The sequence below is a fragment of the Amycolatopsis suaedae genome (assembly GCF_004214935.1).
In the GTDB taxonomy this organism is placed as follows: Bacteria; Actinomycetota; Actinomycetes; order Mycobacteriales; family Pseudonocardiaceae; genus Amycolatopsis; species Amycolatopsis suaedae.
In genome coordinates this window covers 226,183-283,853 of sequence record NZ_SFCC01000013.1, presented here as the reverse complement: position 1 = coordinate 283,853, position 57,671 = coordinate 226,183, and the positions used below count along the sequence as shown (strand labels likewise).

At 71.0% G+C, this 57,671-nt stretch carries 47 protein-coding genes (1 of these 47 running past the window's edge); 22 read left to right on the top strand and 25 right to left on the bottom strand.

All coding sequences use genetic code 11. The features are described 5' to 3' along the window. Window positions 1-172 precede the first annotated feature (172 nt). Window positions 173-415 (top strand): winged helix-turn-helix transcriptional regulator, encoded by a 243-nt coding sequence (locus EWH70_RS25845; protein WP_205669253.1) that lies wholly within the window; start codon window positions 173-175, stop codon window positions 413-415. Between the two features lie 193 nt (window positions 416-608). Beyond that, complete coding sequence (locus tag EWH70_RS25840) at window positions 609-2,567, top strand: AAA family ATPase (RefSeq protein WP_165436416.1); 1,959 nt, start codon at window positions 609-611, stop codon at window positions 2,565-2,567. Here the strand turns inward: EWH70_RS25840 and EWH70_RS25835 are convergent. The 4 genes from EWH70_RS25835 to EWH70_RS25820 form a co-directional block, all read right to left on the bottom strand. After that, window positions 2,541-5,564, bottom strand: coding sequence for a glycosyltransferase family 4 protein (locus EWH70_RS25835; protein WP_130478101.1), 3,024 nt, complete (start codon window positions 5,562-5,564; stop codon window positions 2,541-2,543). The two genes, EWH70_RS25840 and EWH70_RS25835, sit on opposite strands and share 27 nt — an antisense overlap. Continuing rightward, window positions 5,561-6,550: a pentapeptide repeat-containing protein gene (locus tag EWH70_RS25830; RefSeq protein WP_165436415.1), complete on the bottom strand. Its 990-nt coding sequence runs from the start codon at window positions 6,548-6,550 to the stop codon at window positions 5,561-5,563. Before EWH70_RS25830 ends, EWH70_RS25835 begins: the two co-directional genes overlap by 4 nt. Window positions 6,551-7,106: 556 nt before the next feature. Next, the gene (locus EWH70_RS25825; protein ID WP_130478099.1) at window positions 7,107-8,843 is read right to left on the bottom strand and encodes an ABC transporter permease subunit; all 1,737 of its coding nucleotides are present in this window, start codon (window positions 8,841-8,843) and stop codon (window positions 7,107-7,109) included. After that, window positions 8,843-10,351 carry an ABC transporter substrate-binding protein gene (locus EWH70_RS25820; RefSeq protein ID WP_130478098.1) on the bottom strand — a complete coding sequence of 503 codons (1,509 nt, stop codon included), beginning with the start codon at window positions 10,349-10,351 and terminating at the stop codon, window positions 8,843-8,845. Before EWH70_RS25820 ends, EWH70_RS25825 begins: the two co-directional genes overlap by 1 nt. Window positions 10,352-10,578: 227 nt before the next feature. On the opposite strand from EWH70_RS25820, the gene EWH70_RS25815 reads away from it, so the two are divergent. After that, the gene (locus EWH70_RS25815; protein ID WP_130478097.1) at window positions 10,579-11,067 is read left to right on the top strand and encodes an SgcJ/EcaC family oxidoreductase; all 489 of its coding nucleotides are present in this window, start codon (window positions 10,579-10,581) and stop codon (window positions 11,065-11,067) included. Here EWH70_RS25815 and EWH70_RS25810 read toward each other — a convergent pair. The 3 genes from EWH70_RS25810 to EWH70_RS25800 form a co-directional block, all read right to left on the bottom strand. Next, window positions 11,047-12,411, bottom strand: coding sequence for a sensor histidine kinase (locus EWH70_RS25810; RefSeq protein ID WP_130478096.1), 1,365 nt, complete (start codon window positions 12,409-12,411; stop codon window positions 11,047-11,049). The genes EWH70_RS25815 and EWH70_RS25810 overlap by 21 nt on opposite strands. Continuing rightward, window positions 12,408-13,070, bottom strand: a complete 663-nt coding sequence (locus tag EWH70_RS25805) for a response regulator transcription factor (protein ID WP_130478095.1) — start codon at window positions 13,068-13,070, stop codon at window positions 12,408-12,410. Before EWH70_RS25805 ends, EWH70_RS25810 begins: the two co-directional genes overlap by 4 nt. A 421-nt stretch (window positions 13,071-13,491) precedes the next feature. Beyond that, window positions 13,492-16,404 carry an AAA domain-containing protein gene (locus tag EWH70_RS25800; RefSeq protein WP_130478094.1) on the bottom strand — a complete coding sequence of 971 codons (2,913 nt, stop codon included), beginning with the start codon at window positions 16,402-16,404 and terminating at the stop codon, window positions 13,492-13,494. Between the two features lie 208 nt (window positions 16,405-16,612). On the opposite strand from EWH70_RS25800, the gene EWH70_RS25795 reads away from it, so the two are divergent. After that, window positions 16,613-17,098: a hypothetical protein gene (locus tag EWH70_RS25795; protein ID WP_130478093.1), complete on the top strand. Its 486-nt coding sequence runs from the start codon at window positions 16,613-16,615 to the stop codon at window positions 17,096-17,098. Window positions 17,099-17,475: 377 nt separating this feature from the next. Here the strand turns inward: EWH70_RS25795 and EWH70_RS25790 are convergent, their stop codons facing one another. After that, window positions 17,476-17,796 carry a hypothetical protein gene (locus tag EWH70_RS25790; RefSeq protein ID WP_130478092.1) on the bottom strand — a complete coding sequence of 107 codons (321 nt, stop codon included), beginning with the start codon at window positions 17,794-17,796 and terminating at the stop codon, window positions 17,476-17,478. Window positions 17,797-17,944: 148 nt separating this feature from the next. Continuing rightward, window positions 17,945-18,655, bottom strand: coding sequence for a VOC family protein (locus tag EWH70_RS25785; protein ID WP_205669252.1), 711 nt, complete (start codon window positions 18,653-18,655; stop codon window positions 17,945-17,947). Window positions 18,656-18,706: 51 nt separating this feature from the next. Between EWH70_RS25785 and EWH70_RS25780 the strand changes: the two genes are divergently transcribed. The 5 genes from EWH70_RS25780 to EWH70_RS25760 all read left to right on the top strand — a co-directional run bounded on the left by EWH70_RS25780 (window position 18,707) and on the right by EWH70_RS25760 (window position 23,148). Then, a complete protein-coding gene (locus EWH70_RS25780; protein ID WP_130478091.1) occupies window positions 18,707-19,468 on the top strand; it encodes a TetR/AcrR family transcriptional regulator in 762 nt (253 codons plus the stop codon). Window positions 19,469-19,508: 40 nt separating this feature from the next. Beyond that, entirely contained in the window at window positions 19,509-19,850 is a 342-nt protein-coding gene (locus EWH70_RS25775) for an ABC transporter substrate-binding protein (protein ID WP_130478090.1), read from the top strand. A 420-nt stretch (window positions 19,851-20,270) separates the two neighbouring features. Further along, window positions 20,271-21,203, top strand: coding sequence for an ATP-binding cassette domain-containing protein (locus tag EWH70_RS25770; protein ID WP_130478089.1), 933 nt, complete (start codon window positions 20,271-20,273; stop codon window positions 21,201-21,203). Further along, window positions 21,200-21,958: an ABC transporter permease gene (locus tag EWH70_RS25765; protein ID WP_130478088.1), complete on the top strand. Its 759-nt coding sequence runs from the start codon at window positions 21,200-21,202 to the stop codon at window positions 21,956-21,958. The genes EWH70_RS25770 and EWH70_RS25765 overlap by 4 nt, the downstream gene beginning before the upstream one ends. After that, window positions 21,955-23,148, top strand: a complete 1,194-nt coding sequence (locus EWH70_RS25760) for a cytochrome P450 (RefSeq protein WP_240687228.1) — start codon at window positions 21,955-21,957, stop codon at window positions 23,146-23,148. The genes EWH70_RS25765 and EWH70_RS25760 overlap by 4 nt, the downstream gene beginning before the upstream one ends. Here the strand turns inward: EWH70_RS25760 and EWH70_RS25755 are convergent. The 3 genes from EWH70_RS25755 to EWH70_RS25745 are packed head-to-tail and all read right to left on the bottom strand — an operon-like array spanning window position 23,128 to window position 29,954. Beyond that, the gene (locus tag EWH70_RS25755) at window positions 23,128-26,169 is read right to left on the bottom strand and encodes an ATP-binding protein (RefSeq protein ID WP_130478087.1); all 3,042 of its coding nucleotides are present in this window, start codon (window positions 26,167-26,169) and stop codon (window positions 23,128-23,130) included. The two genes, EWH70_RS25760 and EWH70_RS25755, sit on opposite strands and share 21 nt — an antisense overlap. Window positions 26,170-26,182: 13 nt before the next feature. Then, a complete protein-coding gene (locus EWH70_RS25750; protein WP_130478086.1) occupies window positions 26,183-27,214 on the bottom strand; it encodes a sensor histidine kinase in 1,032 nt (343 codons plus the stop codon). A gap of 34 nt (window positions 27,215-27,248) precedes the next feature. Further along, on the bottom strand, window positions 27,249-29,954 hold the full coding sequence (locus tag EWH70_RS25745; protein ID WP_130478085.1) for an AfsR/SARP family transcriptional regulator: 2,706 nt from the start codon (window positions 29,952-29,954) through the stop codon (window positions 27,249-27,251). Window positions 29,955-29,976: 22 nt separating this feature from the next. Between EWH70_RS25745 and EWH70_RS25740 the strand changes: the two genes are divergently transcribed. Further along, on the top strand, window positions 29,977-33,186 hold the full coding sequence (locus tag EWH70_RS25740) for an AfsR/SARP family transcriptional regulator (protein WP_165436414.1): 3,210 nt from the start codon (window positions 29,977-29,979) through the stop codon (window positions 33,184-33,186). Here the strand turns inward: EWH70_RS25740 and EWH70_RS25735 are convergent. Next, the gene (locus EWH70_RS25735) at window positions 33,175-34,224 is read right to left on the bottom strand and encodes a hypothetical protein (RefSeq protein WP_130478083.1); all 1,050 of its coding nucleotides are present in this window, start codon (window positions 34,222-34,224) and stop codon (window positions 33,175-33,177) included. The two genes, EWH70_RS25740 and EWH70_RS25735, sit on opposite strands and share 12 nt — an antisense overlap. A gap of 212 nt (window positions 34,225-34,436) precedes the next feature. Next, window positions 34,437-35,885, bottom strand: a complete 1,449-nt coding sequence (locus EWH70_RS25730) for a serine/threonine-protein kinase (RefSeq protein ID WP_240687227.1) — start codon at window positions 35,883-35,885, stop codon at window positions 34,437-34,439. A 410-nt stretch (window positions 35,886-36,295) separates the two neighbouring features. On the opposite strand from EWH70_RS25730, the gene EWH70_RS25725 reads away from it, so the two are divergent. The 6 genes from EWH70_RS25725 to EWH70_RS25700 all read left to right on the top strand — a co-directional run bounded on the left by EWH70_RS25725 (window position 36,296) and on the right by EWH70_RS25700 (window position 41,578). Next, entirely contained in the window at window positions 36,296-37,582 is a 1,287-nt protein-coding gene (locus EWH70_RS25725; protein ID WP_130478081.1) for a glycoside hydrolase 5 family protein, read from the top strand. Window positions 37,583-37,639: 57 nt separating this feature from the next. After that, window positions 37,640-38,656 (top strand): purine-nucleoside phosphorylase, encoded by a 1,017-nt coding sequence (locus EWH70_RS25720; RefSeq protein ID WP_130478080.1) that lies wholly within the window; start codon window positions 37,640-37,642, stop codon window positions 38,654-38,656. Between the two features lie 92 nt (window positions 38,657-38,748). Then, on the top strand, window positions 38,749-39,297 hold the full coding sequence (locus tag EWH70_RS25715; protein ID WP_130478079.1) for a helix-turn-helix transcriptional regulator: 549 nt from the start codon (window positions 38,749-38,751) through the stop codon (window positions 39,295-39,297). Between the two features lie 105 nt (window positions 39,298-39,402). Next, the gene (locus tag EWH70_RS25710) at window positions 39,403-39,831 is read left to right on the top strand and encodes a hypothetical protein (RefSeq protein WP_130478078.1); all 429 of its coding nucleotides are present in this window, start codon (window positions 39,403-39,405) and stop codon (window positions 39,829-39,831) included. Between the two features lie 47 nt (window positions 39,832-39,878). Further along, complete coding sequence (locus EWH70_RS25705; protein WP_240687226.1) at window positions 39,879-40,973, top strand: sensor histidine kinase; 1,095 nt, start codon at window positions 39,879-39,881, stop codon at window positions 40,971-40,973. After that, a complete protein-coding gene (locus tag EWH70_RS25700) occupies window positions 40,970-41,578 on the top strand; it encodes a response regulator transcription factor (protein ID WP_130478077.1) in 609 nt (202 codons plus the stop codon). The genes EWH70_RS25705 and EWH70_RS25700 overlap by 4 nt, the downstream gene beginning before the upstream one ends. 21 nt (window positions 41,579-41,599) lie before the next feature. Here EWH70_RS25700 and EWH70_RS25695 read toward each other — a convergent pair whose 3' ends face one another. The 3 genes from EWH70_RS25695 to EWH70_RS25685 form a co-directional block, all read right to left on the bottom strand. Then, a complete protein-coding gene (locus tag EWH70_RS25695; RefSeq protein ID WP_130478076.1) occupies window positions 41,600-41,914 on the bottom strand; it encodes a hypothetical protein in 315 nt (104 codons plus the stop codon). 82 nt (window positions 41,915-41,996) lie between these two features. Continuing rightward, a complete protein-coding gene (locus EWH70_RS25690; RefSeq protein WP_130478075.1) occupies window positions 41,997-43,232 on the bottom strand; it encodes an RNA polymerase sigma factor in 1,236 nt (411 codons plus the stop codon). After that, window positions 43,229-43,552 (bottom strand): YciI family protein, encoded by a 324-nt coding sequence (locus EWH70_RS25685; RefSeq protein WP_130478074.1) that lies wholly within the window; start codon window positions 43,550-43,552, stop codon window positions 43,229-43,231. The genes EWH70_RS25690 and EWH70_RS25685 overlap by 4 nt, the downstream gene beginning before the upstream one ends. A 159-nt stretch (window positions 43,553-43,711) precedes the next feature. On the opposite strand from EWH70_RS25685, the gene map reads away from it, so the two are divergent. Next, a complete protein-coding gene (gene map / locus EWH70_RS25680; protein ID WP_130478073.1) occupies window positions 43,712-44,479 on the top strand; it encodes a type I methionyl aminopeptidase in 768 nt (255 codons plus the stop codon). Here map and EWH70_RS25675 read toward each other — a convergent pair. Continuing rightward, window positions 44,476-45,546 carry a flavin-containing monooxygenase gene (locus tag EWH70_RS25675; RefSeq protein ID WP_130478072.1) on the bottom strand — a complete coding sequence of 357 codons (1,071 nt, stop codon included), beginning with the start codon at window positions 45,544-45,546 and terminating at the stop codon, window positions 44,476-44,478. The genes map and EWH70_RS25675 overlap by 4 nt on opposite strands. Further along, window positions 45,543-46,286 carry an arsenite methyltransferase gene (gene arsM / locus EWH70_RS25670; RefSeq protein ID WP_130478071.1) on the bottom strand — a complete coding sequence of 248 codons (744 nt, stop codon included), beginning with the start codon at window positions 46,284-46,286 and terminating at the stop codon, window positions 45,543-45,545. The genes EWH70_RS25675 and arsM overlap by 4 nt, the downstream gene beginning before the upstream one ends. 71 nt (window positions 46,287-46,357) lie before the next feature. Here arsM and EWH70_RS25665 point away from each other — a divergent pair, with 71 nt between their 5' ends. Next, a complete protein-coding gene (locus EWH70_RS25665) occupies window positions 46,358-46,702 on the top strand; it encodes an ArsR/SmtB family transcription factor (RefSeq protein ID WP_420809092.1) in 345 nt (114 codons plus the stop codon). Here the strand turns inward: EWH70_RS25665 and EWH70_RS25660 are convergent. From EWH70_RS25660 to EWH70_RS25645, 4 genes are all read right to left on the bottom strand, one after another. After that, window positions 46,699-47,580: an SUMF1/EgtB/PvdO family nonheme iron enzyme gene (locus EWH70_RS25660; RefSeq protein WP_338078613.1), complete on the bottom strand. Its 882-nt coding sequence runs from the start codon at window positions 47,578-47,580 to the stop codon at window positions 46,699-46,701. The two genes, EWH70_RS25665 and EWH70_RS25660, sit on opposite strands and share 4 nt — an antisense overlap. Continuing rightward, on the bottom strand, window positions 47,577-49,931 hold the full coding sequence (locus EWH70_RS25655) for an arylsulfatase (RefSeq protein ID WP_130478069.1): 2,355 nt from the start codon (window positions 49,929-49,931) through the stop codon (window positions 47,577-47,579). Before EWH70_RS25655 ends, EWH70_RS25660 begins: the two co-directional genes overlap by 4 nt. A gap of 90 nt (window positions 49,932-50,021) precedes the next feature. Continuing rightward, window positions 50,022-50,888 (bottom strand): LysR family transcriptional regulator, encoded by an 867-nt coding sequence (locus EWH70_RS25650; protein ID WP_130478068.1) that lies wholly within the window; start codon window positions 50,886-50,888, stop codon window positions 50,022-50,024. A gap of 22 nt (window positions 50,889-50,910) precedes the next feature. Then, entirely contained in the window at window positions 50,911-51,783 is an 873-nt protein-coding gene (locus tag EWH70_RS25645) for a LysR family transcriptional regulator (protein WP_130478067.1), read from the bottom strand. 73 nt (window positions 51,784-51,856) lie between these two features. Here EWH70_RS25645 and EWH70_RS25640 point away from each other — a divergent pair, with 73 nt between their 5' ends. Next, window positions 51,857-52,777 carry a threonine ammonia-lyase gene (locus EWH70_RS25640; RefSeq protein ID WP_130478066.1) on the top strand — a complete coding sequence of 307 codons (921 nt, stop codon included), beginning with the start codon at window positions 51,857-51,859 and terminating at the stop codon, window positions 52,775-52,777. Window positions 52,778-52,780: 3 nt separating this feature from the next. Here the strand turns inward: EWH70_RS25640 and EWH70_RS25635 are convergent, their stop codons facing one another. Next, window positions 52,781-53,674, bottom strand: coding sequence for an RNA polymerase sigma-70 factor (locus EWH70_RS25635; RefSeq protein ID WP_420809091.1), 894 nt, complete (start codon window positions 53,672-53,674; stop codon window positions 52,781-52,783). 120 nt (window positions 53,675-53,794) lie between these two features. Between EWH70_RS25635 and EWH70_RS25630 the strand changes: the two genes are divergently transcribed. Beyond that, window positions 53,795-54,280 (top strand): carboxymuconolactone decarboxylase family protein, encoded by a 486-nt coding sequence (locus EWH70_RS25630; protein WP_130478064.1) that lies wholly within the window; start codon window positions 53,795-53,797, stop codon window positions 54,278-54,280. Window positions 54,281-55,288: 1,008 nt separating this feature from the next. On the opposite strand, the gene EWH70_RS25625 is transcribed toward EWH70_RS25630, so the two are convergent. After that, the gene (locus tag EWH70_RS25625) at window positions 55,289-56,071 is read right to left on the bottom strand and encodes a GntR family transcriptional regulator (protein WP_130478063.1); all 783 of its coding nucleotides are present in this window, start codon (window positions 56,069-56,071) and stop codon (window positions 55,289-55,291) included. A 108-nt stretch (window positions 56,072-56,179) separates the two neighbouring features. On the opposite strand from EWH70_RS25625, the gene EWH70_RS25620 reads away from it, so the two are divergent. Both EWH70_RS25620 and iolB read left to right on the top strand, forming a co-directional pair. Continuing rightward, window positions 56,180-57,049 carry a Cgl0159 family (beta/alpha)8-fold protein gene (locus EWH70_RS25620; RefSeq protein WP_130478062.1) on the top strand — a complete coding sequence of 290 codons (870 nt, stop codon included), beginning with the start codon at window positions 56,180-56,182 and terminating at the stop codon, window positions 57,047-57,049. Next, a protein-coding gene (gene iolB / locus EWH70_RS25615) for a 5-deoxy-glucuronate isomerase (protein ID WP_130478061.1) crosses the window boundary here: on the top strand, window positions 57,046-57,671 show its 5' portion. The gene runs 214 nt beyond the window's last position; 626 of the gene's 840 nt are visible here — the first part of the coding sequence; it begins with the start codon at window positions 57,046-57,048; the stop codon falls past the right edge of the window. The genes EWH70_RS25620 and iolB overlap by 4 nt, the downstream gene beginning before the upstream one ends.

The following is a 57,671-nucleotide window of genomic DNA, read 5'->3' as shown; positions in this document are numbered from 1 at the left end:
CTGGGCTGTTCGGGCCAGGGATCAACGGCTGCTGGGCTGGGTTCCCGGGTTGCCCGGCTGCTGGCCGGGGTTCTGTGCCGGAGGTTTGGTGCCGGGCGCGGGCTGTTGCTGCCCGGGGTTGAGTGCCTGGCCAGTTGGTTTGAAAACGCAACTCGCTGGGGATGATGTGGACATGCCGACAGCACCCGCGGACAACACCCCCAGGGACTGCACCATCGCCGACGCCCTGGAGGTCGTCGGGGACCGGTGGAGCCTGCTCGTCGTGCGCGAGCTGTTCTACGCGCAGCGCCGCTTCACCGAGATCGCCCGCAATACCCGCGCCCCGCGCCACATCCTCACCGCGAGGCTGCGCAAACTGGTCGAGCACGGCGTGTTCGCCCGCACGCAGTACAGCCCCCTGCACCCGCAGCGATAGGGCGCCGCTTCTGTGAGAACCCCTTCCAGGGCCCCAGACGTCGCCACCGCTTGATCAGGCGGTGCTTGCCCGTGTTTGACAGGCAGCGGTCGGTTGGACGCGCTGGGTACAGTGGCGGGCGTGTTGCCGGGTCGAGGGTGATGGGGGACGCGGAGTGACGGGTGTGGGTCGGGTGCCGTCTGCGGTGTTGCCGGTGCCGCGTGACGTGGTGAACCGGGTGTTCGAGTTCGGCTGGCTGGGCGATGAGCTTGCCGCGGCCCATGCTGGCGGTCATCAGGCGGTCGTGGTGGTGACGGGGCCTCCTGGGGTTGGCAAGACCGCGGTTGTCGCGTCGTTCGCTCAGCAGAAGAAGGACGGTTTCCCCGATGGGGTGCTGTTCGCCACGCTCGGTGCCTCCAGTGAGACGGTGTCGCAGGAGGAGGTGCTGCGTCGGTTCCTGTGGCGGCTTGGAATGGACAAGCCGCCGGAACTGTTGGCCGACCTGATCGCGGCGTACCAGGATCTCACGGCTGGCAAGAAGCTGGTGGTGGTGCTCGACGACGTCGAGTCGCCGGCTCAGCTGAAGAACCTGCTGCCGAACTCGCCGCACAGCCTGGTGCTGGCTACCAGCCGCAAGTGGGCGGAGGGCTTCGAGGTGGAGGACTTCACCGTGATCCGGGTCGAGCCGTTCGATCGCGGCAGCTCTGTGAAGATGCTGTCGGCCAAGCTCTCCGGGGAGCGGCTGGCCGCGGCGACCGAGCACCTGCCGGTGCTCGCGGAGCTGTGCGGCCACTTGCCGTTGGCCCTGCGGGTGGCGAATGCCCGTCTGCGAGCGCGCCGCCACCAGTCGATCGCCGATTTTGTCGAGGATCTCCGTGCCGCACCGTCGTTGACCCGCGCGTTGACGGTCGATGACAGCCAGCCGGTCGCCGATCTGTTCGACGTGTGTTACGCGGAACTGTCTGGCGAGACGCAGGGTGCCCATCGGCTGCTCAGCTTGCATCCCGGAGCTCGGTTCGGGCTCGCGGCTGCGGCCGCGCTGCTCGGCAGTGAGCGGCCCACGGCGGAACGGGTGCTGGACGGTCTGGTCCAGGCCAACCTGCTCACCCGTGTCGACACCGGCAGGTACGAGCAGCACAGCCTGCTCAGGGATCACGCGGCGGGCCTGCGCGCCGAACAGGACCATGCCGCTGACTGCCGGCAAGCGGTGATGGGCGTGGTCGAGTACTACCTGGAGTTCGCGGTTTCCCGCGCGCGCTCGCTGAGTGAACGGCTGATGTTCGGCGAGTACTTCGACCGGGTGACCGCCGCCTACACCGGCCCGGATGCCTGGCAGTCGGCGGTGGCCGATCTGGAACTGGAGCAGGCGAACCTGCGCCGTGCCGTCGAACTGGCCGAGCAGGAGCGGCTTGACTCGCTGTGCTGGCAACTGTGTGCCGCACTGTCGACCTACCTGTTCCAGCTGGATCTGCACAACACGGCGTTGAGCGTGTGTGCGGCTGGGTTCGCGGCGGCGGAGCGCATCGCACGGACCACCGGCGACGCGCGGCCCTTGTTGACGACGCGCTTGCAGCGGGGCACCGCCTACTTCGGCCTGAAGGACAACAGTCAGGCCGCGCGCGAGTTCGAGCTCGCCGCCGAGCTGGCCGAGGAGCTGCCTGCGGACGCTGTCGTGGTGTTCACCCGGGCCAAGCTGTGCCAGTGGCGATCGTTCGTGCACCAGCGGCTCGGTGAGAACGACCGCGCCGTGGCCCGGATCCTCGAAGCACGCGAACTGGTTCTGGCGCCCGGCTTTCCCGAGGAGCACCGCGCCCGGGAGCTGGCGTTGGTGGGGCTCAACGGCGCGACGATGCTCGCCCGCGCCGGCCGCCACGCCGAGGCCGTGGACGTGGGCCGCCAGGCGGTGGACTTCTTCTCCGGTGGCCCTGAGCTGCACAACGTCGCCAAGGCGACCGCCAACCTGGGCGAGGCGTTGACGCTGGCCGGCGGTGAGTACCTCGTCGAGGCCGAACGCCTCCTTCGTGACGCCCTCGCCCAGGAGACCCGGCTGCGGCTGACGTCCTGGCGGGCCCATACCACCGAGGTGCTTGCCGGTCTGCTGGAACGGACCGGCCGAGCGGACGAGGCGCGACAGCTTCGGGAGGGGTCAGACCAGCCGCCGGACGGTGACTGAGTCGGCAAGGAGCACTCTGCTGCCGGTGGTGACCGTGAACCGGGCCGGCAACGTGTCGAGGTCACCGCGGGTCGCGAGCCAGGTGTGGACGACGGCCGCGGCCAGGGCGGGGGTGTCGGTGCGCAGCCTCACTCGCCAGCGGTCCCGGACCAGGATCTCGCAGTCTCCTGGAGCGGCGGTGGCCAGCAGGGTTGCGGCAGGGTGACGTCGGCGCGCCTGGGTGAGGTCCGAATCTCCCGAGACGAGAACCACGGCCGCCTTGGTGACCAGCTCCTGCTGGGCGTGGTCTTCGTGGACAACCAGGCAGCCCGTGTCCCACTGCGCCTCGATCGCGCCGGTACCGGTGATCTCCGCCGGGTAGCGGGCGGCTTCGACGTCATCGGTTCTGATCGTGCAGACGACGTGGTCAGCGGTGGCCTGCTGCCGTGGGGGCACGGCGATCACATCTGGCGCGATCGGTGGCACGAGGGCGGCGCCGGACGGTTCGTCCAAGCGCAGGTGGCGGTAGAACAGCGCCCTCAACCGGGTGGCAGTCTCGCCGGGGCACGAGCTCAGCACCGCAGCGACCCGATCACCGGCGACGGGATCACCCGCCAGCGCGTTGGCTATCTGGGTGTTCAGGGGCGCGTGCCGGTGCAGCCGGTCCGCCGTGTCGCCGAGCACGCCGGCCGCGGAACCGGGAACCACGTCGGTGTCCGGGAATGCGGCGAGCACGACCTTGGTGCCGACTGCCGCGCCGTAGCAGGTGGTCGCGCCGTGATCGCCCAGGATCAGGTCGGCGGCGATGAGCGGCGCCTGCCAGCCCTCGGTCGGTGGAACCACGATCAGGCCTGCACGGACGCAGTCGGCAAGCCAGGTGTGTACCTGCCAGGGGCCGTGGCCATGCCAGATGTTCGGGTGCAGCAGCGCGCAGACCCGGTAGGTCTCGGCATCTAGGCCGGCCAGGGTCTCACGGAACAACGACGGCCAGCTGCCCAGCAGCGACCTCGTCGACCAAGTGCTGGTGATCGTGATCAGCTTCTGACCCGGCTGCACTCCCAGGGCCGCCCGGTAGCTGTCCCGCAGATGCGCGCTGCGCAGCATGCGATCGAAACAGGGATCACCCGCGATGACCGCGGTCGGCAGCGCGGCCGGTGTGGCCTTACGCAGCAACAAAAGCTGGTCGTCGTGGGACAGCACGAGCGAGTCGGCGACAGGACGCCCGTCGTAGAGCAGCCACTCCGGCCCGAACCCGAACGGGTTCCGGGTTCCGGGTTCCGGGTTCCGGGTTCCGGGTTCCGGGTTCCGGGTTCCGGGTTCCGGGTTCCGGGTTCCGGGCGAGTATTTAGCGTATCCAGCGCCATGGGGCAAGATCACGATCGGGGCATTCAGCTCGGTGAGGCCGCCGAAGTTGGCGGCGATGGCGAGATCGAATCGGGTGTCGATCGCCTGATGCCAGGGGATGGTCACCACGCCCAGCTGGTCGAGGAACGAGTGCAGTCCGTGCCGGAAGGGGTCGGAACCGTTCCAGCTGAACAACACCTGCACCCGGGGATCGGAGTCGAACACCGTCACGACGTCCAGCAGCCGCAGCAACGAGGTCACGTGGTGCGCGACGACGAGGACCAGGCGCTGCGGTTGGATGGTGTTCCAGTGCCGGGCCTGAAGGCCGATCGGGACCTTGACCGGGGGCACGGTGGACACGGGACTCCCTGCGGGACGAGGCGGTGCGGTGCTGCCCAGCAACCGTAGCCGATCGTCGGGATCGGGCAGGTCCAGCCAAGGCGCGGCGTGAGCCAGGAAGCAACGGACCGTGTCGACCTGGTCGTGTGTGCGCACCGCGCGGTGAAAACCGAGCCGGCGCATCCGCGTCCGTCCTGTGTCGTCGAGCGCCAGTGCGCGGCGGATCGCGTCGGCCAGGTGTACCGGCGAGTCAGGTGCGCACTGGAAGCCGGTCACGCCGTCAGTGACCTGCTCCGCCAGTCCGCCGGCGGTGGTGGCGACCACCGGTGCCGCGCCGGCGGCGAACGCCTCGAGCGGGATCCGGCCGAACGGTTCCACCCGCGACGGCACGACAACGCCACGCAATCCCGGATGTCCCAGGAGGTCGGCCACGCGGGGACTGAACCTGTGCAGCATCGTCGCCGGGATGTCCAACTCGCGCAGCCGATCCTCGAGTTTCTGCTGGTAGTCGGTGATCGTGGCGGACTCGTCGCTCGCTGCCAGCACCAGGGACGGTACCGGCGTGTTCTCGGCCCGAAGCAGGGCCAGTGCGTCGAGTAGATCGTCGAAGCCTTTGTAGGGCTGGGCGCGTCCCATCGCCAGCAAGAATTCCGCGGGCAAATTCGTGAACGCGGGGGAGCGCCCGCGCTGCCGGTATCGCTGCCATTCTCGGTGTGACAGGCCGTCTCGTAACGGCACCATCGCACGTCGAGGTACGCCGTAGGCCGCGCGCAGGTGCGTGTCCATGTAGTCGGAGACGGCACCGATCCGTGTGCCGCCGGCGATAGCGGCGTGCAGGCTCGCCTTCTCCCAGCCGATCCGAGGGCGGTCCCACGGGGTGTGCAAGATCCCGCTCGACCGGGGCACGAGAACCGTCCGTGCCCGTACGTCTGGAGGTAGTTCCGCCGGCAGCCCACAGAACGGGATGTCGAACGCGATCACCAGCAGCGGGCCGGCCGTCGGCAGGACCTCCTCGCGGAGGCGTCGGGCAGTGTGGGCGCAGAGCACGCGGAAATGTGCCAGCCCGCCCCAGCGGTCCTGGCCTGCCGTGCCGTTGTCGACCGGCAGTACGTCGGCATCCACCCCGTCCAGCAAGAGCCGTGCTTCAGCGTGCCACTCCGGGTGCCGCTCCGCTCCTGCTTCGCTGAGCCAGACCGGCATCACCACCAGCCGGACGTTCCGCGGCAGGAGAAGGATGAGTGCTTCCAGGAAGCCGAGGTTGGCGTAGCCAGCGCCGGTGCCACAGCCGTAGAAGCCGTCGTGGATCGCCACCACGACCGTGGGGCGCGATGTCACGACCGGTCGGCTCCCCCGACCGAGTCCGGTAGCTGGGTATCCCGGTCGGTCACCGCCTCGGCGAGCATCGCGGCGGTGAGACCGGTCGCGTCACGAAGGTCCACGCCGCGCAGGTCGGCCTCGGCAAGGTCCGCGCCGTCCAACCTGACTCCGGTCATGATCGCCCCGCGTAACCGCGCGCGCCGCAGACAGGCGCCGGACAGGTTCGCCTTGCCGAGTTTGGCCTGCTCGGCGAAGACATTGATCAGCTTCGCGCCCGCCATATCTGTCTCGGTCAAATCGGCCAGTGCGAAGTCGGCCTCCTCGGCGTCGGCACCACGAAGCAGGGTATTCGTCAGCCGTGCCCGGGTCATGCGGGTACCGCTCAGCGAGGCATCGGTCAGGTCGGCCCTCCGCAGATCGGCGTCATCGAGCGTCGCTCCGGACAAATCCGCGGCGACCAGCCGCGCCTGCGCCAGGTTCGCCCCGTTCAGACGAACTCCGGCGAGGTCCAGCAGGCCGTCCTCAGGGCGGGACGGTCGCGTTCGTAAGGCCATCAGTGCTGCCGCCACGTCGTCGGGGAGCCGGTTCTCCTGCCGCGACCGGGCAGACCAGCCACGCAACGCGCCGGCGAGTGTGTCGACGACCGGCCTGTGGTCGCGCGGTGAGTCGGCCATGATCCTGGCCAGCGTACGTATCCCGCCGGCCCGAACTGTCTCGTCCTCCGACCCCAGGTGCCCGATGGCGTTGTTCAACCGGTCCGTGACGTGCTTATCCTCCTCCAGCCGCTGCTTGTCCCGATCCACGAAATATCGCCGCACGGCGACGGACGCGGTCACCAGGCCGCCGACCACCAGGACCAGTTGAACGCAGAGGCCGCGCACGGACCCGACCGCCGCGAGCCGCTCGGCCGCCGACACCGGACCGACCCACTGCCCGGCAATCGACGTTGACACCGGTCCCAGCAGCAGCCACACGAAGCCCAAGAAGCCGCCGCCGGCCAGCACTGTCACGACCGCCCGCCGCACCCACACACTCAGCATGTAGCCATTCCACTACAGGCTTGCCCGGACAGCGGGCACCGGCTCGCCGACAACGGACTACCTGCCGGACCCGCTGTGGTGGGAGTCGTACCAGGTCAGGGGTACGAACCCATGCTGAGAGTAGGTGATACGGGTTAGCTCGGAGCGCCTCGAGTTTCTTCGCGGCAAGATCAGCTACGAGGGTGCATTTATGGTGCAGAAACTCCGTCGAATCAGGCGGTCGACGTCGACCGAGCGCGTTTGTGTCTGCGAAAACCCCAGCTAGACCGAATGACCTCGATGAGATTGGACTCAGACCAGTTAACCGGCAGGTTATTGGTTCGAGTCCAATCGGGGGAGCATCTTCCCTGGTCAGAACCCTTTCAGGAGTGCGGCCAAGGGCCTGAGGGGTGCATGAATGGTGCCCGGACAAAGCTGCGCTGGATGAGCGGACGCATCGGCGGAGGCCCGAGGCAGCGCGGTGACGAACTGGACCGAACGCGGAGCCTCGAAGCGGCGAGCCAGCCGCAGCAGTACATCGTCACCGCTCGCGCCGATCGGTCTTCCAGCGAGTGGGCGAAGCGGCTGCGGCGAGCACGGAGAGCAGGATGAGCGCGCCGGCTGGCCCGAGTGTCGCCCACGGCGCCAGTTCGAGATAGGGCTGGTTCTCCGAGAGGAGGCGCCCCCATTCCGGGGTGGGTGGTTGTTCGCCGAGGCCGAGGAAGCCGAGGGAGGCCAGCACGAGGACGGTGGTGGGCAGGCGCAGGAGCGCGTTGCGCACCACGGCGGGCAGGATCGCGGGCAGCAGATGGTGGCGGAGCAGGTGTGCCGGGCCGGCGCCGAACGAGATCGAGGCCTGCAGATAGCCGGTGGCCCGTTCCTGTTCTAGCAGTGCCGCGGTCTGGGCGGCGTAGGGCGTCCAGCCGACCAGGCACACCGCGCACGCGGCACCCCAGACCGACGGCCCGGTCACGGCGGTCGTCAGCAACCCGGTCAGCACGGCGGGCAGGGTCGACATCACCTCGGTCAGTCCGGCCCCGGCCTGGCCCGCCATGCCGAGCAGTATCCCGAGAACGACGCTGACCGCGGTCACGGCGAACGCGACGCCTGCCGTGCGCAGGGCGCCGTGGCCCAGCCGGGCCAGCATGTCGCGGCCGAGTGCGTCCGTGCCCAGCGGGTGCGCGACCGAGGGCGGTACCAGGCGTGCCGCGGTGTCCACTTGCAACGGATCCCGGAGCAGTCCGATGAAGACGATCGTCAGCAGGGCGACCGCGCAGCCGCCGAGCAGCCGGCCGGTGGAGCGATGGTGCCGGAGTGCCGGTGCGGCGGCCAGCTCGCCGTCGCGCAGTGCCGGGCCGAGCAGGCCGCGGCGGAGGGCCTTGATGAGCAGACCGGCGGCGACGCCGAGCAGGGCCAGCAGCAGGGTCGCGGTCTGCAGCAGCGGGAGGTCCTGGGCCAGTGCCGAGTCCAGGGCGAGCCGGCCGAGCCCCGGGATGTTGAAGATCTTCTCCACCGCGACCGCGCCGCCGACGAGGCTGACCACGCTGGGCACGAGCTGGGGGAGCACGCCGGCCAGTGCGCGGCGCAGCGCGGGCCGGGCGATCCGGCCCGGCCGGAAGCCGGCGGCGTGCCAGGTCCTGACCCACGGTTCGCCGAAGGTGGCGGGCAGGGCGTGGTCGAGCAGGCCGCCGATGATCGCCCCGGAGGGCACCCCGAGGGCGAGCGCGGGCAGCACCATGGACGCTGGCCCGGTCCAGCCGCCGGGCGGGAACCAGCCCAGCCACACGCCGAACACGGTGGAGAGCAGTGACGCGAGCAGGAACTTGGGCAGCGCGGCGACCGGCGCGGCGACCGTGCCGGTGCGGTGCTCGTGCAGCAGCCGCCTGGTGCCGAGGTGCAGGGTGCGGGCGCTGACCAGCGCGGCCACGGCGATGGTGACCACGAGCGTGGCGAGCATCAGCGTGACGGAGACGCCCAGGGCGTTGAGCACCTCGGGTAGGACCGGGGTGCCCGACACCCAGGACGTGCCCGCGTCGCCGCGGGGCAGCCCGCCGAGCCAGTGCAGGAGATGGGGGAGCGGCCCCTGGTCCAGGCCCAGCTCCTCGCGGACCGTGGTCAGCTGTTCGGGCGTGGGGGCCTGGTCGGCGGAGCGGGCACGCAGGACCGTCAGCGCGGGGTCGGTCCCGGACAGCCACGGCAGGAGCGCGACGGCCGCGACCAGGGTGCCTCCGGCGGCGAGGCGGCCCGCGCCCGCGTGCCACCGGGGTGTGCCCGGCACTACTTGCGGTGGGTGTCGAGGTTGATCAGCGAGCGCTCGCGCGGGTCGAGCAGCAGGCCTTCCACGCCGGTGCTGATGCCTTGCACGACCTTCTCGTGGACCAGCGGGACGACGGCGTCGGTGCGCAGGATCTCCGCCTCCGCGCGCATGATCTTCTGCCGCCGCAGTGCGATGTCGCCCTCTTCGGCGGCCGCGGTGATGGCCTGGTCGACCGCGGGGTCCTTGAGCCCGGCGATGTTGTAGGCGCCGTTGCTGGCGTAGTCGCTGGCGAGGTAGGCGACCGCGTCGCCGGTGTCGAGGAGGGTGACCCGGGACAGGATCAGCGCGTCGTACTTGCCCGCGAGGAGGTCGGCTTCCATCTGCGTGTACTCGCGCACGTCCTGCTGCACGGTGAAACCGGCTCGCTCCAGCTGCTGTTGCACGACGGTCGCGGCCTCGGGCAGTTCGGCGCGGTTGGTGTAGGTGGCCAGGCGCAGGGCCTTGCCCTGCGTTTTCGCCTGGGTTTCGGCGACGGTCGCGGGCTGCGGTCGTCCGTTCACCTCGGCGCGCTGGCCGGCCGCCCAGGGGATGGCCGGTCCGAACAGGCCCGGCCCGGCGTCGGCGTAGCCGCTGAAGACCGAGCCGACCAGGGCGGAGCCGTCCACCGCGCTGCGTGCCGCCGCCCGCAGCGCCGGGTCGGTGAATATCCCGTCGGCGGTGTTGAGGATCAGGCTGTCGGCACGCACGGAGGGCACCTCGTGGCGGGTGTTCTCGTCCAGCAGCGGTGCCTGAGCGGTCGGGATCCACTCGGCGATGTCGGCTTCGCCGGCCCGCAGGGAGTTGGTGCGGGCGGCGCCGTCGGCGATCCAGGTCACGTCGATGCCGGATGCCTTGGCCTTGCCTCCCCAGTAGTCGTCGAAGCGGTCCAGGCTCGCCTGGGTTTTCCCGGTGAGCCCGGTGATTTTGAAGGGGCCGGTTCCGGTGCCGACCGGGTTGACGGTGCCGTCCGGGGCGTAGGCCTTCGCGGAGAAGATGCCCAGCGCGGGGCTGGCGAGCCTGAGCGGGAGCACCGGGTCAGGGGTCTTCGTGTTGATCGTGACGGTGTCGGCGTCGTCGGCCTTCGCGGTCAGCGACACGTCGCTGAGCACGCGGGGCTTGGTGGTGGCCGCGTTGGCGTGCTCGAGCGCGCCGACGACGGAGTCGGCGGTGAACTCGGTGCCGTCGTGGAACTTCGCCTTGCGCAGTTCGAAGACCCAGGTTGTGGCGTCCGGGTGGGTCCAGGAGGTGGCCAGTGCGGGCACCGCGGCCCCGTCGCGATCCAGCGCGGTCAGGCCCTCGGCCACCGACAGCTTGCCCAGCGCGGTGGCGTCGTTGCTGTAGGGAGACAAGGCCTGCACCGGCGGTACTGCCAGCGCGACCCGCAGCCTGCCGGTCGCGGTCTCCGCCCCGGCCGAGCCGTCCGCGGCGAAACAACCGCCCAGCAGCGGCACGACGGCAAGGGCGGCAACGAGTCCACGGGACGAACGCACGATGAGTCCTGTCTTGCTCAAGGGGTCCAACCCGCCCGGTTCGGTGGCGGCGGGGCAGGGCGCAGCCTATAAGGCAAGCCTTGCCAACCTTGGGCAAGGTGATTGAAGTCTCAATCAAAGGTCTTGGCGAACTCTTGGTTCTCTCCTGTCCTTCTCCTGTCCGGCTCCTGCACCGTCCGTGTTCATTGTGGACGGTGTAATCACCCGACAGGGCAAGGAGATCACCGATGCGAACGAAGAACCGCATACTGGCTGGAGCCGGACTGGCGCTGACCGCCGTCGCGCTCACCGCCTGCTCGGCTGCCGCGGCCCCGTCCGCCCCCGCCCCCGCGTCGCCGAGTGAGCAGGAAATCGCCGGGCTGTTCACCACCTGGAACACCGCGCTGGCCACCGGTGACCCGCAGCGGGTCGCCGACCTCTACGCGCCCGACGCGGTGTTGTTGCCCACCGTGTCCAACCAGGTGCGCTCGGACCGGGCCGGAATCGTCGACTACTTCACCAAGTTCCTCCAGGACAAGCCCCAGGGCACGATCAACCAGGAGATCGTCGGGGTGCTCGACGACAACACCGCGATCAACACCGGCGTCTACACCTTCGACCTGACCAAGAATGGCCAGCCCACGCAGGTCAAAGCCCGCTATACCTACGTGTACGAGCGCATCGACGGGAAGTGGCTGATCGTCAACCACCACTCCTCAGCCATGCCCGAGGGGTAGCTCGATCCGCACCACCAGCCCACCGGCGCCGGCGGTTCCGAGCACCACGGTGCCGCCGTCGTCGGTGACCAGCTGCCGCACGATCGCCAGCCCCAGCCCCGAACCGCCGGCGCCGGTCAGCCCCTGGCCGCGCCAGAACCGGTCGAACGCCCTGCTCCGGTCCTTTTCGGACATCCCGGGGCCCTCGTCGGTGACCACCAGCACGGCGCGGTCGCGCTGGGCGCGGGTGGCCACGGTGACCGTGCCGCCGTCAGGGGATACCTCGATGGCGTTGGACAGCACGTTGTCCAGCACCTGGTCCAGGTGCCCGGCGGTGGCCAGCGCGACGATCCCCGGATCGGTGTGCTCGACCCGCAGCTCGACACCCCGCTCCGCGGCCACCCCGCGCCAGGTGTCGAACCGCTCCGCCACCACCTCGCGGAGCCGGACCGGTTCGGACGCGGCGACCGCGGCTTCGGCTTTCGCCAGCGCCAGCAAGCCGTTGACCAGCCTGCTCATCCGCACCACCTCGGCGGTGGCCAGCTCGACGTCCTCGCGCACCATCGGGTCGTCCGTGCCGTCGGCGATGTTGTCCAGCGACAACCGCAGTGCGGTGAGCGGGGTGCGCAGCTGGTGGGAGGCGTCGGCGATGAACGCGCGCTGCGAGCGCACCAGCGTGTCGATGGTTTCGGTGGCCTTGTTCAACGTCGCGGCCAGCGTGCGGGTCTCGCTCGGCCCGGCCTCCTCCGCCCTGGCGGTGAGATCGCCGTCGCGCAGCCGGTTCGCCATCCGGTTCAGCTCGCGGAACGGCCGCGTCAGCCGCCGCGCCAGCAGCACCCCGAGGAAGGCCGCGACGATCAGCACGGCCACCGCGAGCACGGCGCGGAAGCCCCAGATCTGCACCTGGCGTTCGTTCAGCGGCGCCGACGGGTAGCTCACCCGGATCGCGCCGACCACCTGACCGGCGTCGTTGCGTGCCGGGCGAGTCAGCACCAGCCCCTCGGTGCCCAGCGCTTCGGCGGTCCCCCATTCCGAGGTCGCCTCCCCGGCCAGCGCCCGGCGGAACGCGTCGTCATCGGCGGCCGGGGGCAGCGGCATCGGCGTGGCCGCCGCACCTCCGGCCAGCAGGGCGTCGAGGCGGCCAGGGGTTTCCCGGTCGTAGGCCTCGGCCAGCCGGGCCAGCGCCTGCCGGGACGGGACGTCGTCACCGGCCAGCAGGAGCGCGGCGGTGTCGGCTTCACGCCGCACCGAGACCTCGATGTCGCCGCGGAGCTGGTCGACCAGCACAAAGGCGACCGGCACGGTGAACGCCGCGATCGCCACCGCGACCAGCACGATGTAGCTGACGACCAGCCTGCGGTTCATGCGAAGACCAGCCGGAAGCCGACCCCGCGGACCGTCTCGATACTCACCGCGTCACCGAGCTTGCGGCGCAGCGCGCCGATGTGCACGTCGAGGGTCTTGGTCGGCCCGAACCAGTTCGCGTCCCAGACCGCTTCCATGATCTGTTCCCTGGTGAACACCGCACCCGGCTCCTCGGCCAGGAACGACAGCAGGTCGTACTCCTTCGGCGGCAGGGCCAGCTCGGTGCCGTCGAGGTGCACGCGGCGGGCGCGGCGGTCGATCACCACCCGGCCACCGGCGTAGGAATCAGCTTCCGCGGCCGGCTCGGGCGGCCGCATCCGGCGCAGCACCGCCCGCATCCGCGCGATCACCTCCCGGACGCCGAACGGCTTCGACACGTAGTCGTCCGCGCCGATCTCCAGGCCGACCACCCGGTCCACCTCGTCGGCGCGGGCGCTGATCACGATGATCGGCACGTCGCTGCGCGCCCGCAGCTCCCGACAGATGTCCAGGCCGTCGGTGTCGGGCAGGCCGAGGTCGAGCAGCACCAGCCCGGCCGGTTGGGCGGCCAGCGCCGCGGCCCCGGTCCGCACCCAGTCCACCTCGTAGCCGTACCGGCTCAGGCCACGCCGCAGCGACTCCGCGACCGGCTCGTCGTCTTCCACCAGGAGAACTCGCACACCAGGATCATGCCACCGGTCACCGCGGCGGCAGCGTCCACCAGGAGAAGACCGGACACACTGGACTCCTATGCGCGCCTGGCGATGTGACCGGCGTCCTGCGGACAGGCACTCGCACGCGTGATTGCGGCTCCCGCGTGCCGCGGCGATGGCGTGGATTGCCCCACGCGGCCGCGCTGGCCACGTGCGAATTTATCCGAGCACGGTGTTGAGCCCGGCAGCGTCTGAAGTGGAGTGTCCATTGTGTAGCGTGATCGGTGCGGCTCAGGGCGCCACCGCGCTCGGATGGGGTACCGCCGCTCGCGGCGCTGCCGCGTCCCGCCGGAGCAGGTCGCACTGGTCGGTGGCGAGCAGGTTGGCTCCGACAGCGGCTGCCCCAACCATTGGGGCCGGATCCGGGTCTGGTCAGGCGTACTGGCCTTCACGACTCGAGGTGAATCTGATGTTTGGGCGCTATCGGACCTTCCGGCCGTTCTCGGCTCGGGCTCTGCTGTTCCTCCTGCTGCGAATCGTTCTCGTACTGGGTGTCGTGTTCGCGATCGGCGCGGTCGGTGTGCTGACCGGTCAGGGCTGGATCACGGCGATCGGTACCGCGCTGCTGATCGGCGGACCGGCCTGGGCGGTCAGGATCTTCGTCACGCAGATCAACGCGCTGTGGATCTCGGCGAAAGGAGTGATGATCGGGCAGTGGACGGTGCCGTGGGACTCGGTACGGAAGATCGTCCTCTACGAGGAGGCCGGGCCGAGCGGGGCACGCGCCGGGGTTCAGGTCGGGTCCGCGGACATGGTGCTGGCCGGCGTGCCCGCCGACAGCCTCGACGTCACCGAGGCCGGTCAGCCGGTGATCGTGTCCCGGATGAACCGCGACCGTGTCGACGAACGAAAGCTTGCCGCCGCGCTGCGGAAGGTGGCGCCTGGCGGTGTGACGTTGGTGCGCCGCTCCGCACGGGGCGATGTCCCGCTCGCTCCCTCCGCCACGCGCAAGCCGGCGTGATCGGAGACTGCGATGATCTCGGTCAAATGGACCATGGTGCCCGTCACGATCGCGGCCTGTTTCTCGCTGTGTGCTTGCTTTCCACAGTCTGCGGAGCAGGCCCAGAACTGCGGCGACCTCACCGGGATCGTCCAGCGGGCGATCGAGGAGTTCCAGCAGGCTGCGGGCGCGGCGACGGACGTCGGCCAGCTGAGTGAGCGGATCCGGCGGATGGGGGCGAACATCCGTGCCGGGGCGAACACCGTGACCGACGAGGAGTTGCGTGCCGCCGCGTTCGCCGTCGCGGACGACCTCGAGCGCCTGCAGGGGGGATTGCCGTCGCCCGCGGGGTTCGCCGGGTTGCGTCAGCTGCACGAGACGATCCAGCGCAAGTGTCCGACATGATGCCCGTGCGGGGGCGCCTCCCGGTGGAGATCGCCCGGTTCGTGCGGTCGCGGGCGATGTGGACGACCGCGGTCGTGTGGCTGGTGACGGTGGCCGCGGCGGTGGTGTGTGTGCTTCCCTTCGAGTTCTGGACCGGAGTGCAGCTGCTCGCCCGTCATCGGCCTGCGAAGCGATCTCCCGCGCGGTGTGCTCCACCTGGATGAGGTTGGCGAGCTCGCTCGTCGGGGGCAGCTGATCCGGGCCGGGAATGCATTGCTCGGCCCGGGCCGAGCGGTCCGGTGACGCGGTGGACAGCAGCCGGATCAGCTCGGCGAACTGCTCGGTCGACAGAGGGGGCACCTCACGCACCTGGTCGTTGTCAGGCACGGGTGGCATCCAGCCGTGTTCGTCCGCGCCACGCCGGACCTCGTGGACGATCTCCGCCAGCGTGCCGCGGTAGGCCTCGGTGCTGTAGCCCGGCACTACCGGCTTGTGCTTGACGAGTTCGACCTCTCGCAGGCTTCGGATGCGGTCGTTGAGTGAGGCGCTCGTCGCGCGGAGCCGGTCGCGTTCCGCCGAGTACGCACGTGATTGGTCGCTTAGCTCCGCCTCGTTGGTGGTGGCCAGAGCGGCGGAAAGCGCGTCGAGGCTGAGCTGCAGCTCGATCGAGGCGTTCTTGCTGCCGCCGGTGAGCAGCACACAGAGCTTGCGAATCTCCGGAGGGATCCGCTCACGCAACACCTTCAGGGCCTGATCCTTCTGGCTGGTCACCAGGACGCGCTGGCCGCGCGCCAGCAGTGCCGAGATCAGATTGGCGATCGTGTGCGTCTTGCCGGTGCCGGGTGGGCCCTGGACGACGACGCCGGTCTCGGTGCGCATCAACTCGATGACACGTGTCTGTTCGGCGTTGGCCGGCAACGGAAACAGGGGATCGGTGCCGAGCACATCGCCGGGGTCGGCGCCCTGCCCGGTGAGCCACCGTTCGCGCTGCTCTCGATTCGTGTCGACGACGATCTGAGACAACGCGACCGGAATCGGTGCCCCGGGCTGACGCAGCGCCTCTGCGATGTGCCGGTACGCGTCGCGAATCTGGACCCGGCTCCGCGGGCGCAGCAGCAGGGCCGGGGCTGCTGCGAACGTCGGTGTCGTCCCTGGCGCACCGGTAGGATTCCCGGTCTCCTCTTCGCAGGCCAGGTCCAGTGCGAGGCCGAGCCACTCCCTCAGTGCCGCCATGGTGTGCGGCCCGAGTGCCGGCGAGTCGTTCTCGACGATCGTGCTCTTGTGTGCCCGGCCCCGATCAGGCCGGTAGACCTCCTGTCCCTCGAAGAGTTCCCGATCTTCGAGTCGCCGCTGGCCGACCAGCATGCGGACGGTCACGACACCGGTCCGGTCGAGCGAGGGAACGGCCTGCTCGGTTAGCAGGTGGCGGCGGATGATCTGGCCGTCCGGTGCTTGCCAGCACACCAGACCGACGCCGAGCACGAACTCGTACTCGTCGTCGAGTTGCTCTATCCGCTTCGCCGCGGCTTCGAGGGCGTCGTAGAACCGGCGTCGCCGTTGCCGCCTGCGCTCGTCCTCCGTCCAAACCCGCCAGCGGGCCAGCCACCGCAGGAAGACCGGTTTCAGTGGCTCGGCTTCCTCCTCAGCCCGGTCGGCTGGCACGCGGAACTCCGGTTCGGGTTCGCCCGGGCCCGGTGGCTCCGGTGGATGCACCCAGCCGGCCAGGTCGGCCGGTGGCATGGGGGCTGGTATCCGCTGGACGGGCCGCATCTGGAGTAGTACATCGGCCGCGTCCGGGTGGAAGGTCACTCCGTCCGGCAGGTCGTCCAGCCAGAGCACGGGATCCGGTGCCCGGGACGAGCCGTCGGTGATATCCCGTACTGGATTCCGGCTCGATACGTCGGTGAGGTCGGCGAGAAAGTCGATCAAGCTCGTGGTCGTTCGCAACGGATCGGTGTCCCGTTCTCCTGCCAGCACATCTGCTCCTCCCTCTGCGGCAACAGGTCAGAATGGAGGCAAGATCCGGGAACACGCGAGTAGACCGGCGACGAGCCGAAGCCCTCGTGAGTGAGGCTATTCGTAATGAACTCAGTCTGGTCACGACCCGTAACGTGCCTACGTTCGGGAACGACCACGGTGCATCGAGTTCCTTGACGGGAGACGCATCATGGTTGGACGACGGGCTGTGCTCTTGGTGATCGGCGTAATCCTTATGGCAGGCAGCGTCGTCGTGGCGGTATCGTTGATCGGCGGCGGAAGGCCGTCGGAACCGCGACTTCCGAGTCCAACGGTGGCGACCTCCCCCGCGGTGAACTTCCAGCTCCCCGACCTTCTTCGGTCGTCTCCGCCGTCCTCGACCAGGACGATGCCGGCGCTGGCGGAGCCTGTCGCGTCTGACTACGCGATCGAACTTAAGATTCAAAGCAAGAAGTGCTATGGCTCGGCCGGGTGCAATGTGGAGGTAGAGCCGTCGGTGTCGAGCGGTAACCCCGCAGCGTCGATGTACCGCTGTGACCTCACCTACACGATTAGCGGCGACGAGAGCGGGGACGTCGTGGAGACTGCCGACGCGCAAGGCCCTGGAACGTGGCGGGTAAACCGTACGATGATCAGTACTGCCAGGAACTCCGTCAAGCCGAAGGCCGCGGTGACCGACGTCTCCTGCCGTTGACTGGCCGGCTGTCAACGCTTCATGATCGTTCACCGGGCAAGTCAGGTTCAACCGAACCGACAGGGTGCACTAATGGAGCCGAAACTCCTTCGAACCAGGTCGACCGGGGCCGACTGAGAGCACTGGCTTCGCGAAATACCCAGCTGGGCATACTGAGAACGAGACGATTGGGCTCGAACAGTTAACCGGCAGGTTATTGGTTCGAGTCCAATTGGGAGCATCTTTCCAGGTCAGAGCCCTTTCAGAGGTGCAGCCTAGGGCCTGAGGGTGCATAAAAAGTGCACAGAACCCCGCGACTTCTTCGAAGGCCTCGCGTCCAGTGAGGAAACGCCAAGTCGGCCGTGCATGACCGCTGACCGGCCGGCTCCGATCAGCGGCTAGCGCAGGGCCCGCTTGCACGCTTCCGCGGCGTGGATCTTGTGAACCTTGATCGCGATGAGCATGGAAGGGCAGGCCCAGTTAGTGTAGGGGCTACTTCCGACCTTGCAGGCGTTGGTGACCTTCGGGCCGACCTTGTAGCCCACCTTGCGCAGGAACCCCTGGCAGTCCGCGACGCTGGCCGGCGAGATCGTGTCCGCCTGGACGGTGCTGCCGGTCGCCGGAGCGGCGCTGGCGACACCACCCGCGATCCCGAGCGGGGCAACAACTCCCAGCGTCACGACCGCCGCTGTGGCGAACCGGGCGAGTGCAGTCCTCATCTGGTCGAATCCTCCATCGCGAGTCGAACGCGCCACGGCGTCGCGGCGTCGTTGGCTCAACGTCGTGGACCCGGGGACAGACGGACAACACCTTTGCATCACGGTACAAACCTGGCCAGGCGCTCCCACTGCGTGTGGCGCGGCCGGATCAGTGGTCCAGGTCGGCGGCCAGCTCGGCGGCGGTCGCCAGATCGGTGGCGACCGCCTCGCGTTCGGCGCCGGTCAGTTCGAGTGCGCGCACCTCGGCGAGCAGTCCGGCCGCGGCGTCCCGGTCGCCCGCGCGCACCTGCAGTTCGGCGAGGTAGACCAGGGCGGGCAGCCGCTCGGCGGGCGGCGCGCCGGCGTGGCGGGCCAGTCCCGTTCGGAGTACGTCGATCGCCCGGTCGACGTCGCCGTGCGAGTCGCCCTGGCGTGCGGCGGTGGCCACCACCCGCGCCAGCCTGCTCTCCGGTGGGGTGTCGACGGCCTCGTCGTCGCTGCGGGAACTGATGCGCAGCCAGTTGCCGCCCGGATCGACCACCGAGAAACCGCCGGGAGCCCCCGACTTCCTGCGTGGCCGGGTCATCCGGGGAATGCCGGACACCGGCACCTTTCCGAACGCGGCGCGCAGGCCCGCGGCGAAGTCCGCGTGCAGGGCGGCCGTGTCCGGGACGATCACCACGGTGCTTCCCATGGATTGGGCGGGATCGAAGCCGGGGACACCGAAGAAGTGCAACTCGATCCCGCCGCGGCGCACCGAGGCGTACGGGTTGGGCCGGTCCTGCCGGAAGGTCACCGCGAACCCGAGCGCGGTGTAGAAGGGCAGGACGTCGTCGAGCTGGCGGCAGGGCAGGCCGGGGATGGCTCTTTCGCGGATCACCAAAACACCATACGGTGTTCGGGGTATTTGGCCAAGAGGAATAGGAGCCGGATGGAGTACGCGGGACGCGGCGACGCACGACGCACCATGGCGCTGCTCTGGGACGGCGCACCCACGCCACGGCGGGGCCCGCGCCAGCGCCTGGAGCTGACCCGGATCGTCGACATCGCGATCAGCCAGGCCGACAGCGCGGGCCCGGCGGCGTTGTCGCTGCGGGCGCTGGCCCAGGCGCTCGGCATCGGCACGGCGTCGCTCTACACCTACGTGCCCGGCAAGGCGGAGCTGCTCGAACTCATGGTGGACCGGATCGCGGGCACGCAGCCCCTGCCGGTGGCCGATCGCGGGCTGCGGGCCGGGCTGCGCGACCTGGCGTTGTCCGATCTCGCCGCATTCCGGGCCCATCCCTGGCTTGTCCGCGTGGCGAGCTCACGCACGGTCTTCGGCCCGCACGTCCTGAGCCGGTACGACGCCGCGCTGGCCCTGTTCGACGGCTGCGGCCTGGCGGCGAGCGACATCGTCGACAGCCACGCCGCGGTCGAGTCCTACACGCGCGGCGCGGCCTCCGCCGTCGTCGAGGCCGAGCAGGCACACAGGCACACCGGGCACAGTGACGACGAATGGTGGGAACAACGCGCCCCGCTCCTGGACGAACGCGTCAACGGCCGCTTCCCCCGGCTGACCGCGCTGGCCGAGGCCGGAGCGTTCGAGGTGCAGGACACCGCGCTGCCCTACACGCTGCAACGAGCTCTCGACCGCTTCGACTTCGGCCTCGAACTCGTCCTCGACTCGATCGACGCCCGGATCTCCGGGTAGGTAGCGTGATAAAGCAAGCCTAGGCACTGAGGAGTCGACGGTGAGCACGGGCAGACTGTCACGCCGCGGACTCCTGTACGGGACGGCCGGAGCGGGCCTGCTGCTCGCCGGCTGCGGCTCCGGTACCTCCGACGATGGGCGACCGGCCGCGGGTGCGGTGCCGGGCTTCCCCGTCACGGTCGAGGGCAAGCTGGGCAACACCACCGTCGAGGCGCCGCCGCAGCGCGTCGTGGCCTGCGGATACCTGCGGGACACCGACATCGCGCTGGCCCTCGGCGCCGGTCTGGTGCTCTCCGCCCGGCACACGCTCTTCGCCAACGGCATGGCAGCCTGGTCCCAGCCCGCGCCACCCACGGAAACGGTCTACGCCCTCACGGCATGAGATGCCAGGGCTCCGGCAAAGTCCAGAGTCCGGGGCGAATTGCCGTGAAGGCCCCCTTCACGGCATCAGACGCCACCACATCCGCCCTCACCCCGGCACACCCGCCCCACCAGCCACCACGAACGAGACAACCCCACCAAGCAGCTTGACCTCACGCCCACGTATCGCAATCCGGAACCGGCATGCCGGACAGTGGAACCAGCCGGGCGACCGGCGCCACGGGAGAACCGCTCCACATCGTGAGTTCTGCGCTCACGCACGCGAGTTCTACGTTCCTGCACACGAGTTCCACGCTCGAGACCAGCCACCCCGCCTACCTGCGACCCAACCCTTGCCGGGATGAAGTCCGGGGCCTGCGGTTTCAGGGCATGAAGCCGCGCTGAAACCCCGTTGATCCGGTCCGCGGGCAGGGTCTGCGGCATGACAACACCGGCGATCGCGGCGAGAGGGCTGCGGAAGTCTTACGGCGACAAGGTCGTACTGGACGGCATCGACCTGACCGTGCGGGCGGGGACCGTCTTCTCCCTGCTCGGGCCGAACGGAGCGGGCAAGACGACGACCGTCCAGATCCTGTCCACACTGATCGACGCCGACGACGGAACCGCCAGGGTGGCGGGGTTCGACGTGCGGACCGAGACCACCGGCGTGCGGCACGCGATCGGGGTCACCGGGCAGTTCGCGGCCATCGACGATCTGCTCACCGGCGCGGAGAACCTCCAGCTGATGGCGGACCTGCGCCAGATCCCGCGCGGCGAGGGCAGGCAGCTCACCGAGCGGCTGCTCCGCCGCTTCGACCTGGCCGAGGCGGGCGGGAAGCTCCCGGGAACCTACTCGGGCGGCATGCGAAGGCGGCTCGATCTCGCCATGACGCTGGTGGGCGATCCGCGCATCATCTTCCTCGACGAGCCGACCACCGGTCTGGACCCGCGCAGCCGCAGGATGATGTGGGAGATCATCCGGAACCTCGTCGCCGACGGCGTCACGATCTTCCTCACCACCCAGTACCTGGAGGAAGCCGACCAGCTCGCCGACCGCATCGCGGTGCTGGACGGCGGCAGGCTCGTCGCCGAGGGAACCCCGGCCGAGCTCAAACGACGGGTTCCGGGCGGGCACATCCTGCTGCGGTTCGCCGGCCCGCACCAGCTGGACGACGCGGCCCGCCTGCTCGGGGACGCGGCCCGCGACGACGACGCCCTGACCCTGCACGTGCCCAGCGACGGCGGCGTCAGGTCGCTGCACGACCTGCTCGACCGGCTGGAGCACGCCCGCATCGACGTGGAGACGCTGACGGTGCACACCCCGGACCTCGACGACGTCTTCCTCGCACTCACCGCCACGGAGGTGACCACATGACCGGTGACTCGATAACCATGTTGCGGCGCAAGGTGAAACACTCGATGCGCTATCCGTCGCTGACCATCGGCGGCGTGGCGATGCCGGTGCTGATGCTGCTGCTGTTCGTGGGAGTCTTCGGCCGCACGCTGACCGCGGGCCTGGACGGCACCGACTACGTCGACTACGTCACGCCGGGGATTCTCATCGTGTCCGTGACGTCCTGCTGCATCATCACGGCGGTGAGCGTCAGCTCGGACAAGGTCGCCGGCATCATGAAACGCTTGCGCACCATGGCGATCTCCCGTGCGGCGGTGCTGAACGGGCACGTCCTCGGCGGTGTCATCCAGACGGCCTTCAGCACCGCGCTGGTGATCGCGGTGGCGCTGCTGCTGGGTTTCCGGCCGCACGTCGACGTCCTCGGCTGGCTGGCCGCCGCCGGAATCCTGCTGTCGCTGATGTTCGCGCTGTCCTGGATCGCCGCCGCCGTCGGGCTGGTGGCACGGGGACCGGAGTCGGCGAGCAACCTGCCGCTGCCGCTGACGTTCCTGCCCATGCTGGGCAGCGGGTTCGTCCCGACGGACTCACTTCCCGGCTGGCTGCACTGGTTCGCCGAGCACCAGCCGTTCACCCCGATCACCGAAGCCGTGCGCGGCCTGCTGATGGGCACCCCGGTCGGCGGCACGGCCGCGATCGCGATCGCCTGGTGTGCCGGCCTCGCGGCCGTCGGCTACCTGTGGTCGCGCCGGGCCTTCGAGAAGGGACACAAGCCGTGACAGCGTGGAACACCAACCCCGCCCACTTCTGGATGAACGGCCCGCTGCCCGCCGATCCCGTCGAGTTCGACGAGCGGATGGGCGCGTGGTTCGTCACCGGATACCCCGAGGCACAACAGGTTCTCGGCGACCCGGGGACGTTCTCCTCCGACATCAGCCCGTACTTCCCGCATGCCGACCGCGACCAGGCCGCCGAGGACCTGAACGCGGGGAACCTGCTGCTGATGGACGGCGCGTTCCACCGGCAGCGCCGCAAGGTGCTCAGCCAGGCCTTCACCCCCAGGGTGGTGGCCGACCTGGAACCCCGGATCACGGAGATCGTCACCGAACTGGCCGACGGCCTGGCCGGCCGGGACGAGTTCGACTTCGTCGAGGAGATCGCCTACCCGCTGCCGGTGACGGTGATCGCCGAACTGCTCGGCATTCCCGCCACCGACCGGAAACTGTTCGCCTACTGGGCGGACAAGCTCATGGAGAGCAAGATCGTCCACTACGAGACCGATCCCGGCGTGGACGTCCAGGCCGCCGCGCGGGCAGCCGTGGCCGAGTACCTGCCGATGATGGACTACCTGGCCGAACACGCGGCCGGCCGGCGGCGCCGGCCGGGCGAGGACCTGCTCAGCAGGCTCGTGCACGCCGAAGTGGACGGTGAACGGCTCACCGACGCCGAGATCACCAGCTTCGGCGCACTGCTGCTCATCGCCGGGCACGTCACGACGACCCTCCTGCTCGGCAGCACCATCATGTGCCTGGACCGCTACCGGGACGCGGCCGCCGCCGTGCGCCGGGACAGGTCGCTGGTACCCGCGGCGCTGGAGGAGTCGCTGCGGCTGATCAGCCCGGTCCCCGGGGTCTGGCGGGCCACCACCCGCGACACCGAGATCGGCGGCCGAGCCCTCCCCGGCGGGCAGCTGGTGACCGCGCTGGTCGGCGCGGCCAACCGCGACCCGCGCCGGTTCGCCGACCCCGCGACCTACGACCTCACCCGCGACCCCAACCCGCACCTGGGTTTCGGCCGCGGTGCGCACTTCTGCCTCGGGGCGCCGCTGGCCCGGCTGGAGGGCAGGATCGCGCTGAACATCCTGCTCGACCGGTTCGGCGACCTGCGGACGATCCCGGACGATCCGCCCGTGTTCCACCCGGCGCTGGACATGTGCGGGGCCCGGCACCTACCGGTCCGGGTGAGTTAGCTCCTCCAGCGCCGCGATCCGCAGTTCGGCACGGCTCAGGGTGGCGTACGACGACACGGCGTCGTCGTAGGCCACCCTGTCCGCGTCGCGGGCCGCCTGGCGGGCACGTTCCGGGGACATCGTCGGCTGGTGCCCGCGCAGGAAACAGCACCGCTCGGCCAGTGCGATCAGCCGGACGGCGTGCCGCGGCCGGTGCGCCAGCTCGGCCATCCCGGCCGCCAGCAGCAGCGCACCCCACACGCGGAACTCGCGCAGGAACGGCGACGGGTCGGCCGTCGGATGCCGCAGCAGCGAAACCAGCCGGTCCGGCAACCGGCCGACCAGGTCCGCCACCAGGTCCAGGCGGCCGTGCTGGGCGTGCGCGACCACGACGGTCGCCTCGACCTCGTTGAGCCACGGGTCGATCCCCGACGACCGCACCCGGTACGGCGTGCCACCGTGCGAATCGAGCACCCGCAGCGCGTCCCGCCAGACCCGCAGGCCCGCTTCGATCTCGCCACGCGCCAGCAGGATCTCGGCCTGGACACCGAGCGGTGGCGTGCCGCCGTCGGTGTCGAGTCCCGCCCCGGCGCCGCCCAGCAGCGAGTCCAGCCACCACTCGGCGGCGTCCAGGTCGCCCGCCTGCAGGTGAGTGTGGACGAGGGACACGGCGACGTGGGCGATGTCGTCCGGGAACAGCTCGTACGCCGCCGTGAAATGGTGCCTGGCTTCGTCGATCTCGCCCTCGTGCAGGCACAGTTCGCCGAGCCGGACACGTGTGGACAACTGCACCCACGGGGCAGCCCGCTCGGCCTGTTCCTGTGCCGTCCTGGCTGCCGCCAGCGCCCCGGGCAGGTCGAGTTCGCTTTCCCTGATGTGGCTTTCCAGAAAGTTCGCCGCGGCGATCAGCAACGGCTCACCGGTGTCCGCTTCGCCGCACAGCAGCGCGGCCGCGGCTCTGGCCAGGGTGTCCGGCTTGGCCGGTGGCAGACGCTTGAGCACGACAAGACTGCGGACCGCGCGAGGGCCCTGGATCATGAACCTGGTGGTGGCGCAGATCGCGGCGGTCGTCCTGGTCACCTCCACGAACTCCGGATCGGGCCGGTAGTGCGCGAGCACGTAGCCGATGTCGTCCACGTGGGCCTCGGTCATGTCGTAGTTCGACGCCAGCAGCCACATGCTGGTCAGCACCGAGGCCGCGGACGCGACCGTCGCCCCGTCGTGCCGCTCGATGCCGTACCGCAGTGCCCGCACCAGGTTGTCCTGTTCGGCTTCGATCAGGACGGCGGAGGCGATCGGGTCCGCGCCGAACACCGCCTCGTGGTGGGCCAGGCCGAACTGCCGTGCCCAGGCGAGGAAGGCGTCCACCGCCGTGTCGTCGCGCCGGTTCGCGCAGAACTCCCGGACGGTCTCCAGCATCTGGAACCGGACGCCTGCCGGTGTGTCGACGGCCTTGAGCAGCGACTGGTCGGTGAGATGCTCCAGGATGTCCCTCGCCTCGGCGCCGAGCACGTGTTCGGCGGCCGACAGCGTGAACCCGCCGGGAAAGACGGACAGCGGCCCCATCGCGCTCCGGCTGGACTCGGTCAGGAGGTTCCAGCTCCACTCGACGACACCGTGCAGCGTCCGGTGCCGGCTGGGCGTGTCCCGGGAACCACCGCGCAGCAAGGCGAACCGGTCGTCCAGCCGTGCGGCGATCTCGGGTACCGACATGATCCGCGCCCGGGCCGCGGCGAGTTCGATCGCCAGCGGCAGGCCGTCCAGCTGCCGGCACAGGCCCGCCACGACGTCCGCGGGCAGCTCGACGCCGGGACGTGCGGACCGCGCCCGTTGCCCGAACAACTCGACCGCCGTGGCGAGGGGCAGTTCGGGCAGCCGGTAGACCGCCTCGGAGGACAACCCGAGTGGCGCACGGCTCGTGGTGAGGACCCGTACCTCGCGGGTCGCGGACACCAGGACACGGACCAGCTCGGCCACCGAGTCGAGCACGTGCTCACAGTTGTCCAGCACCAGCAGCGCCGGTGCCTGCCCGATCGCGTTGACGATGCCGGACACCACGTCGGCCGGCCGCCGGAAGTGGAGCGGATCCCCGGCTCCCACCACGGAGGCGACCTCGTGGGCCACGTGGCCGGTGACCCCGGCCAGCGGGACGAAGTAGACGTCGCAGGCCGAGTCCAGGCTCACCGCCTGCGCCAGCCGTGTCTTGCCCAGGCCGCCGGGGCCCAGAATCGTCACGACCCGGGACGTCGTCAGCATGCCCGTGACGGCCGCGAGGTCGTTCGCCCTGCCGAGCAGGGCGTTCGGCTCGTGTTCGACGCCCTTGCGGACCACCTCGCCGCGCAGCAGCCGGCGGTGCAGTGCCCGCAGCGCCGGTCCCGGGTCGGTGCCGAGTTCGTCGCGCAGCCGCCGCCGGTACCGCTCGTAGCTGGCCAGCGCCGTGGCCGCCCCCGCGGTGGCCGCCTCGCTGCGCAGCAGCTCCAGCAGGACCTCCTCGTCGTGGCCGTCCTCCGCCGCCAGCAGGCGTAACGCCTCCAGGGCTTCGGCGGGTCTCCCGGCCAGGGACAACGCGAGCGCCCGGGTCCTGGTCAGCGACCGGTGCGTCCCGGTCAACCGGGAGCGGAGCTCGGCCACCGGGCCGTACTCGTCGCCGTCGCCGCCGTCCCACAGCGCGAGGCCGTCGTCCGCGGCGGTCAGGGCGCCGTGGTGGTCGCCCCGGCGCAGGGCCTCCGCGCCCCGCGCGGCCAGTTCCCGGGCCACGCCGGTGTCGACCGCGCCCGGGTCCAGCGTCAGGCGATAGCCCGACGCGGTGTTCTCGATCAGGTCGGCGGCGAGCTGGGCACGTACCCGGGAGACCAGGACCCGTAGTGCCTTCGCCGGGTTCTCCGGCTGTTCGTCCGGCCAGAGTCCCTCGACCAGGCGGTCCGTGCCGCAGCCGCGGCGCAGGTCGTCGGCCAGCAGGGCGATCAGGTTCCGCAGCCGGGGCGCGGTCACCTCCCGCCCCCGGAAGGCCACCGTCGCCAGCAGCCTCAGCTCGATCGACACCCGTCGAGGATAGTCAACCTGCCTGCGCCGGTTTCCCGTCGCGAGCGGGCAGATCGACGTACACGCGGACGGTGATGTGGCCGTCACCGGTGTGCAGCCGGACGAGGTCGGCGATCTGGTTGATCATGAGCAGGCCGCGTCCGCGCCGGTGGTCTACGGGAACGGGGAGCCTGCCGGCCAGTGGGGACAGCGGGCCGGGACTGGCGTTGGTGGCCTGGAAGACCAGCGCCGACCCGGTCGTCCAGCACGCCAGGCGGCTGGCGTGCCCGTGGTCGATGCAGTTGGCCGCCAGCTCGTTGACCGCGAGCACGACGTCGTCCTGCCGTTGCGGATCGAGCCCCGCCCGGGCGCTGTGGTCGGCTGCCCAGCGCCGGATGGCCGCCAGGCCGGACGCGGTGATGCCGTCCGCGGGGTAGGCGGAGACCTGTTCCGGTTCGGGGAGTGGCTGGTTGTGCGTGTCGACCACGGCGTCGGGCGCGTAACCGGTGCTGGTCCAGTGCCGGTCGCCCTCGACGATCACGGGATGCGTCAGCTCGGCCTCGGTCAGCACCGCCGAGGTGAGCCGATGCGTGTCGTACGGGCACAGGATGGTCACCTCCCGGCCCCGGAACGCCGCGTTGATCAGGGCTTCGTGCTGGGCGCAGGCCGGGTACTCGTCGGCGCTGCGCCCGGCCCAGATCGGCTCGCCGATGATCCGCACCCGCCGTCGCGGGTGCTGGTCGGCGAAGGCCCGCAGGACACCGGGGATGATGCGGCCGGGATTGCGGCCGGCCTCGGTCATGTCCAGCCAGCGCACCTGGTCGGCCGGCGCCCCGGAGGCGGCGACCGCGTCCCGCAGCGCCACCAGGTTGTCCCTGGGTACGGAGACGGCGACCGGCTCGTCCCGCGCCAGGCCGCCGACCACGAACGGCACCGTGGCGGCCAGGTAGTCCGCCGGTGTGCGGTAGAACAGCGCCGGGTGGGTGAAGGCGTCCTCGGGTCCGGGCCCGTGCCAGGCCGGGGCGCCGGCCCACCCGGGGCCGGAACTGGGAGGTTCAGAGTCCACGGTGACGGATACCCCTTCGGCGGCTGTCTCAAACCTACGCCGTTCCGGGGCCGAACAGCGCCATCGCCTCGTCGAACCACCGGGCGGCCTTGGCCGGGGTGATGACCTGCTGGTCGACGAGTTCGCCGACCAGCCGCCGCGCCCGGTCGAAGCAGGCCTGGGCGGCCTCGCCGGCACCACGCCGCCGGTGCACCTCGCCGAGCAGCACCAGCCTGCTGGATTCCTCGAACGACTCGTCGTTGTCCCGGAACGCTTCCACCGCGCGGCGCAGCCAGCCTGCACTCTCGTCCAGCTTGCCCAGGCCGGCGGTCGCCAGCCCCAGGTTGGTCAGCCGTAACCCGTCGTGGTGGCGGTCCTGGAGCTTGTCCTGGATCGCGATCGACTCGTGCAGGTGTCCCAGCGCGCCGGCGTACCGGCCGAGTGCGATCTCGATGCCGGCGAGCGTGCTCAGGCAGGCGAGTTCGGCATAGCGGAGACCCAGTTCGCGGGCGATGGCGAGGGCGCCGAGGCAGTCGCGCAGAGCCTGGTCCTGCTCGCCGGTCCGCTGGTGGACCAGGGCGAGGTTGAGCAGGCTCTCACCTTCGAGCATCCGGTCGCCGACGGCTCTGCGCAGGTCCAGCGCGCCGCGATGGCTGTCCAGGGCACGCCGGTCGTCGAGCAGGTAGGTGTACAGGAAGCCCCGGCAGGTCAGGATCCACGCCTGCGCCCGCTGGTCTCCGAGGTGACGCGCCGCCGTGAGCGCGAGGTCGTGCACGGCGAGCCCGTCGTGCAGCAGGGTCTGGTTGAGCAGGTAGGACTGGAGTGCCCAGGGCAGCTGCCAGGCGTAGCGGTGCCGGGCTGTCGCCGCGGCGAGCCGGATCGCGGCGAGCAGGTTCGGGTATTCGGCCCGGCACCACTCGCGTGCCTGCGTCAGGTCTGCCAGTGCGGGCGGGCGGGCCGTCGTCGTGATGGTCGCCAGGTGGACTCGGCGGTGTGGTAGCAGCAGCGCACCCGCCTCGGCCGTGGCGGCGAGGAACCAGTCGAGCAGCCGGCCGGTTGCCGCGTCGCGTTCGGCGGCGGTGTCCTGTTGCCCGCACAGGTCCTTCGCGTAGGCACGCAGCAGGTCGTGGAACCGGAAGCGGCCGGGTTCGGGCTCCTCGACGAGATGAGCGGCCGTGAGCTGGCTCAGTCGACGCTGCGCGGTGGCGTCCTCGATGCCGGCGAGGGCGGCGGCGGCCCGTGCGGTGAAGTCCACCCCGGGATGCAGGCCGAGCAGCCGGAACAGCCGCGCGGTGTCCTGGTCGAGCGCGCGGTAGGAATGGGCGAACACCGAGCGCAGGTCGGCGGCCGGGTCGTCGTCGACGGCGAACGCCGTCAGGTCGTCCGGTCCGTCCAGCGCACCGAGGAAGTCCCGCAGTGACAGCCCGGGATGCAGGCCGGCGTTCTCACTCAGGATCCGGATCGCCAGTGGCAGTCCCGCGCACCGGGCGACGAACCGCCTGCCGGCTTCCGGGTCGTGCGTCACCCTCTCCTCGCCGAGGATCCGGGACAGCAGGCGCACCCCGTCGCCGGGTGGCATCGGCTCGACCGTGACCATGGCGAGGCCCGGTCCGGCCTGCCGGTCCCTGGTGGTGACCAGCGTCGTGCAGCCGGGCCCCGGCAGCAGCGGGGCGAGCAGCTCGCGGTCGCGCACGTTGTCCAGGATCACCAGCAACCGCCGGTAGGCGGTCCGGGCACGCCACAGCGCGACCCGCTCGTCGACGGCGGCCGGGACCGTGTCGCCGGGGACACCGATCGAGTGCAGCAGAACGAGCAGGGCCGACGTCGCGTCCAGTGCCGCGTCCGGCTCGTAGCCACGCAGGTTGAGAAAGATCTGCCCGCCCGGGTACTTCTCCGCGGACCGGTGCGCGAAGGTCACGGCGAGGGCGGTCTTCCCGACACCGGCGGTCCCTTCGACGACCACGGTCGCGGGTCCGGCCGCCAGCTCGGCGAGCCGTCGCAGTTCGGCGGACCGCCCGACGAAATGAGGGATCGCGGACGGCAGTTGCCGTGGCACCTCGGCCGCCGTGCCCTGCTCGTCGAGCAGGGCACGCAACCCCGGCGACGGGACGCCGAGCCGGTCGTACTCGGCCAGTGCCTCGGCCCGCCTGCCCGACCGGAGCAGCACCGTGATCAGCAGCTCGTGCAGCCGCCGGCCGGACGGGTGCTCGCGGACCAGCCTGGTCAGCTCGGGGGCGACGCCGTCGAGCAGGCCCAGCTGGAGCCGCAGGTTCGCCCACCGCCGCGCGGCCGCGATTCGCTCGGCGTTCAGCGGTTCGGCCTCGTCGTGCCGGAAGGTGTCCGAGTCGACGTCGACGAACGCGCTGCTCTGCCACAGTGCCAGGGCGTCGTCCAGGCACGTGCCCGCGTCGGCGGTCCGGCCGGCGGCCTCGTGCCGCTCGGACTCGGTGACCAGGCGGCGGAAGCCGGCCAGGTCGAGGCTGTCCGCGTCGGCGGCGAGGACATAGCCGCCAGGGGTGGTACGCAGCAGGTCGCCGACGACCTCCCGGAGCCGGTGCACCAGGGCGTGCACGGCCTGCCGCGGCTTACGCGGTGGCGGGCCGCCGGACCACAGCCAGCGCACCAGTACCGGGACCGGCACCATGTCGCCCGCGCGAGAGGACAAGCCCGCGAGAAGGGTCCGTGCCAGGCCACGCAGGGGCACCACTGTGCCGTCGACCAGGACGCGAACCGGGCCCAGAACTTCGATTCGCACGGTCATGGGAGCCAGTATCGTGCAGGCGGTGAGGGTGGAGTTCTTCGTGCTGGGACCGCTGCGCGTCGAGGTCGGCGGGGAAGCGGTCCCGGTGCCGGGCGGAAAGGTCGCGGCCCTGCTGGCCGCGTTGCTGGCGCGCCCCGGCGAACTGGTACCGATCAGGCAGCTGGCGCACTGGATGTGGGACGAGGACGGCCCTCGCGACCCGCGCTCGGCGATCCAGACCAACGTCCGGCGGCTGCGCGATCTCGTCGGCACCGCGACCGTCCGCACCGGGCAAGGAGGTTACACGCTGGCGGTCACCGCGGAGTCGCTGGACGTCCTGCGGTTCCGCGAACTCGTCGAAGCGGCACACCGCGCGGACGCCGCCGGGCGGCTGGACGAGGCGGCCGGTCTGCTGGAGACGGCCCTGGGACTCTGGCGCGGACCTGCCTACGCCGACGTCGAATCGCCGGTCCTGCGTCAGGAGGAAGCACCGCATCTGGACGAGGAACGCTTGCGTGCCGGCCAGTTCTGGGCCGACGTGCGGTGCAGGCTAGGTCAGTACGACCTCGTCACCACCACGCTGAGCAGGCTGGTCAGCGAGCATCCCGTGCGGGAGAGCCTGAGCGAAATGCTGATCCGGGCCCTCTACCGTGCCGGTCGCAGGCCCGACGCGCTGGCCGAGTACCGCAGGCTCGCCCATGCCCTGGCCGAGGCCCAGGGACTGGATCCCAGCCCGGGCGTGCAGCGGCTGCACGAGGCGATTCTCGCCGACGCGCCGGAGGCAGAAGTGCCCGCCGCCACGGTGCCTGCGCAGCTGCCGGCCGCTCCGGGCCGGTTCACCGGCAGGACGGCCGAACTCGCCCAGCTGGACGAACAGCTGGCGGGCCTGGGCGAGGCAGGCGTGACCGTCGTCGTGCTCGCGGGTACGCCCGGTGCGGGCAAGACGGCACTGGCTGTGCACTGGGCGCATCAGCATGTACACCGGTTCCCGGACGGTCAGCTGTACGTCAACCTGCGTGGCTGGGGGCCGTCGGACCCGCTGCGCCCGATCGAGGCGCTCGCGGGTTTTCTCGGTGCGCTCGGTGTGCGGCCGGACGCCGTTCCCACCGACCAGGATCAGGCCGCGGCGCTGTACCGTTCACTGCTCACCGGCCGGCGGGTGCTGGTGGTGCTGGACAACGCCGCCGATCCCGAACAGGTCCGGCCGTTGCTGCCCGGTCATCCGCAGGCGCTGGTGCTGGTCACCAGCCGATCACGCCTGCGCGGCCTGGTCGTCACCCATGCGGCGCACCGGATCGACGTCGGCATGCTCCCCGCGGGCGACGCCGTCGATCTGCTGGCCATGGGGCTGGGCGAGCGCGGCGGGCACACCGCGCACCTCGCTCCGCTGGCCGCCCGGTGCGCCGGGTTGCCGCTCGCGTTGCGCATCGCGGCGGCCGATCTGGCCGGCGAACCGGGCCTGCGCCTGGACGACTACCTCGCCCGGCTCAGCCGCCACAGGGCGTTGTCCACACTGACCTCCGGCGACGACCCGGCCACGGCGGTGCGCACTCTGTTCGAACACTCCTACGCACGGCTTCCGCCTGCGGCGCAACGACTGTTCCGCCTGCTCGGACTGGTCCCCGGTGCCGACCTGACCGCGGCCGCCGCCGCCGCGCTGACCGGTTCGTCCCCGGGCCGTGTGCTGGAGCTGTTGCGCACCCTGGTCCAGGCACACCTCCTCACCGAACACGTTCCCGGCCGTTTCTGCTTTCACGACCTCCTGCGTGCCTATGCCGACGAGTGCGCCTACGCCGACGAGACACCGGCCGCGCGGGACCAGGCCCTCCGTGGCCTGCTCGACTGGTACCTGGAGTCCGCCGACAACGCCGTGTCCAGAATGGACCCTGCTGCCGTCCGGGCGCCCACCGTGGTGGGGGATCCGGTCCGTCCCGCCGAATTCGACAGCCACACCGAAGCCAGAAGCTGGCTGGACGCGGAACGGGACAACCTCGTCGCCATAGTCCTTAGCGGACAGAACGGCGGGTTCAACGACCACGCCTGGCGGATCGGGTTCACCCTGCGGGCCTATCTGCAGCGCGAGCCGCAGGTCGTGGTCTGGCTGGAGTCGGCGCAGGCGGTGCTCGCCGCGGCCTCGGTGATCGGCGACCCCCTGCCGCTCGGCGCGGCGATGACCAATCTGGCCCACCTGCATCTGTGTACCGGTGAGCTCGACCAGTCGGCCGCCTTCGCCGAGCGGGCGCTGCCCCTGCTCAGGCAGTCCGGCTGGTCGCTGGGGGAGCTGGTGGTGCTGGTCGTCGTCGGGCTGGCCAGCCAGCACGCCGGGAAGCTGCGCGCCGCCGCCGGATACCACCGGGAGGCGCTCGAACTCGCGGCCGGATCCGGGCGGGCACTGCTGGAAGCGGGCTGCCTGCACAACCTCGCCACGGTGTCCGAACTGCTCGGCGACCTGGCCGGCTCGGTCGGCTACGCGCGGCGCGCGCTGGTCATCGCCACCGAACACGGCGACGATGCCGGCAGGGCCCTGTCGCTGTTCAGCATCGGAACGGCCGAACACCAGCGGGGCCACTTCGCCGAGGCTGGCGAGAACCTGACCGAGGCGGCCCGCCTGTCCGCCGAGCTGTCCTACAGCATCGGCCGCATGATGTCGACGATCGCCCTGTCGCGGCTGTACCGGGATCGCGGCCGGTACGCGCGGGCACGTGAGTACGCCGACACCGGCGTCGCGCTGGCCGTGCACAGCGGCGACCGGCCACGGGAGGTTCGCGCACTCAACGCGCGTGCCTCGATCGACCTGCGCTGTGGTGACCTGGCCGCGGCGCGGGAGCGTTTCCGGCAGGCGCTGCGGGTGGCGGACCGGAGTGGAATCGCCCAGGCCAGGGTGGAAACGTTGATCGGCCTCGCCGCGGTCGACCGCTGTCTGGGCGATCCGGACGTGGCACGGTCCAGCGTGGCCGAGGCGTTGCGGGCCGCCGGGGAGATCGGCTGCCGCGGGTTCGAGGTGCGTGCGCTGATCGAGCTCGCCGAGATCGGCTTCGCCACGGGGGAAGCCGCGGCACGCGAGCATGCGGAGCAGGCCCTCTCGCTCAGCGAGGAGACCGGGCAGCGGGTGGTGCGGGTGGACGCGCTGGACCTGCTCTCCAGGATCGCGCGGCAGCGGGCCGACTCCGCCGCGGCGGCGGCCTACCGCCGCGAGGCGGAGCGTCTCGCCGCGGACATCGGGCTGCCCGCGGCCGGCGTGTCAGTCGTATGACCCGGCGACCGACTTGTGATGAAAGCCGGGCCCGTCCACGCCGTCCGCCATGCTCGGCCGCCGGACGGCGAAGTTGTTGTACCCCTGGTGGCCGTCGATCTCGGTGATGATCGTGGTTGCCGCGGCGGTGATCGACTCACCGGCGTCGAAGAACTCCCGGCGCAGTTCGGCGGCCTGCCTCGGTATGTACTCGACGACAGCCTTGGGTGCCGGGCTTGCCTGGCCGGCCACGACTTCCGGTTCGATCAACTCGCCGATGGCGGACGGAAGGGCCGCCACAGCCTGAAGCACGCCCGCGCCCAGGTTCGTGGGGCTCGCCAGGACCGGCCCGACAACAGAGGTGATCGCGCCGAGGCGCTTCAGTTGTTTCGCCGCGGGTGTGGCGCCGGCCGTGGCGACAGTCTGCGCGAGCAGCGCCTTCAACGTCGCGGCTTCCACGTCTAGCCAGGCCAGCACCTGGCTCTGGATCCGGTCGATGGCCACGTTGGTGGCGCCCAGGAGCTTGGCGAGTTCGTGGACCACCTTGCCGTGGTGCAGCCGGACCCCGTGGAGCGGCTGGTAGAAGTTGCCGAAGAACTCGTCCGCCGCGTCGCCGTCCCAGACGTCGTGGTGGGTTTTCAGGTCCGCGAAGTCCTCCGGTGGATAGCGGGAGATCTCCCACGCCTCGGTGAGCAGGCGATGGGCGTCCCGGACATGGGCGGAGTCGAGCAGCATGACCGGCTCCAGTGTGTCCCTGACTTCCTGGACCACCGCGGCCGCCCTGCCCTCGGCGGCGGCGCTGACGGTGGTCAGTGCCTGTTCGAACTCCGCATACGCGTTGGTTCCGTCATTGCGAATGCTCAGGAATGCCGGAGCCTTGACCACGTACTTGCAGCCACTGCGGCTCGGCGGCGCGTAGGCCTTCTTCGGGAAATCAAGCAGGAACTGCGGACTCTTGTTCAGATCGTCGGCTCCGTCCATCACCAGGACATCGTGGAGGAGATCGGAAAGCCAGCTCAGCGAATCGAGGAATGCCTCGTGGTTGTTGGTGGCGAACATGTCCGTCCTTACTGGGCGGCCGGCGGGACGTGCCATTGGCGGCCCGGGGCGGGACCGCGGCCCAGCAGCACCCGGTGGTCGGCCATCAGCTTCGTGAACTCACTCTGCGCATCCTGTCCTGCAGCTCCTGCCCCCTCTGGAACCCCACGGACCGTCAACCGCGGCGACGGTAACGAAAGACCTCTGACAGATCGCTTTCGTCCGCCTGACGGTCAGGCGCCGGCCAGTGCGGTGTTCGCCAGCGGAACGAGAAGCCGGCGCGCCGTGTCGATGTCCGCCTCGTTGCTCATGTCGAGGCGGTCGGTACCCAGCTTGATGCTGACCACGGCCGTGGCGTCGTGGGCGAGTAGCTCCACCGTCAGCTCACCGACGCGGCCACTGTGCTTCCACAGTGCGGCCAGGCCGACGGTGACGTCCGGCGCCTGGTAGTACCCCTTGCCGGATGCCGTGCGCCGGAAGGTCTCGGCCGGGTCGCCGGTGGCGTCGCGGGAGACGTAGAAGTGGTTCACGTTGGGATCGCCGACCCACTCGCAACTGACCACGGACCCGTACTGGCTGCTGGCTTCCGGATACGGGTAGGCCACCGACACGGTACGCAGCGCGTCCGGGGTGAACTTGCGGCACCATTTCGGTAGCTGGTCGTAGGAGGCGGCGGGAAGCTCGCCCGGTGACCCGAGCTGGACGGCGGTGATCACTCCGGCGGTCAGCACCACCACCGTGACCAGGGCCGCGAGCAGCCACTTTCTGGCGCGGGACCGGCGTTTCGGGATCGGGGTTCCGGTCACCAGCGCGCGAGCCTGCGCCCGGTGCCGGTCGGCGGCGGCCACGACGGGCGGTGGCAGCCAGCCGTGTGCGGTGGCCGCCCCGGCCACCGCGTCCAGGATCTGCCGCGGTGCCGGCCTGCGGGACGGGGTCTTGTCCAGGCAGGCGGCGAGAAGTGCACGCAACGGCAGGGGAACGGCGTCGAGCCGGGGCGTGGCGTGCACGACGTTGTACAGGATCTGCGGTGTGGAGTTCCCGTCGAACGGACTGCGCCCGCCCGCGGCCATGACCAGCATCGCGCCCAGCGAGAACACGTCGCTGGCCGGGGTGAGATCGGCGCCGAGTGCCTGCTCGGGCGACATGAAACCCGGTGAGCCGATGATCGAGCCCGTCGACGTCAGTTCGTGGTTGCCCTCGATCGCGCGGGCGATGCCGAAGTCGATGACCCGCGGGCCGTCGTCGGTGAGCAACACGTTGGACGGCTTGAGGTCGCGGTGGATGAGTCCGGCCCGGTGGATGTCGATCAGTGCGGAGGCCAGCCCGGCGGTGAGGACGCGCAGGGTGTGCACCGGCAGCGGACCCACCAGGTCGACCGCCTGCCGCAGCGACGGCCCCGGTACGTACACCGAGGCCAGCCAGGGCGCGGCGGCTTCGGTGTCGGCGTCCAGCACGGCCGCGGTGTACGCACCGGACACCGCGCGGGACACCTCGACCTCCCGGCGGAACCGGGAACGGAAACCCTCGTCCCGCGCGAGATGCGGGTGGACCAGCTTGACCGCGGCCAGCCTCCCGTCGGGAGCGACACCGAGCCACACCCGGCCCATGCCCCCCTCACCCAGTGAGCCGACCAGCCGGTAACGGCCGACGGCGACGGGATCGCCCGCTGTGAGCCCTTCCACGATCCTCCCTCGACGCCGGACCGGGGCGACACTAGCCACGGTCCGGCGGCCGTCGCAATGTGGCGACGATCCTGCCCCGCGGTGCGTGGAATGAAAGCGATCTGTCAGCGCGGCGCCGCTACGGTGGCCCGCGCAGGAGGGGCGCGAGCGGGGGAGTGCAGATGGGAAACCGGGCATGCCGCGGTATCCGTACGGGTACCCGGGCTACCAGCGGCGCCGGTGCTGTCTTGTTCGTACTGTTCCGCTACCTCGTGCTGATCGGGACGCTGCTCCCGGCGGAATCCTGCTGTTCGCCCGCAGGCCCGCCGGGCGCGCGACCGTGATCGTCGGCAGTCTGTGACGACGCCGGGTATCACGTGCGCTGTCAGACCCACTGCGGCCTGGCTGAGCCGCTGAGTCCTGGAGGGACCGTGTACACCAGAATTCTGACCGCCGTCGTCGCGCTGGCAGCGGCGATGGCGACCCCGGCGGAGGCCACCGCGCCGGTGCTGCCCCGGATCGCCATCGACGACGGTGGCCTCACCGACACCGCCACCGGGCGGCCGTTCGTCCCGCGGGGAGCGAACTACGTGCGGCTGGCGGAGTTCGCGCCACCCGGCGCCGCGAAGTACGTGTACTCGTCGACGTTCGAACCAGGACGGTACGACCAGGCCGCGGTACGGGCGGCGCTGGCGCAGATGAAACACGACGGCTACAACACCGTGCGGGTGTTCATCGACCACGGCGGCGGCTGGCCGGTCTCCCACGGCATCTCCACGGGCGGGGACAGTGTCGAGCCGATCAAGGCCGAGTACCTGGCCAACGTGACCGATTTCGTCCGGCTGGCCGCCGACCACGGCGTCTACACCCTTCCCTCACTGGACGGCGTGCCACCCAACAGGTACTACTCCGACATCATCAGGCAGTACCCCGTGCACAACGTCGCCGGGCACAACCTGCATTTCCTGCACACCGGTTTCCTGCGGGCCAAACAGGAGTACCTCACCCAGTTCTCGGCGCGCCTGCTGGAGCGGCTGGGACCGCGCTACGGCACCGCGGTTCTCGCCTACCAGGCCGACAACGAGCAGCACTTCCGGGTACGCGAGGCGCCCTACCACGAGTACCGCGGCACCGTGACCGGGCTCGACGGGGTCGTCTACGACATGGCGAACCCGGCCGAGCGCCAGCGGTCCGCCGACGCCAGCCTGGCCGTCTACGTCAACGGGCTCAAGGACGCGCTCACCTCGGTCGACCCGGCCGCCGAGCTGGCCATCGGCTTCTTCACCAACCGCGCGGTCAACCGGACCGGATTCGATGGGCTGTCCCACCGGCACGACTGGGCACCCGGCCGGCCCTCGGCGCTCGGCGGCACGGCCGTCGACCTGCTCGACATCCACCTCTACCCGAAGGTACGCGGCTACACGGTGGCCGAGGACCTGGCGACCATGGAACACCGGGCACTGCGCAAACCGGTCATCGCCGGGGAGTTCGGCGCACATCACCGGGAGTGGGACCAGGACCTGATCAAGGCGGCGTGGGGCATGCGCGACGCGCAGGTCGCCTCCTGCGCCGAGGGGGTCCGGGGATGGCTGTTCTGGACCTGGGACACCCGTGAACCACTCGCCAACCAGGACGAGTTCTTCAACCTCAGCGACGGCGGCGGCGCCATCAACGGTGTCTGGGCCCCGATCAAACGCCCGGATGCCTGTGTCCGGTGACCGGTTCCACCTTCGGGTAATACCCGGCTGGGTCGCCTTCGTGATGGGCTGACAGCCGTGTCGGTCACCACGGAGACGAAGAAGGCGCTGCCGCTGCGGGTGCTGGTGGTGACCATGTACGACGGGCCGGATCCGGCCAGGAGACTGGAGTCCCGGTTGTGGCTCGCCGGGGGCCGGTTCGACCGCGAGGTCGCCGTGTCCGGGTTGCCCGCCGAATCGCCCGTCGTCCGCTACGACGAACGGGGCGTGGGGCTCGTGGTGACCGGTGCCGGGGAGGCGAACGCGGCGGCCTCGCTGACCGCGCTGGTCCACAGTGGTCACTTCGATCTGCGCGGCACCTACATCCTGGTGGCCGGTATCAGCGGGATCGACCCCGCACAGGGCACACTCGGCACCGCCGTGTGGACCGACTTCGCCGTCCACGGCGGTGCGGCCCACCACATCGACGCCAGGGAACTACCTGACGGCTGGGACTCCGGCTACGTCGCGCTCGGCGCGGACCGTCCGGGCGCACCACCGGCCTGGGGCCTGGGCCACGAGGTGTTCGAGCTGGACCCCCGGTTCCTGCGTGCGGCGTACCGGCTCACCGCGGACGTGGACCTGGCCGACAGCGAACAGGCCGCCGCGCTGCGCGCCCGCTATCCCGAGGCCCCGGCGAACGCCGCGCCGATGGTGCGGATCGGTTCGACCATGTCGGAGAACACCTTCTGGTCCGGGCCGCTGCTGAGCCAGCGGGCCCGGCGCTGGGTCAGCGTCTTCACCGGGGGACGCGGCCAGTACTGCACGACGCAGATGGAGGACAACGCCACGCTGCTGGTCCTGTGGCGGGCCGCGGCGGCCGGACTGGTCGACGCCGCCCGGGTCGCGATCCTGCGCGTGGGGTCGAACTTCGACCAGGCACCACCGGGCGGGCGCCCGCAGGACGCGTTCGGTGCGAACGACTGCTGGGACCTCGCGGCCGAGAACGCCTACCGGGTCGGGTCCGTGGTGGTTCAGGACATCGTGGAGCGCTGGACGGTCTGGGAGCACGGCGTCCCCGCATCCGGCGAAAGTCGGCGGCCACCCCCTACTTAAGTGACAGCCGGTTTCGCACATCGACCGATGTCCGGGCCCCGGTCCGCGTCGCATCCTCGGTGCGGAAACGTTGCCGGGTGTAGGGGGTCACGATGTTGCCAGCGGAGGATTTTCGGTCACTGTTCCAGGTTCTGGAGGTCGCGGCCGCGTGCGCGCACCGGGAGTGCTTCTTCGACGAGGTGCGGCAGGCCGTGGCGTGTCATCTGGGCTGGCGGAACAGCCTGATCGTGGATGTCCACGGCAACCTGCCGGTCAGTGCCGTCGACAGGCATCCGGCCGGTGACGGCGCCGCGAACCTGATGCAGGGGGTCGTCGACGGCGGCACCGGCGGCAGGGCACTGCTGGTCGTCTACCACGGTGAGACGGCCGGGGTGAGCCGGCGCGACCAGTTGCTGCTGTCGCTGCTGTGCCGTCACCTGGGTCCGTGGCTGGCCAACCACCGGGCGCCGCCCGCGCCGGACAGGTCGATGTTGTCGCCACGGGAACGGCAGGTGGCCGACCTCGTCGCGGCGGGGCTGACCAACCGGGAGATCGCGGACCAACTCTACGTCAGCGTCGACACGGTCAAGAAGCACCTCACCGGCGCGATGGCCAAGCTCGGCGTGCGCAACCGCACCCAGCTCGCGCTGCGGAGCAGATGAACGGCGCCCGGCGCGGTGTCGTATGCCCGGTTTCTGACAAACCTCACGAGGAGGTGATGGACAACGTCGCTACCAGCGTCAACGGGCGCTGATCAGCATGGGGGCATGACGAAACAACCGAACTCGCCCACGAGCGTGACCGATCCCGACGCCCGCGAGAAGCTGCACATCGCTCGTTCACTGCTTGGCGGATACGCGGCCGTGAGCGTGCTGACCCTGCTGGCGATCGTGGTGTTCAGCGGCAACGCCGCCATGGTCACCGAGGCGGTGTGGATCCGCGGCTCGATCCTGGCCGTCGCCTCGCTGGTCACCTTCGCCATCGGTGTGTCCATGGCAAGGGGCTCGCGGCGTGACTACCGCAGGGTGCGGCTCATCGCGGGCGCCCAGGTGGTGGCGATCGTCGTGATCGAGTCCGTTCCCGGCGCCTTCCCGGTCTGGTTCAAGATCGAGAACGGGGTGTGCGGCGCACTGCTGGTCATCGTCGTCCTGCTGACCTTCGCGCGGAGCGTGCGCACCACGTTCGCGGCACGGTGATCACGGCGTCCGCGCAGGTCCGCCCGGGCGGCGGTACGGTCGGCGGCGTGGCAGGAAGGGCGGAGTCCGGGCAACCGGGCGGCTTGGACGAACGGCGCCGGCTGCTGCTGTCGCTGGGCATGCTCTGCTACCCGTTCCTGGCGGGCGCCGGGGTCGCCCAGTACTCACGCGGCGCCGGGCTCGTCGCCGGCTACCTGCTGCTGGCGGGGATCGCCGCGTGCTACCTCGCCGTCGTGGTCGCCTCGATGCGGTCGGCGTGGCAGGCCTACTGGGGGCTGCTGGCGGTGATGACGGCACTGGCCGTGCCGGTGGCGCTGCTGGCCCGCGAGACCGCGCTGATCCTCCTCGCGGTGATCGTGCCGGCGGCGGCGGTACGCGCCGGTCGCCGGACGGGGCCAGCTCTCGTCGTGCTGGGGGCCACGGCGTGCGTCGTGGTGCCGATGCTGGTGCCCGGCTGGGACACCGGTCCCGGCTGGTACCACGCGGTCGCCGTCGTGTTCACCGCGCTGCTGGTCCATGCCTTCAGCGGCACCGCCACGGCCAACCGGCAGCTGCGCGAGGCCAGAGCGGAGGTGGCCAGGCTGGCTTCGGAGGCCGAACGCAACCGGATCGCCCGTGACCTGCACGACCTGCTCGGCCACTCGCTCACCGCCATCACCGTGAAGAGCGGCCTGGCCAGGCGGCTCGCCGCCGGCGCGCCCGCCGCCGCGCTGGCGGAGATCGAGTCGGTGGAACGGTTGTCCCGCCAGACGCTGGCCGACGTGCGGGCCGCGGTGTCCGGATACCGGGAGGTGACGCTGGCAGGCGAGCTCGCCCGCGGCCGGGAACTGCTGAGGGCGGCGGGTGTCGCCGCCGACCTGCCGACCGCGTCCGACGGGGTACCGCCCGAGCGGCAGGAACTGTTCGGCTGGATCGTGCGGGAAGGGGTGACGAACGTGGTGCGGCACGCACGGGCCGGCCGGTGCACGGTCGAGCTGACCGTGTCGTCCGTGGAGATCCGGGACGACGGGGCCGGCGGCCCGGCCGGCACCGGGTCCGGGTTGGACGGACTGCGTACCCGCGTGGCAGCGGCGGGCGGTGTGCTGACCGCCGGCCCGGTGCCACCACGCGGGTGGTCGCTGCGCGTGGAGTTCCCGGCATGACGATCCGGCTGCTGCTCGCCGACGACCAGGAGCTGGTCCGGCAGGCTTTGCGTGTCCTGCTCGACCTGGAGCCGGACTTCGAGGTGGTGGCCTCGGTCGGCCGGGGCGACGAGGTGGCGGCCGCGGCACTGGACCACCGTCCGGACGTGGCGCTGCTGGACATCGACATGCCTGGCCTGGACGGGCTGGCCGCGGCGGCCGTGCTCACCGCGCAGGTGCCCGCCTGCCGGGTGGTCATCCTGACCACCTTCGGCCGGACCGGCTACCTGCGCCGGGCGATGGAGGCCGGCGCGGTCGGGTTCGTCGTCAAGGACGCCCCTGCCGACACCCTCGCCGACGCCATCCGGCGGGTGGCGGCCGGGGAACGGGTGGTGGACCCGGCCCTTGCCGCGGCCACCCTGGCGGCGGGCGAGTCGCCGCTCACCGCCCGCGAACGTGACGTGCTCATCGCGGCCCGCTCCGGCGCCACCGTCGCCGAGATCGCCGCCCGGCTGTACCTCGCCGAGGGCACCGTGCGCAACTACCTGTCCGGGGCCACCACCAAGACCGGCACCCGCAACCGGATGGAGGCGCTGCGGGTGGCCGACGAACGCGGCTGGCTGTGACGGCGCGGGCCGGGCCCGCGCTCAGCCGGGCAGTGCCTCGTCGGCGGCGACGACCTCCGCGAAGAACTGCCGGTGCACCTTGTACGGCCGGTCGAGTTCGATCCGGTGGTACAGGCCGGACGGCGTGCCGAAGCGGATGTCGCGGGGGAAGCGCCGCGCGCCGTCGCGGGTCACCACCAGGATCGCCCGGTCGGTGACCACGATCGTCGCCGCGGGCACGGTGAAGATTCCGGAGCCGGTGACCGCGATGAACCCCGTCTGGATCCGCTCACCGGGCTCCAGGTGGGGTGCGGCTCGCTTGGCGACCAGTTCGGCTCGTCGTTGCTGATAACCCATGATTTTCCTCCGGGACGGGGCCTGTCCCCAACGTAGGCGGGTTCGCGAGGCCCGGACGCCCGATGGCAGCTTCCGGCACGGGCTAGTGCAGCTGATCGCGGCGGCGGGCCAGGTACGCGGTCTCGGCGGTGTTGCCTGCCAGTTCGATCGCCCTGTCGTAGGCGGCCCGGGACTGCTCGCTGCGGCCCAGCCTGCGCAGCAGGTCGGCGCGGGTCGCGTGGTAGGCGTGGTAGCCGGCCAGCGTGCCGTCGAGGCGGTCGACGGCCGCCAGCGCCACCTCGGCGCCGTCGAGTTCGGCGACCGCGATGGCCCGGTTGAGGGCGACGATCGGCGACGGGTCGAGCCGGACGAGCTGGTCGTAGAGGGCGAGGACCTGCGACCAGTCGGTGTCCCGCACGTCGCGGGCCGAGGTGTGCACGGCGTTGATCGCGGCGAGGATCTGGTACCGGCCGGGCGCCACGCCGGCCGCGAGACGTTCGCGGACCAGCTGATGTCCCTCGGCGATCAGCGCCGTGTCCCAGGCTCCCCGGTCCTGCTCGCCGAGCGGGACCAGCTCGCCGCTCGCGGAGACCCGCGCGGCGCGGCGGGCCTCGCTGAGCAGCATCAGCGCCAGCAGCCCGGCCACCTCACCGTCGCCGGGCAGGAGGGTCCGGACCAGGCGGGTGAGCCGGATCGCCTCGGCGGTCAGGTCGTGCCGCACCGGATCGGTGCCGGGACCGGTCGCCAGGTAGCCCTCGTTGAAGACGAGGTAGAGGACGGCGAGCACACCCGAGACACGTGCCGGGAGGTCCTCCGCCGAGGGCACCCGGTAGGGGATACGCGCCGCCTTGATCTTGGCCTTGGCGCGGGTGATCCGCTGTGCCATGGCGGTTTCCTGCACCAGGAAGGCGCGGGCGATCTCGGGCACGGTCAGGCCGCCGACCATGCGCAGCGTCAGCGCCACGCGGGTCTGCGCCGCGAGCGCCGGATGACAGCAGGTGAAGACCAGCCGCAGCCGTGCGTCGTCGATGGCGCCGAGGTCCGGCGGCTCCGCGCGCTCGTCGTGCAGCATCCGCGCCTCCTTCTGCTTGTCCTCGCGCTTGTTCTCCCGCCGGATCCGGTCGATCGCCTTGCGGTGGGCGGTGGTGGTCAGCCAGGCACCGGGGTTGGGCGGGACTCCGCCGGCCGGCCACCGCTCGACGGCGGTGGCGAAGGCCTCGGCCGCCGCCTCCTCGGCGATGTCGAGATCACCGAAACGCTTGGTCAGCGTGGCGACCACCCGCGCCCACTCCTCGTGGTGAACGCGGGTGATCGCCTCGCGGACGTCGGCCGGGCTCACCGGAACGGCCGAACCTCGACCCTGCGGTTGCAGGCCTTCGACCCCTCGGCCGCCAGCTTCAGTGCGACGTCGAGGTCGGGGGCCTCGAGAACCCAGAAGCCGGCGAGGTACTCCTTGGACTCGATGAACGGCCCGTCGGTGAACACCGCCTCGTCACCCCGGTTGTCGATGACCGTGGCCGTGTCGGGCGAGGCGAGACCGCCGGCGAAGACCCAGTTGCCGTCCGCGATGAGCCGCTCGTTGAACACGTCGATGGCGGCCATCTCCGCCGCGGTGGCGGTGGTGGGCTGGTCGTGAAGCACGGAAACCAGGTACTGCATGCTCGTCTCCTGACGTTCTCGGTTCGGGTGTCCGTACCCCTACTACGAACGGGCGCGTCCCGATCCGACATCCTCCCAGGAAAGCCGAGTGGTATTTATATACCGGCGCCTGCTACCGTACTGGTATAACTATACCGGTACGGAGGACGCGAGGTACTCGTGATCGAACTGAAGACGCCCGCGGAAATCGACCGCATGCACGTGGCCGGCCGCTTCGTGGCCGAGGTGCTCGCCGAGGTAGGCGCGCTCGCCGACGTGGGCGTCAACCTGCTGGACCTGGAACACCACGTGCGCGGCATGATCAACCGACGGGGTGCGCAGTCGTGCTACTGGGACTACGCGCCGTCGTTCGGCAAGGGCCCGTTCCGCAACGTCATCTGCCTGTCGGTCAACGACGCCGTCCTGCACGGCCTGCCGCACGACTACACGCTGCGCGACGGCGACGTGCTCACCGCGGACCTCGCGGTCAGCATCGACGGCTGGTCGGCCGACGCGGCACGCACGGTCGTCGTCGGGACCGCCGCCGAGGAGGATCTCCGGATCATCCGCGCCACCGAGGAAGCACTGGAGGCCGCGATCGAGGCGGCGCGCCCGGGCAACCGCCTCGGCGACATCTCGGCGGCGATCTGGGCGGTGGCCCGCGACTACGGCTACCCGGTCAACACCGAGTTCGGCGGTCACGGCATCGGCCGCACCATGCACGAGGACCTGCACGTGCCCAACAAGGGCCGCCCCGGCCGCGGCCTGACGCTGCGGCCCGGGCTGACCCTCGCGCTCGAACCGTGGTTCGCCCGCACGACCGACCGGATCGTCTTCGACCCGGACGGCTGGACCATCCGGTCGGCCGACGGTTCACGAACTGCCCACTCGGAGCACACCGTCGCCGTCACCGAGGACGGCCCGCTCGTGCTCACCCGCGCCGCCTAGCGAACCCCGACCAGCGCGGGCGCGTCGCGGACGTGTGCGGCGAGCGCGGCGGCGACGAACTCGGCGTCGCGGTGTGCCCCGCGCAGGGTGTTGGAGGAGAAGGCACGCTGGAACTCCAGGCCTACGTAGGCCAGACCGGGATGGGTGGCGGACAGCCCACCGCTGTGCAGTGGCAGCCCGTCGGCCAGCGCGCCGAGGGGTTCGAGGTAGGCCAGATCGGGCCGGTAGCCGGTGGCGAACAGGACGGTGTCGACCGGTTCACGCCGCCCACCGGGCCAGACGACGTGCTCGCCGTCGAAGGCGGTGAACATCTCGCGGCGGGGGAGCCTGCCGTCCTCGACGGCGGCGCGGTAGTCGCCGGTGTCCAGCACCGCGGGCCCGCCGAGGTAGTGGATCAGCCACTGTGGCGGAAGGTGGTCGAAGCCGCTCTCGTCCGCCCACCGGTGGAGGTCCTTGCCGTCCCGGCGCTGGGCGACGAAGGTGACCGGCGCACGGGTGGCGAGCGTGACGTCGGCGACCTCGGCGAGTTCGTAGCCGACCTGCACGCCGGAGTTGCCGCCGCCGACCACGACGACGCGTTCGCCGTGGTGCGGCTTGGGATCGCGGTAGCCCGCCACGTGCAGCAGCCGCCCGGGGAACCCGGCCTGGCCGGGCAGGACCGGCAGGTGCGGGTTGCCGAACGACCCGGTCGCGGCCACCACCCCGGCCGCGGGAATCAGCTCGCCGGCCGCCGTGCGGACGGTGAAACCGCCACGCGGGCCCGGCTCGACCGCCGTCACGGTGGTGCCGGTGCGGATGTCGGCGTCGACCGTGCCGGCGTAGCGGCGCAGGTAGGCAACCACCTCGTCCCGTCGCGGGTAGCCGTCCGGATCGCCGGGGAAGGGCTGGCCGGGCATGGCGCTGTAGCGGGCGGGCGAGAACAGGGTGAGGCTGTCGTAGTAGTCGCCCCACGACCCGGTCGGTTCCGGCCCGGCCTCCAGCAGCAGGGGCCGGATACCGTGCCCGTTGAGGGCACGGGCGGCGGACAGCCCGGACTGCCCGCCGCCGATGATCACCACGTCGGTCACGCCGTGTCCCCGGCAGGCTTGACGGCGCGGACGATCGCCGAGTGCATGGCGTCGGCGACCGGGTGAGTCGCGGTGATCTCGACGCCGGTGAACCCGGCGGCCAGCAGGCCGGCGCGGTACTCGGCGAAGGACAGGGCACCGGCGATGCAGCCCACGTGGTCACCGCGCTCGGCCCGCTGCGCGCTGCTGAGGTGGTCCTCGGCGACGACGTCGGTGACGCCGATCCGGCCGCCGGGGGTGAGGACGCGGAACATCTCGGCGAACACCGCGGGCTTGTCCACCGACAGGTTGATCACGCAGTTGGAGATCACCACGTCGATCGTGCCCGCGGGCAGCGGGATGGCCTCGATGGTGCCCTTGAGGAACTCGACGTTGGTGGCGCCCGCCTGCTCCGCGTTGGCCACGGCCAGCGCGAGCATCTCGTCGGTCATGTCCAGCCCGTACGCCTTGCCCGACGGGCCGACCCGGCGCGCCGACAGCAGCACGTCGATCCCGCCGCCGGAACCGAGATCGAGCACCCGCTCGCCCTCCCGGAGTTCGGCGACGGCGGTCGGGTTGCCGCAGCCCAGCGAGGCGGCGACGGCGTCGGCGGGCAGGGCGTCCCGCTCGTCGGTGGCGTACAGGGTGGAGCCGAAGTTCTCGTCGGTCTCCGTCGGTCCGCAGCAAGCCGTTTCGCCGCCGGTGACCTTCAGCGCGGCCGCGGCGTAGCGCTCCCGGACGGTCTCTCGCAGGTCGGCCATGACGCCTCCTTGTATCGATGGTTGTCGATACAAGGCTTGCATGCTGGTTTGAAGACTGTCAATATAGAAGTGTGTCGAAACAGCTGGAGGTCCTCGGCCCGGACACGAAGTGCTGCCACAACGTGGCCACCACCTCGCTGGAGGCAGGTCAGGCCGCCGAACTGGCCGTCGCCTTCAAGGCCCTGGGAGACCCGGTACGGCTGCGGCTGCTGTCGATGATCGCCTCGCAGCGCGACGGCGAGATCTGCGTCTGCGAGCTGACCCCGGCGTTCGACCTGTCCCAGCCGACGATCTCCCACCACCTCAAGCTGTTGCGGCAGGCCGGGCTCATCGACTGCGAACGCCGGGGAACCTGGGTCTACTACTGGGTCGTGCCCGGCGCGCTGGACCGGCTGGCCGGATTCCTGAGCTTCTAGGGAATCGCGGCGCAGCGGAACCCGACGTTGCCCGCCGTCGAGTCCGGGGCCAGGCCCTGCCGTGCCGCCACCCGGTAGCGGCGGCAGTAGGACTCGTGGCACAGGTACGAACCACCCTTGGCGACCCGCTGTCCGCCGGTACCGGGACGGAACGGGTCCGCGCACCACTCCCACACGTTGCCGGTGGTGTTGTACAGGCCGAAACCGTTGGGCTGGAACGCGTCCACCGGGCAGGTGCCGTACCAGCCGTCGGCCACGGTGTTGCGGGACGGGAAGCTGCCCTGCCACACGTTCATGCGATGGTGCCCGTCCGGTTCCCGCTCGTCGCCCCACGGGAACACCTTCGACTCCAGCCCGCCGCGCGCGGCCCGTTCCCACTGCGCCTCGGTGGGCAGACGGGTGCCCGCCCAGGCGCGGTAGGCCAGGGCGTCGTGCCAGTCGACGTGCACGACCGGATGGTCCGGCCGGTCCTCCCAGCCGGAGTGCGGGCCGTCCGGCCTGCGCCAGTCCGCACCCTCGACCTGGCGCCACCACGGCGCGGCCGCGACGCCCCGGGTGGGCGGGAAGTCGTCCGGGAGCAGGCCGGCGAAGACGAACGACCAACCCGCCCGTTCCGCGGTGGTGCGGTAACCGGTCTCGGCCGTGAAGCGGGCGAAGTCCGCGTTGGTCACCGCGCGGGCGTCGATCAGGAACGCCTCGAGCCGCACCGTCCGAACGGGCCCCTCACCGTCGGCCGGGTAGGCGAACGCGTCCTCGCTGCCCATGCGGAACTCGCCCGGCGGGACGAGCACCATGCCCTCGGTCGCCGCCGGGCGGGCAGGTGCCGGAGCCGGCCGCTGGGCGGTGTCGCCGGGGCCGGACGGTACGCAGCAGCTCACTGGGCTCCCATGACCCGCCGGTGCAGCCCGCCGTCGGGCTCCGGCGGCGCGGTCTCGGGATCCACGTCGACGCGGACCGTGTGCACGGTCCCGGTGAACTCGTTGGCGCCGACGGGGTAGTCGTCGGTCACCGGGGTGCCCAGGTCGACGCCGACGTCCAGGGTCTCGTCGAAGGAGAAGTAGTAGGGAATGGTCCGTTCGACCCGCCCGGAGGCGTGCTTCTCACCGTCGACGACGAGCGTGGCGGTGCCACCCTTGCCGAAACCCCCGCCGTCGTAACCGAACTCCAGCCGGACCTCGTGCCGCCCCGGCGCCAGCGTCCGTCCGCTTCGGACGGTGAACAGCTCCAGGCCGAAGTAGTTGTAGGTGTAGGACGGCCGCCCGCCGGCGAAGTAGACCGACCAGCCGCCGAACCGGCCACCCTGCGCGATCAGCACGCCCTCGGCCGTCTCCGGCACCTCGATGTCCGCGGTGATGCTGTGGGAGCGGTTCTTGACGTTGAGCGTGGTCTCCTCGGTGAATCGCCGCATCCCTCCGCGGTAGGTCACCGACGTCCGCTCACCGAGCAGGTCGACGCGCCCGGCCAGGGCGGGGTTCTCGCGTTCGGTGACCCGGTCGTCCAACGGGAAGACCTGGTACTTCGCGGCCTCGATCAGGAACAGGTCCCGCAGGCGGCGCAGCGTCTCGGGGTGCTCGGCGGCCAGGTCGCGGGCCTGGCTCCAGTCGCTGCGCAGGTTGTAGAGCTCCCAGACGTCGTCGGCGAACCGGCGGTCCGCCGTCGGCACCATCTCCCAGGGCACGCCGTGCCGGGTGACCGCCATCCAGCCGTCGTGGTAGATCCCGCGGTTGCCGCACATCTCGAAGTACTGCGTGCGGTGCCGTTCCGGTGCCTGCGGATCGGCGAGCGTGGGCCACATGCTCGTGCCCTCGATCGGCTGCTGGGGCACACCGTCGACGCTGAACGGCGCCGGAACCCCCACGCAGTCCAGGATCGTCGGCAGCACGTCGATCACGTGCGTGAACTGGTGCCGCAGGCCGCCGCGGTCGGCGACGCCACGCGGCCAGTGCAGGATCATGCCGTCCCGGGTTCCGCCGAGGTGGGACGCCACCTGCTTGGTCCACTGGAACGGGGTGTTCAGCGCCAGTGCCCAGCCGGCGGGGGCGATCGCGTAGCTGTCCGGTCCGCCGATGTCGTCGATGTGCGCGATCATCTCGTCCGGGTCGTCCACCACGCCGTGCCCGAGCCGGTGCTCGACGATCGTGCCCTCGACGCCGCCCTCGCCGGACGCGCCGTTGTCGCCGAGGATGTAGAGGAACAGGGTGTTGTCCAGCTCGCCGAGTTCCTCCAGCGCGGCGGTGAACCTGCCCACCTGGACGTCGGCGTGCTCGGTGAACCCCGCGAACGTCTCCATGAACCGCGCCGCCAGGCGGCGCTGGTTGGCGGTGAGCTCGTCCCAGTGCGGAACGCCCTCGGCCCACGGCGCCAGCTCGGTATCGGCTGGCACGACGCCGAGTTCCTTCTGCCGCCGCAGGGTCAGCTCCCGCTGACGGTCCCAGCCGTGGTCGAAGCGCCCGCGGTAGCGGTCCCGCCATTGCCTGCCGACGTGCAGCGGCGCGTGCGCGGCGCCGAGCGCGAGGTAGGTGAAGAACGGCCGGTCCGGCGTCAGCGTCCGCTGGGTGCGGACCCAGTCGATGGCGTGGTCGACGAGGTCCTCGGTGAGGTGATAGCCGTCCTCGGGGCCCCGGTCCGGCTCGACCGGCGTGGTTCCCTGATACAGCAACGGATACCAGTGGTTCATCTCGGCGCCCATGAACCCGTAGAAGGTGTCGAAGCCCTCCCCGGTGGGCCACCGGTCGAACGGCCCGACGGCGCTGATCTCCCGCGGCGGGGTCTGGTGCCACTTCCCGAACGCCGCCGTGCTGTAGCCGTTTCCCTGCAGGATCTGGGCCAGTGTCGCCGCGCTGCGCGGCCGGAACCCGTTGTACCCCGGCGCGGCGGTGGCCATCTCGGTGGTCCCGCCCATGCCGACCGAGTGGTGGTTGCGCCCGGTCAGCAGGGCCTGCCGGGTCGGCGAGCACAACGCCGTCACGTGGAAACGGGTGTAGCGCAATCCGTTGTCCGCCAGGCGGTCCGCCGTCGGCATCGCGCACGGCCCGCCGAACGCGCTGGACGTGCCGTACCCGAGATCGTCGACCAGCACGATGACCACGTTCGGCGCGGACTCCGGCGGCGGGACCGGCCTGACCGGGGTGAACGCGGTGTCCTGGTCGTGGACGTCCATGGCGGCCGGCGCCGACACGCGGGGGTCCGGGCGCGGGAGGATGTGCCGTCCGGCGTCGAAGTCAGCCATGTGCGCAGCCTGGGCAGCGGATGCCCGTCCGGTCAACAGGGGTCCAGGAAGTGGGCCGAACGACTTCTGTATGACGGCGATAAGGAGTGCCTATACCGCCATGTCGACGAACGCCCTGGCGGCGGGGGACAGCGGGCCCTGCCGCCACACCAGCCGGCCGCGGCGCAGCAGCCGCGGCCGGGCCGACACCATGCGGGCACCGTGCGGCACCGCCCCCGACGCCATGGCGGTCGGCAGCACCGACGCCCCCACCCCGGCCAGCACCAGCGGCAGGATCATGGCCCGGTGCGCGGTCTCCACGACGATCCGGGGTTCGACGCCGAGTGCGGCACAGACCTCGTCCACCGCCGCCCGGGTCTCGGTACCCGGCGGGGTGACGATCAGGTCCAGGCCGGACAGCTCCCGCGCGGTGATCGTGTCCCCGGCCGGATGCGGGTGGTCCGGGGGCAGCACGACGTGCATCTCGTGTTCGGGCAGGTCCATTCCGGACAGGTCACCGCTGGGCACCGAGGCGTCCACCAGGCCGAGCTCGCACTCGCCGGCCCCGACCATGTGCACCACCGCGGACCCGCGTTCCGGGTCGGTCACCCGCACGCTGACCCTGGGGTGGACCCGCCGGAAGCGGCCGAGCATCCCGGCCAGCGGATCGACGGACAGCGTCGTCTGCGAGACGATGTCGAGCCTGCCGCCGCCGAGCCCGAGGACGTCGCGGACCAGCGACCTCGCCGTGACCAGGTCACGCAGCACCTGCTGCGCGGGCGGGACCAGTGCCTCACCGGCGGCGGTGAGGGTGACACCGTGGGGCAGCCGGTGGAACAGGCTGCCGCCCAGCTCCCGTTCCAGGGCCCGGATCGAGTGCGACAGGGCGGGTTGCGACACGTGCAGCGCCGCCGCGGCCGGCGTGAACCCGCCGTGCTCGACCACGGCGATGAAGTACTCCAGCTGTCGTCGTTCCACCGCGTCTCCCGTTCCGGAGCGGTCATGGTAGCCGTGGCCGGCGACCGTCGAGCGCCTCCAGGAACGCCTGCACGGGCAGCGGCGCGGGCGGCCTGCCGTAGACCGCGACCGAGACCAGCCGCCGGGTTCCGGGCAGTTCGGCGGTCCGGACACCGGGATGGCGGTGGGCACGCAGCGCCAGCCCGGGCAGGACACTGACGCCGAGACCGGCGGCGACCAGCGCCTGGACGGCGACGTAGTCGTCGGTCTCGAACCGGATGTCCGGCGTGAAGTCGCACAGCGACAGCAGGTGGGCGCGGCAGCGTGTGCACCCGGCGATCCACCGGTCGGCGCGGTAGGAGTCCAGAGTGGACTCCGGCGCCCGGCCGGCAGGCGTGACCACGTACAGCGGGTCCTCCAGCACCGGGACGAGCGTGGTGTTGCGGTGGTCGCCCCGCACCGGGGTGTCGTGCTCGAAGACCAGCGCCGCGTCGGCCTCCCCGCCCCGCAGCGCGGCCAGGGCCTCGGGCGGTTCGGCCTCGGACAGGGCCAGCTCGATGCCGGGGTGGGCGGACGCCAGCCGGGCCGCCGCCTCCGGCACCAGCGTGGCCAGCGCGGACGGGAAGGCGGCGAGCCGGACCCGGCCCACCCGCAGACCGGCGTGCGCGGCCAGTTCGGTGCGGACGGACTCCACCTGGCCGAGGATCTCCTCGGCCCGCTCCACGAGGAGACGGCCCGCGTCGGTGAGCCGGATGCCGCGGCCGGCGCGCTGCACCAGCGGTACCCCGGCCTCGGCCTCCAGCCTGGCCAGATGGTGGCTGACCGACGGCTGGGCGTAGTGCAGTGCCTCTGCCGCGGCGGTGACCGAGCCGGTCCTGGCGACCGCCACCAGGACCCGCAGGCGGGTGAGATCCATCGATAGACCATATCGATGCTTGCCGAGAAAACCGACATTGGAGCTATGGCTCGAACTGGGCGACAGTGTGGGCATGGACATCACCGACGTGCTGCGAGCGCACCGCGTGGTCGCCGGGCACCTGCCGCCCACCCCGATGTGGAACTACCCGCTGATCGACCGGGCGGCGGGCACGACCGTGCTGGTCAAGCACGAGAACACGCAGCCGACGGGCGCGTTCAAGGTGCGTGGCGGGCTGACGCTGCTGACCGCGATGTCGCCGGCGCAGCGGGCGCGCGGGGTGCTCGGGTACTCCACCGGCAACCACGCCCAGTCCCTGGCCTACGCGGCCGCCCGGTTCGGCGCGCCGTGCACGATCGTCATGCCCCGCGATCCCAGCCCGGTCAAGGCGCGGGCGGTGCGGGCGCTGGGGGCGGAGCTGGTCGAGTACGGGGCGACGTTCGACGAGGCCCGGCCGTACGCGGTGAACCTCGCGCGGGAGCGGGGAATGCGGCTGGTGACCGCCGCCGACGACCCGGAGCTGGTGGCCGGGGTGGGGACGCTGTACGTGGAGATGTTCACCCATTCGCCGGACATCGACGTGATCGTCGTGCCGGTCGGCGGCGGCAGCGGTGCCGCCGCGGCCGGCGTGGTCGCGGCGGCGCTGGCACCCGGCTGCGAGGTGATCGGCGTGCAGTCGGCCGCGTCACCGGCCGCCCACGACTCGTGGCGTGCGGGCGGCGTCGTCGAACGTCCGAACAGGACGGTGGTCGGGGGACTGGCCACCGGGTCCGGGTTCGAGCTGACCCAGCGGCTCATGCGTGCGCACCTGGCCGACTTCCTGCTGGTCGGCGACGACGCCATCGCCGAAGCGCAGCGGGTGCTGATGCGGGACGCGCACACCCTCGCCGAGGGTGCCGGCGCCGCCGCGCTCGCGGCCGTGCTGGCGCACCGGGACCGCTTCGCCGGCCGCACGGTCGCCGTCGTCTGCACCGGTGGCAACGCCGACGTCTGACACTCACCGGCTCAGGACCGTCTCCCGCTCCATGTGCGACAGCTTCTCCGGGTTGCGCACGGCGTACAGGCCGGTGACGAGGCCGTCGTCCATGCGCACCGCCACCACGGTGTCGAGTTCCCCGTCCAGCGCGAGGATCAGCGCCGGGTAGCCGTTGACCTGCGCCGACCGCACCGTCATCCGGCCGGCGACCCTGGCCATCCCGGCGGCCAGCAGGCGGGCCACCTTGTCGGCGCCCACGATCGGCCGTGGCACGGCCTGCTTGATCCCGCCGCCGTCGCCGAGCATGACCACGTCGGGCGCGAGGATGTCCAGCAACCGTTGCAGGTCACCGGTTTCGATCACCTGCCGGAACGCCTCCAGCGCGGACCGGGCCTGTGCCGCGGACACCGTGCCGCGCGGCCGCCGCGCCGCGACGTGGTTCCGCGCGCGGTGCGCGATCTGCCGGACCGCGGCCGGGCTCTTGCCGACGGCATCGGCGATCTCGTCGTAGCCGAGGTCGAACACCTCCCGCAGCACGAACACCGCCCGTTCGGTCGGCGCGAGCGTCTCCAGCACCAGCAGCATCGCCATCGAGACGTTCTCGGCCAGTTCGACGTCCTCGGCCACGTCTGGCGCGGTCAGCAGCGGTTCGGGCAGCCACGACCCGACATAGGACTCCTTGCGCCTGCCGAGCGTGCGCAGCCGGGTGAGCGCCTGCCGCGTGGTGATCCGGACCAGGTAGGCACGCTGGTCGCGGACCGTGCCGAGGTCGACGCCAGCCCAGCGCAGCCAGGTCTCCTGCAGCACGTCCTCCGCGTCGGCGGCCGAGCCGAGCATCTCGTAGGCGACGGTGAACAGCAGGTTGCGGTGGGTCAGGAACGCTTCGGTGGCGGGATCCGGTGTCGTCACACCCACCAGACTCCGGACGCCGCCGGTTCGTGACAGTGGCCTGCCCCACAGCGCCGGGGTGTCACGGGGAGGCGTTCGCCGGCATCTGGTGTTCGTTCACGTAACTCCACGAGTGAGGACGAGGTCATGGACACCCGGTTCAACATGTTCGACAACGAGATCGCCGCCAAGTTCGCCAAGCGCTTCGCCAATGCCGGGCTGGTGATCCACCAGTCGCCGCTGCCCGCGTCCACCCAGGAACTGGTCTCGTTGCGTGCCAGCCAGATCAACGGCTGCGGCTGGTGCATCGACATGCACACCAAGGAGGCGGCCGCGGCGGGGGAGTCGGCGGTGCGGCTCAACCTGGTCGCGGCCTGGCGGGAGTCGACGGTGTTCACCGAGGCCGAGCGGGCCGCGCTGGCGCTGGCCGAGGAGGGCACCCGGCTCGCCGACGCCCACCAGGGCGTCTCGGACGAGACCTGGGCACTGGTGCGCGAGCACTACGACGACGACCAGGTCGCCGCGCTGGTGGCGCTCGTCGCGTTGATCAACGCGGCCAACCGGATGGCCGTCATCGTGCACCAGAAGGGCGGTTCCTACGAGGCGGGCATGTTCGCCGCGGCCGTCGGCTGACGCTCCGGCGCCCCGGCGGCTCGTGAAGGGGGCCCTCACGGCATCAGACGCCAGGGCCGCCGCGAAGTCGGACGTCGGCGTGAGAGCAAGGGAGCTTTACTGGCGAAGAAGGGTAGTAAAGCTCCCTTGCCACTTAGGTTCACAGTCATGGTGCTGAGTTTGGGTGCCAGACCTGCGGTTTCGTGGGTTCAGCCCGGTGGGATGTCGGGTAGGGACGCCGTGGACTCGGAGAAGGACGCGGAAGATTCGCCGCCCCAAGCCCAACCGAATCCACGCCGACAAGGGGCCCGCGGTGTGGGATCATCGATCCATGTCGACGACTCGAAGGAGCCATGGCGCGTAGACCGCCAGCTCGTGTCCGAGCGGACCTACTCCGTCGTAAGCCGCCTCAACGCGTCCCGGCTCTTCCGGGACTGTCCCCACGTGGCCAGGCCGCCCTCGCTCGCCTCGAACACACCCGCCTGTGGCCGGGAGCGGCCGTCGAAGCGCTCCGTATCTGGGAGGGCTTCGTTCATGATCCGGGCCATCGCCTCTGGGATCCCTGCAGCGGTTGCGGATTCTGGGGCTGCTGCACGGACTACACAGAGGTGCGATGGGTCCTGCTCGTGGTCGCCAACGCCCTGCCACAGCAGGACGCACGGTGCCTCCGCAGGCGCCTCGCCGCTCTCGATGAACACTGGTGAGCCTGCGTGACTACCGACGGGCGTCGGCCAGATTGTTCGCGTTGACCACCCGTGCGACCCCGGCGCCGTCCAGCCGGAGCCGGGCTCGGTCCAGTGCCAGCAGGACCTGGCGGTTACGGCCCGGCTGATCACGTCAGGATCCATCCCGGAGCCCCACCGGCCACGCCGAACGAGACCACACCGGGTCAACGTCACCGCTACGAACGGCACCTTGGTAGCGCAACACGCAACCACAGTGCCCTTGGTGGCACCGCCGGACGCCCGACCGCGCGGACCTGCCGGGCCCCGGCATGAGACGGCGTGAGGCCCATCCACCGCGGGCTGCCTACTGGGGGCCGTTGGTCAGGGAGAGGTTGAACGTGTAGCGGGACGCGCGGTAGACGTGCCAGCCGTGTTCGACCACGCGGCCGGTGTCGTCGTAGGTGGTGCGCCGCATCGTGAGCAGGGCCGCTCCCGGCTGCTCGTCCAGCAGTTCCGCGTCCTCCTCGGTCGCCTGCCGCGCGCCGATGTTCTGCTCGGCCGCGTGCAGGCGCACCCCGGCCGAGCGCAGGAGCTGGTAGAGGCCCTTGTCCCGCAGCTCGTCGTCGTCCGGGTCGATGATCCCGTCGGGCAGGTAGTTGTTCATCACCGCGAGTGGCTCGCCGTCGACCGAGCGGATCCGCTTCAGCCGCCGGACATGACCGAGGCCGGGTGCCTCGAGCAGCTCGGCCGTGTCCGCGCCGGCCGGCTCCAGGCGGTTGATCAGGACGACCGAGCCGGGCGTGCCGCCGAGCCCGGCGAGGTCGTCGAACAGGCTGCTCAGCCGCAGCGGCCGCGCCACCCGGGTACGCACGACCTGGGTCCCCACGCCCCGCCTGCGCACCAGCAGCCCCTGGTTGACCAGCGACTGGATCGCCTGGCGGACGGTCGGCCGCGACAGGCGCAGGCTCGCCGCGAGGTCGACCTCGTTGCCCAGGCGGGCACCGGCGGGCAGCCGCCCGTCCTCGATCGCCGCGTGCAGCTGCCGCGAGACCTGGAAGTACAGCGGCTCGGGGCTGCCCGGGTCGATCTCGATCTCCCGGGCCGGGTCCCAGGACGGGAACACGATGTCCGGACGACGTGCGCTCATCGCCGGAAGCCTACCATCCTCGCGTCGAGATGACCTGATGTCCATATGTCTTGACAAAGTATTCGGCACGATGCCATCGTGGACCGGTACCGAGCTGGGAGGGGAACAGTGACCGACATCGTGCGGCGCATCGTCGCCAAACGGGTGCACGATCCGGGGGCGATCGCCGAGGCGGCGGCGAGCCGGGTGCGTGCCACGTCGCCGTTCAACGACAAGGGCCGCGTGATGATCATCGCCGCGGACCATCCGGCACGCGGGGCCAACGCGGTGGGTGCCGACCCGGCGGCCATGGCGAACCGGGGCGAGCTGCTGGAACGGCTGTGCCTGGCACTGGAGCGCCCCGGGGTCACCGGCGTGATGGCGACCCCGGACGTCCTCGACGATCTGCTGCTGCTCGGGGTGCTCGACGGCAAGACGGTGATCGGGTCGATGAACCGGACCGGCCTGGCCGGGTCGAGCTTCGAGGTCGACGACCGGTTCGCCAGCTACGACGCCGAGACGATCGACCGGATGCGTTTCGACGGTGGCAAGACGCTCACCCGGATCTGCCTCACCGACCCGGCCACGCCCGGCGTGCTGGAGAACACGGCGAGGGCGATCGACGAGCTGGCCGCGCGCAGGCTCATCGCCATGGTCGAGCCGTTCCTGTCCACCTGGACCGACGGCAGGCTGCGCAACGATCTCTCGCCCGACGCCGTGATCCGCTCGATCACGATCGCGTCCGGCCTGGGCAGCACCTCCGCCTACACCTGGCTCAAACTGCCGGTGGTCGACGACATGGAACGCGTGCTCGCGTCCTCGACGTTGCCTGCCGTGCTGCTCGGCGGCGAGGTCACCGACCCCGACGCCGCGTTCGCCTCCTGGCAGCACGCGCTCAGCCAGCCCACCGTCCAGGGCCTGCTGGTCGGGCGTTCGCTGCTCTATCCCCGGGACGGGGACGTAACGAAAGCCGTCGACACCGCTGTGGGGCTGCTGTGAACCTCTACCGCCCGGCGGGCAGCACCGCCGAAGGACCGTTCAGTCTCGTCGTCACCCCCGAGTCCGCCGGCTGGGGCTACTCCGGCCTGCGGGTCCTCGAACTCGACGGGACGCGCACCGTCACGACCGGCGACGCCGAGGCACTCGTACTGCCGCTCTCGGGTGATTGCCGGGTGCAGGTCGACGGCGAGACCTTCGAACTCACCGGCCGCACCGGCGTGTTCGACTCGGTCACCGACTTCGCCTACCTGCCATGCGATGCGGAGGCGACGATCACCGGCAGCGGGCGGTTCGCCCTGCCGTCGGCGAAGACCTCCCGCCGCCTGCCGGCACGCTACGGCCCCGCCGAGGGCGTCCCGGTCGAGCTGCGCGGCGCGGGAAACTGCAGCCGTCAGGTCAACAACTACTGCCTGCCGCACACCTTCGACGCCGACCAGCTGCTGGTGTGCGAGGTGCTGACACCGGGAGGGAACTGGTCGTCCTACCCGCCGCACAAGCACGACGAGGCCCGCGAGGGCGAGAGCGAGCTGGAGGAGATCTACTACTTCGAGGTCTCCGGCGGCGGCATGGGCTACCAGCGCGTCTACGGCACCGACGAGCGCCCGATCGACGTGCTGGCCGA

Excerpts from the sequence above, each read along its gene's own strand:
- EWH70_RS25695 (WP_130478076.1), bottom strand. The coding sequence starts at position 41,914 with ATGGGTTATCAGCAACGACGAGCCGAACTGGTCGCCAAGCGAGCCGCA.
- EWH70_RS25845 (WP_205669253.1), top strand. The coding sequence starts at position 173 with ATGCCGACAGCACCCGCGGACAACACCCCCAGGGACTGCACCATCGCC.
- EWH70_RS25780 (WP_130478091.1), top strand. The coding sequence starts at position 18,707 with ATGGAGTACGCGGGACGCGGCGACGCACGACGCACCATGGCGCTGCTC.
- EWH70_RS25810 (WP_130478096.1), bottom strand. The coding sequence starts at position 12,411 with ATGAACCGCAGGCTGGTCGTCAGCTACATCGTGCTGGTCGCGGTGGCG.
- EWH70_RS25655 (WP_130478069.1), bottom strand. The coding sequence starts at position 49,931 with ATGGCTGACTTCGACGCCGGACGGCACATCCTCCCGCGCCCGGACCCC.
- EWH70_RS25630 (WP_130478064.1), top strand. The coding sequence starts at position 53,795 with ATGGACACCCGGTTCAACATGTTCGACAACGAGATCGCCGCCAAGTTC.
- arsM (WP_130478071.1), bottom strand. The coding sequence starts at position 46,286 with ATGGCCGACCTGCGAGAGACCGTCCGGGAGCGCTACGCCGCGGCCGCG.
- EWH70_RS25715 (WP_130478079.1), top strand. The coding sequence starts at position 38,749 with ATGTTGCCAGCGGAGGATTTTCGGTCACTGTTCCAGGTTCTGGAGGTC.
- EWH70_RS25645 (WP_130478067.1), bottom strand. The coding sequence starts at position 51,783 with ATGGATCTCACCCGCCTGCGGGTCCTGGTGGCGGTCGCCAGGACCGGC.
- EWH70_RS25790 (WP_130478092.1), bottom strand. The coding sequence starts at position 17,796 with ATGAGGACTGCACTCGCCCGGTTCGCCACAGCGGCGGTCGTGACGCTG.
- EWH70_RS25745 (WP_130478085.1), bottom strand. The coding sequence starts at position 29,954 with ATGACCGTGCGAATCGAAGTTCTGGGCCCGGTTCGCGTCCTGGTCGAC.
- EWH70_RS25710 (WP_130478078.1), top strand. The coding sequence starts at position 39,403 with ATGACGAAACAACCGAACTCGCCCACGAGCGTGACCGATCCCGACGCC.
- EWH70_RS25735 (WP_130478083.1), bottom strand. The coding sequence starts at position 34,224 with ATGTTCGCCACCAACAACCACGAGGCATTCCTCGATTCGCTGAGCTGG.
- EWH70_RS25685 (WP_130478074.1), bottom strand. The coding sequence starts at position 43,552 with ATGCAGTACCTGGTTTCCGTGCTTCACGACCAGCCCACCACCGCCACC.
- EWH70_RS25700 (WP_130478077.1), top strand. The coding sequence starts at position 40,970 with ATGACGATCCGGCTGCTGCTCGCCGACGACCAGGAGCTGGTCCGGCAG.
- EWH70_RS25625 (WP_130478063.1), bottom strand. The coding sequence starts at position 56,071 with ATGAGCGCACGTCGTCCGGACATCGTGTTCCCGTCCTGGGACCCGGCC.
- EWH70_RS25765 (WP_130478088.1), top strand. The coding sequence starts at position 21,200 with ATGACCGGTGACTCGATAACCATGTTGCGGCGCAAGGTGAAACACTCG.
- EWH70_RS25640 (WP_130478066.1), top strand. The coding sequence starts at position 51,857 with ATGGACATCACCGACGTGCTGCGAGCGCACCGCGTGGTCGCCGGGCAC.
- EWH70_RS25815 (WP_130478097.1), top strand. The coding sequence starts at position 10,579 with ATGCGAACGAAGAACCGCATACTGGCTGGAGCCGGACTGGCGCTGACC.
- EWH70_RS25770 (WP_130478089.1), top strand. The coding sequence starts at position 20,271 with ATGACAACACCGGCGATCGCGGCGAGAGGGCTGCGGAAGTCTTACGGC.